A 57,671-nucleotide genomic window follows, 5' to 3' on the forward strand; every position below is an offset into this window, starting at 1 on the left:
GTCTACACCTATGGTTCGGCGCGATGGGCCGACAAGAAGGAGGTCGAGGCTGCCGGCCTGCTCGGCGCCGACGGGGTGGTGCTCGGGCGCTATGAGCGCCACTACCTTCGCCACGATGGGCCGGAGCATGTGCTGTGCTTCGCCCCGACCCGGTCCGGCAAGGGCGTCGGCCTGGTGGTGCCTTCGTTACTGACCTGGCCGGGCTCGGCGATTGTCCACGATATTAAGGGCGAGAATTGGCAAATCACAGCCGGGTTCCGTGCTCTGCACGGACGTGTCCTGCTCTTTGATCCCACGAATTCGAAATCGTCCGCCTACAATCCCTTGCTGGAAGTCCGTCGCGGCGAATGGGAAGTCCGCGACGTGCAGAACATCGCCGACATTCTGGTCGATCCGGAAGGAAGCCTCGAGAAGCGCAACCATTGGGAAAAGACCAGCCACGCGCTGCTGGTCGGCGCGATCCTTCACGTCCTCTATGCCGAGACAGACAAGACGCTGGCCGGTGTCGCCGCCTTCCTCTCCGATCCGAAACGACCGATTGAGTCCACGCTGGCAGCAATGATGAAGACCGCCCATCTCGGCGAGGTAGGCCCGCACCCCGTCATCGCCAGTGCGGCGCGTGAACTGCTCAACAAATCCGACAACGAACGATCGGGCGTGCTCTCCACCGCGATGTCCTTCCTCGGCCTCTATCGCGACCCCGTCGTGGCCGAGGTGACGAGGCGCTGCGATTGGCGGATCAGCGACATCGTGGGCGCCAAGCAACCAGCGACGCTCTACCTGGTCGTGCCGCCCTCGGACATCAATCGGACCAAGCCGCTCATTCGCCTTATCCTCAACCAGATTGGGCGTCGCCTGACCGAGGACCTTCAGGCCAAGAGTCATCAGCATCGGCTTCTGCTCATGCTCGACGAGTTTCCTGCGCTCGGCCGCCTCGACTTCTTCGAAACTGCATTGGCATTCATGGCCGGCTATGGGCTGAAGAGCTTCCTGATCGCGCAGTCGCTTAACCAGATCGAGAAGGCCTACGGCCCGAACAACTCCATCCTCGACAATTGTCATGTGCGGGTGAGCTTCGCCACGAATGATGAAAGGACCGCCAAACGTGTGTCTGACGCGCTCGGCACTGCAACCGAGATGCGGGCGATGAAGAACTATGCTGGCCACCGGCTTTCGCCCTGGCTCGGACATTTGATGGTGTCGCGGCAAGAGACCGCCCGCCAGTTGCTGACGCCTGGCGAGATCATGCAGCTTCCGCCGACCGACGAGATCGTCATGGTGGCGGGGGCACCGCCGATCAGGGCGAAGAAGGCACGCTACTACGAAGATGCCTGCTTGCGCGATCGCGTCCTGCCGCCACCCGAACTGAGCCGATCCGAACAGGCCCATCCTGACGACTGGAGCCACCTGCCCGCGCTGGTTCGCACTGAGATCGCCGAAACTCCCGGCACGTCTAGGCAGGACGATGGAGATCCAACCGAGTCGGAGCAACGCCAACAACCCGAACTGAACCGCGTGCGGCCGGTCGAGAAAACGGCTCCGATCGAAAATGAGTTCGAATTCGACGCGGCCGACGAGGCTGATGACGATGCAGTCCGCAATCGACGCATGGCGCGGCTCATGCAGGGCGTGGCACGGCAGGTCTCGCTCGACCCCGATGACGGCATGGAGTTGTAGCCGCCATGATTAGCCGCAAGAAGAAAGCACAAATCTCCGTCTATCTCGATGAGGCGATCATGAAGATGCTCGCCGACTATGCGGCCCGGCGCGACCAGCCCCAATCCATGATCGCAGAGGCCGCGATCGCCTCGTTCCTGTCGCCGGATGCCGACGAACGTCGCGAGGCTGCTATCGCCAAACGCCTCGATCAGGTTGATCGCCGCCTCGCCCGGCAGGAGCGCGATATCGGCATCACGGTCGAAACCCTGGCGGTGTTCGTGCGGTTCTGGCTCGCGACCTCGCCAGCTTTGCCGGAACCTGCGGCCCAGGCGGCTCGCGCCAAGGCGGCCGAACGCTATGAGGCTTTCGTCGCGGCCTTGGGCAGGCGTTTGGCCAAGGGGCCGAAACTGCGGCAGGAGATATCGGAGGATATCGATCCAGTTGACGACAAGGGAATGCCGTCCCCAGCCGGAATGTAGGCACTTGTTCGCGCCAGCTGCTCATCGGCCTGATGGCGAGCTCCCTGGTGCTAGACATCTTCGGCCTGCCGTTTGCCCGCCAGTGGGTGCCTAACCGGCCGGGAGTGTCGGCCGAGGACGACGCGCAAGCTCGGCGGTCCGGCAGCGCAGAAGCACAAAACGCTTTCGAGAGTTTTCAAACTGGACACGACCGCCGCGCTGCCATGGCTACCGCCCTATGGCGCCAGGAAGGATGGGCTTGTCGTCGCGTGCACCGGCTCGGAACGAGCGCAGCCGTCACGCCTGATGCCGCCATGATCGATCAGGCGGGCTATCACGGCGCGCCGTGCGTGATACGGCGTCAGTGTGTGGTCGGCATTCGGCAGCGAGACCCTGGTCACGCCGCGAATGCTGCCGAGCCGCTCTTCCTCCGACCCAAAATGGCGGGCGATCTCCTTCAGGCTCAGGTCGCCTTCCGAGGTCACCAGGAGAACCCGCACGCCCCGGCCGCAAAGGTCGCGCATCCAGCGTTCCACCCGCCGCTGTCCCAATAGAGCGGCCGGATGCAGCATCGACACCGTGGACTTGATCGCCTCGAGCCCGCGCCGGACGATCAGCCGGACCTGGCGCGAAGCGATCCCGCGCCATGTCGGGACGTCCGGCTCGCGGCTCTCCTGCATGGCGGCGGCGTTGTGCCCGAGCACGGCCTTGGAAGCCTCGTAATTCTTCCAGACCGCCATCTCCAGCGCGTAGGAACTGTTCCAGGCGAAGCAGAGCGGGTTGATCATGGTCAGCGTCCGCACCCGCCGATCAGCCCGTGCGGCGTGAAAAGCCTGGAATGCGCCGGCGCAGGTGCCGACCAAGCCGACAGCGGGGTAGCCGGCTCGTTCCATCCAGTCGATCGCACGGCTGACATCATGGCGCGTACGCCCGTCATAGAGGAACAGGCGTCCTTCCTCGGTCTGATCGCTGAGACCAAGTCCGGGCAGGTCGATGCGCAGCGACGCTGCGCCTTCCGCCGCCAGATCCCGCCCCGCTTCAACCGTGCCGCGCGCCCAGCCGACATGCGGCACGCCACCTGCATTGAGGAAGATCACCGGCTCGGCCGCGGCCTGACGTCCGCGCGGCTGGCAAAGCACGCCGCAGATCATCGGCTCCGGTCCGATCAGGACCGGCTTTTCCGTGTAGTGCGGACCGTCCAGAATCTCTGACGCATCGTGCGGCATGGCCTTTCCTGCGACCGCTTCGCCGGCATGGTCGGTCATCCAGGCCGCGCAACGATCGAGAGCGGCGGCCGGAATCCGGTTGGCTGTCGGGTCGCACATCAAGAGAGGATAACCATCGAATTCGGCCGTGGTGATATCCGCAGCGCCCGCCCCTCGCCCATGAATTTCGTCAGCGGCAAGCGGCTTGCCGTTTGTAAGCACCAGCATCGGCCGAGATGGAAGGCTTGCCGCGGCATGCCGCCAGTCGAGCGCCGAAAGATCGGCCAGCGTCTCATGCGAAATCCGGAAGCCGGCGGCCTCGCGCCCCTCGGTGAAAAGCCCTTCGCCCGCCGAACGGCTGGCCAGCGGCGCGTCGATCATGCGCGACATGGCCGTGATCTCGCGGACATAGGCCTTGCCGGAGGACGGCGGCGCGAGCAACACGAAACCGGCCACGTCGTCGCGTCCGGCCGCCGCCAGCGGCGCCAGCAGAGCACCAAGCCGAAAGCCGACCAAAATGACGTCCGCCACGCCGCAATCCCGCTTCAGCCGATCGATCGCAGCGCCTATGCTCTCCGTCCACGATCGCACCTGACCTGGCGTTGAATGATCCCCGGCGGCATTGCCACAGCCGGGATAGTCGAACTGCAGCGTCGGCAGATCGTTTTCGGCCAACTTGTCAGCCAGCAGCTTTAGAAAACGCCGGCTGCACAGGTCCTCGTGGCCATGCGCCCCGGCGATGACGACGCCCCGGCCGCGCCGCCCGGTGCCCTTGCCTTCATGAAGCCAGCCGATCGTGCGGGCGAAGACTATCCCCTTCATGCCATGCTCCCGGCGGGCTGCAACGCTCGCATGATCTCTGCCCCGATTTCTGCATTGTCCGCTTGCGGCGCATCGTAGGCCACGTCGCGATCGCCATTCAGCGCCGTCACGATGCCGGCCGGCGTGGCCGAGGCCGGCCCATCCAGGCCAATTTCCTTCGCCGCACCCGGCATCAGGTGGAAGCCGTTCTCGCGCGGGAGAAACAGCCCGTCCTTGACGGCGACGTGATAAGCGGCGCGCCTGCAGGCGAGCCGCAGGCGCCAACCGTCTTCTGCGCGCAGCAACCGTGCCGACAGGCCGACATCGCGTCGCGCGATCATGGCGCCGGGAAGCACATGAAAGGCTTCAGCCAGGATCTCGCCGTCACCACCTTCAAGCCTTGCCACCGTTACCTCATGGCCCGCCGGGCCGAAGCGATAGGCATAAGACAGGTCGAAGAAGGCGCCGAGCAGCGAGAACGCCGACAGGGACTGCGCCCCGCGCGCCTGCACGGTGACCGGCTGGCGCGCCGTGACCACCGGGGTGACGCCATCGCGCAGGCAGGCAAGCGACAGCGTCGCCTCGACGGCCTTTGCCCCGTCATTGACGAGATGGACGCCCAGCCCGTTGACGCCCTCGTCGCTCAGCGTCAGCCTGAGCGGCGCGAAGGCGCGCCTCAGCGCATGCCAGACCGATTTCGGCCGTCCAGTGGAATCGACGATGCCCCACCCTGCGCCCGGGCGCAGATCCTTCCAGAAAAACAGCAGCGCACCCGCGGTCGGCGAGGCTGGTCTGCGCCATTCGTCGATCGTGCGCTCAACCACCTCCGCCGTAACCGCGCGTGAGAGGTCGAGGTAGCGCGCCGGATCTTCCATGCGCAGCCGGCGTGCATCGAGGCCGAACAGTGCCTCGAGATAATGCTCGCGCACGTCCTCGAAATCCCACGACGCACCTGCATCGCGCGGCACGCCGGCCTTCCAGCGCGGATCGTGGCCGGGCGGAACGGGCAGATGCCCATCCAGCGTCGCCTGCTCCGGCACGTTGGCGAAGGCGAGGCACTCGCTGGCGAAACGCACTTCCGCGCGGCGCGCATCCTCCATCGGCCGGCAATAGGCGCCGACGCCATAATAATGCGTCGGGCCGCCGTCTGCGGCGAAGGGCAAACTGCCGCCAGAGGGCGACGAGGACACCAGCGCGAGATCGGGCAGGATCGCCTGCGCGGCTGGACGCACGACCGCGTCGAACCAGGGTGTTGGATCCATCGCCGCCGGCACGCCGAGCATCGCAGCCTGCTGCGCCACCTCGCTGCCGCCGCACAGCACCGCCAGCGACGGCGAATGCCGAAGCCGCTTCAACAGGTTTTCCACCTCGCGCGATAGCGCGGCCCGCCAGGCATCGCTTTTCGCCGGATAGTCGAAATTGGCGAGCATCAGGTCCTGCCAGACGAGAATGCCCATCTCGTCGCACAACTCGTGGAAAGCATCGCCCTCGTAGGCGAAGGTGCCGCCGACCCGCAGCATGTTGATGCCGGCTCGGCGTACGAGGTCGAGGTCGGGCTCGATTTCGGCCCGCCCGCATGGCAGCCGCACAGGATCGGAGGGCGTCCAGACCGCGCCGCAGCAGAACACCGGCACGCCGTTGACGACCAGGCGGAAATCGCGTCCGTCGGCGCCGCGATCGATCTCGATGCGCCGGAACCCGACCCGGCCCAACCGGCTGCGCACCGCGCCGAGTGTCGCCATCACTTCGTGCAACACCGGCTCGCCATGACTGTTCGGCCACCATGGGGCGACATCGGCAATGTCCAATTCTGCCGTCAGCCGGGTGGGTGTCTCGACCTTGAGGCGCGCGCGCACTCCAGCGCAACTGACATGTGCCGTTTGGGCATCGTCGAAGGGTTCAGCGAGGGTGATCGCAACGGCAAGATGCCCGGTCGTACCATCGAGCTCGGTGCGCATGTCGGTATCGAGGATGCGCTGCCCGCCATTTTCGCGGATCAACTTGACGGGACGCCACGGCCCGACGACATCGAAGTTCGGACACCAGCCCGGCATGTGGCCAATCAGGGTCGTGCGCACCAGCCGCAGGCGCTGATCGTCGATCATGCGAGGACGCCAGCGGGCGCGTGGACCGGTCGCCGTTTCCAGATGGCGGTCGAGACTGCGAAAGACGATGGCAAGCCGCTCGCCACCTGAAAGGATTACCGCGGCTTCATGGCGCTCGAACATCGAGGTCGAGGTGAGCAGCAGCCGGTCGTCAAGCCAGACCTCGGCGATAGTCGCCAGACCCTCGAACACCAGCCGCACCGGACCGGTCGCATCGAGCCTGCGGCTGTACCAGACATCGCGGTCGTGCAGCGGGGTTGGCTGCTTGCGGTCCCAGCGGCCATGCTTTTCCAGCGTGCCGGCCGCCGTGCCGGGACAGGCCGCGTCCAGCCATTCGGCGCTTGCGTCGATATCATCCGGCGAAGCCCAGGCGCCGGCCGCCGAGACGGCCATCCGCCAACCCCGGTCCAGCAATCCGGCTGTGCCGACGGTCGACACCGTGGCGTCCATTCGCACACCTATGCTCAAATGCGCCTCGGCCGCCCTAGGCCGCCTTGGAGGCGACGCCCGCCATGCGGGCGTCCAGCACGTCCATCACCGTTTCGTAGGCCTGTGCCATCGGCGTGATTGCCTCGGCCAAACCGTCGAAACGCTGCCGCGCCATCGCGCGGGCGAGCTTGAACTGCATGACCTTGGCGCCGTCGGCAATGTCGCCGGCGGCTTGCGCCGCTTCCGCCAGGCAGGTTTCGCCGTGCTGCCCCAGCCATTCGAGATGGCTGCCGAGGAGTTCGAAATTTGCGCCGACCTGCCGCAGCGTGTTGAAGGCATAGGTATGGAAATAGTCAGGCGAGCGCGTCGCCAGCGTTTCAGCGTGTCGCCCGAACGCGGCCGCATAGGCGCTAAGCGGATTGCGCTTCGGCCGCCGCTTCAGGTGAAGCGCGAGCAGCGCCGCCGCCGCCCCGACCGCGTCACGGGCCGGGCGCGTGGCGTCGAGCTTCACGAATTCCGCGTAAGGAAACAGCGGCAGGGCGCCGGCCGGCCGACACACCATCCCGTTGGCCGAAGATGCCGTCGTAATCATCCCCCTCGAGCGCGAAGTAGCCGTCATTGTGGAAGTAGCGCATCTGCCGCCCGTCGGGATCGAGCGCATTGATGCCGACCGTGGTCTTGGAATGGCCGCTGCGATAGGTGATGCTTTTGGTGTCGGGCAGGTAGAAGGCGTCGACCTCTACCAGCGGCAGCCGGCCGAGTTCGACTTGCGCCAGCACATGCGTCTCCAGCCGATCGAAGATCGCCAGTTCCTGGATGTCCAGCCCCGCCAGCCTCTGCAGGTCGGCGGTCGGGAACTTGAAGAACGTGAACTGATCGCCCTCGAAATCCTGCGCCACGGTGAAGCCGAGCGCCGCGACCGGATCGTGGCCGGTCGCGTGCAGGACCTCGATCAGGAGATCGACATAGCAGTTGGTCTGCGGCCAGCGCCTTTGCGGATCGTGCAGCCAGTGCGGCCGGTAGCTGGCCGGATCGAGGCCGGCGATAGCTCTCAGCATGTCACACGCTCCACAGCACGTCGCGGACCGCCGCCGGCCAGGCGTCCGCGTCCGGACCGTGATGGCGGAACAGCGCCAGCGCCACGCGCTCCAGGCCGAAGCCGACGCAGGCCGAATGACAGAACTCCCCGTCAGCGAACTTCAGGCCCCAGGTCTGGCCGAAATGGTCCTGGTGATAATTGAAGCTCAAACAGGCGGTCGGCTTCTCGATGCTGGTCACCGGGATCAGCAGCTCGAATTTCAGGCCCTGGTCGCGCTGGTTGTTGGCCATCATCTTGCCGCCGCGGCCGAAGAACGGATCGTTGGCAAGATCGACCTCGCAGGGCAGATCGAGCGACTCGATCATCGCCCTGCCGCGCTTCAGCCAGCTTTCGCGGAACGAGCGCACCTGCTCGGCCGTGCCGATCTTGACGAACTCGCGCATGCGGAAGAGCTGCATGCGCGCGGGGTCTTTCGACGGCTCGTGGCGGAAGCAGTAGGAGGAGAGTTCGAAAAGCAGGCCCTGCGCCGGCACCGGGCCGCGCGCGGCGATGGTAGGATAGAGCGGGTAGCAGGCGGCCGGCGTCAGCGCGATATCGGTCGCCTTCTGCAGTTCCGTCCAGTCCCCGCCATCCGCCATCATGCCGAGCAGCTGCGCATGCTCCCGCTCGCCTCCCATGAAGGAATGCACACAGCCGGCAAGCTGCGGAAAGCTCTTCATGTAGCCGCTCTTCTCCAGCGTCGCGCGGCTCATGCCCGGCGGAAAATGGATGCGGGTAGCCTTGTCGGGCGCGCCGAGCCGGGTGACGAGACGCTCGAACCGCTCGATCACTTCCTCGAATGCGCCTGAGCGGCCATAAAGGCCGTCGATGCCGGATTCGAACAGGATGCCGTTCTCGAACAGGCTGTCGAGCAGCGACTTGGAGTCGAATGTCTTGGCGTCCATCTCAGTCCCCCAGGCCGGTGTCGAAGCGGCTCATCAGCATGAGCGTCGCTGTATTGGAAAGGATGCGGTCGTTGGAGATCATCACCGGCGCCGAGGTCACATCGCGCAAGTGCCGGCCGACGCTGAACGGCGTGCCGTTCTTGTAGCCAAGGATGCCGTTGACCAGCATGGCCAGACGCACCACGGCGCCGGCCTTCTCGCTGGCCGCGACCTTCAGCGCGTTGATCTCGGCGGCGAAGCCAATCGAAGACAGCGCGTCGTCGTCGCCCTTGGCCGCTTCGAAGCGGTGGATGGCGGCCGTCAGGTGCCCTTTCATCTCCTGCAAAAGGGCTGCCGCCTCGGCCAGCCTCAGCGCGCCCGGAGGCATGGCGTCGGGCTGCTTGCGCGCCGCCGCCTTGACGAAGGCCTGCGCCCGATTGAAGGCGTCGGCGGCGATGCCAAACCAGGTCGCCGCCCAGAAGATGTGCGAGTTGGCCAGCATCGACTGCGCCGCGATCTCGGAAAACGGCTTCGGGAATATCTGTCTCGCGTCACCCGTGGCGACGAGATGAAAGCCGTCGGAGCAGGTGCCGCGCATGCCGAGCGTGTCCCACACCGACGTGCGTTCCAGCGTGCGGTTGCCATCGGCCGGTATCACCACCATCACCTGATCGGAGCTGGCCGCATCGGGCGCGCGCCGCGCCGTGGCGAGGATGGCGTCGGCATAGTTGCCGTAGGAGATGACGGTGGCTTCCTTGGTTAGCGCGAAGCGACCGCCGGCGACCTCGACCGCGCAGATCGAATTGCGCAAATTGCCGCCGATGCCGGCCTCCGTCGTCGCGGAAGCCATCAGAAGCTGCTCGTCGGCGATGCGCCGCATATAGGCGCGGTGCCAGTCGCTGGCACCGCCGTGCGTGACGAAGCTCGACGTCTTGATCTGGTGCATGGCATAGATCATGGCGCTCGAGCCGCAGGCCTGGCCGAGTTGGACGATGAGGTCGGCGATCTGCATCGAGCCGAGCCCCTCGCCGCCATGCTCGATCGGGATCGCCACGCCGAGCAGGCGCTCGCGCTTCAGCGCCTCGATCGTCTCTGTCGGGAAACGGCCTTCCTTATCGACGGAATCGGCATGGCCGGCGGCGATCTCGGCGACGCGGCGCATGCGTTCGGTTGCGGCTTCCGGCGCCTCCGTGAGCGGGGCCACCACTATCTTTCTGAACACGTTCATGGCTACGCCGCCTTGCGCGTCAATTGCGAAACGGCGTCCGCGATGCTGGCCAGCGAAGAAAAGGTGCGCCGCGTCAGCATCGTCTCGGGGAATTCGATGTCGAACTCCTCTTCGAGCGCCAGCATCATCTGCACCGAGGCGAAGGAGGTCAGCCCCGCGTCGTAGAGATTAGCGTCGTCGGCGAGCGCGCCGAAATTCAGCGGAATCATCGGATGCTGCTCGAGCAGCGAGCGAATCTGGTCGATCATGGAGGCCCCACCCTTGCGTTTGCATGCTGTGCAGGCGGCAATATCGCAGAAGCAGCGCAACCGTGGCGTTAACGCCGCCGGTCAGTTTCAACCATGCCTAAGGATCGGTAACGGACCGCAGGACAATTTTACGGCTTTCGGATACGACGGAAATAAACGAGAACAAGAGCCGTCGGCCGTCAGCCATGACGGAAACCTATCGCGGCTGTTGCGCTCCTCCTGGCAGGACAAGCGCGCCTTCGTCAGATGTCGAATATTCAAAACCGATAAAGAAAGCCGCAAGAATCAACAGGCAGATAACCGCAACCACTGCCACTGTGGTTCTGGACGAGGATCTAGGCGGTTTGGGATCCTGCAGCATCGATCATGCCGTTCGCATCCATCAATTGATCGCACCGGCCGGGTGGCCGAAATCCGTCTTCGTTGCCTTCTGGGATGGCCTCCTGACCAGCGGCCCCGTCGAACCGCGCGAGTAGGTCTTATAACGTGAAGCGGCAACCTATGTCCCAGATTACCAGAAAGCGCAATTTCTCGCACTATTCTTGGTAAGGCGCCTGCTGCTGTGATGATGCCTGCCAGTGGATATGGCTTTGACGAGACAGCCGCCTATCTTACCTCGATATTAGGATAGCAGGCGCGGCACTGGAGCGAGGATGCAGACATGAAGGTGATTTCGAGCGCAGGCTTGCCGCCTATCCTGGTGCTCGCCTTGGCTTTTGTCGCCGGCTGCTCGTCGACCGTCGCGTCGACCGATCCAGGGAAATACGACAAGATGAGCTGCGCCGAGCTCAACAGCGCGCTCGGCGACACCGCCACCGACATCTCGCGAACCGCCATCAGCCGCGGCAAAGTCGCCAACACCAGCGTGCCGAGCTGGCTGCTCGGCGGCGAGACGTCAAGACGGTGGTGGCTAACCGCGACACGGCGAAGATCGAGCGGCTGCAGCAACAGCAGCAAGCAATTGTCGCCGCGAGGAAGCAAAAGTGTTGATCCTGTGAACTGAGCTCGGCACCTACATGCATGGATAGCGGGCATCGGCAGCCGAGTTCAGCCCGCTTCAATCCTCGTCGACAAGTTGATCGACAGGTACCTCAAGAGCACGCGACAGGCGCAGCCACAGGGCGACATCCCCGCCCCGCTTGCCGTTTTCAACCGCCGAAAGCATGTTCTGCGAAATGCCAACTTCCGCCGCAAGCGCTGCCTGCGTTTTTCCTTTTCTGGCCCGCCAGAAAGCGAGCGGCGATACTGCGTTGACGAAAGCCAGCGCCTCCTCGGCGGTAGAACCGGGGGCCTCGCCGGCACGATAGCTTGCCACTTCACGGGCACGCGCGGCGCGGTCCTGTAGCGCATCAAGCTCGGCGCGTGGCAAGACAGCCATTTCGTCACCCTTGGGCGTGGTGAAATAATGAATGCTCATTGTGCTTCCTACTCGTAGACCGAGCCACGCGGCCCAATCCTGCTGACGATGATCTCGTCTTCCGTTTCGGTAAAGATGACGCGGTAGTCTCCGACGCGCAGACGCATCTCATCCGAACCGACCAACTTCTTGACGTTGTTCACCATGGCTTCCGGAGTCTCGGCATAGACCGCAATCTTGGCAACGATCCGAGGAGCATCAGCCTTATGCTTGCGGAGCGATTTGATTGCGGCTGCCAGGTAAACAACCTGCTTGACGAATTGAATATCTCATTTTGTGATATAATTCAACCAAATGATCACATATTGTGATTCCAATTCCCCCTCATGCACTGATCCGGAACCGCGCCGTATCGATCGCCGCGTTCATCAGCGTCTGCGTGTAGACCTCGCGCGGATTGCCGAAGATCTCTTCGGTCGGCCCTTCCTCGACGATCTTTCCCTGCTTCATGACGATGATGTAGTCGGCCATGGCACGCACGACAGCCAGGTCATGGCTGATGAAAAGATAAGACAGCTGGTGGTCGGCCTGCAGCTTGCGCAGGAGCTCGACGATCTGCTTCTGCACAGAGCGGTCGAGCGCCGAGGTCGGCTCGTCCAGCACCACCACTTTTGGCTTCAGGATCATGGCGCGGGCAATCGCGATGCGCTGGCGCTGGCCGCCGGAGAACTCGTGCGGGTAGCGGTTGCGGGCGTTGGGGTCGAGGCCGACCTCGCGCAGCGCCTCGACGGCGCGATGGTCGCGCTGCTTGCCGGTCAGCGACGGCTCGTGCACCAACAGCCCTTCGGTGATGACCTGGCCGACCGTCATGCGCGGCGACAGCGAGCCGAACGGGTCCTGGAAGACCAACTGCAATTCGCGGCGCAGCGGCCGCATGGCCCGGCGGTCCGCCTCGGAGATGTCGCGGTCGCCGAAGCGGATCACGCCGTCGCTGGGCAACAATCTGAGCAGCGCGCGGCCGAGCGTCGACTTGCCGGAGCCCGACTCGCCGACGATGCCGATCGTCTGGTTGCGCTTCAGCCGGATCGAGATCTTGTCCACCGCGCGCAGCATCAGCGGCTCGCCGCCGAGGAAGCCGCCGCCGATCTTGAAGACGACCTCGACATTGCGGCCTTCGAGCAGCACAGGCGAATTGGCGGGCGGCGCCGCCTTGGTGCCGGTCGGCTCGGCCGCGAGCAGCATCTTGGTGTAGGCATGCTGTGGGTTGGCGAAGAGCGCCTCGGCATCGCCCTCCTCCACCACCTCGCCCTGGCGCATGACATAGACGCGGTCGGCGAAGCGGCGCACGATGCCGAGATCATGGGTGATGAAGACGATCGCCATGCCGAGCTTGCGCTGCAATTCGGCAAGCAGCATCAGGATCTGCGCCTGGATGGTGACGTCGAGCGCAGTCGTCGGCTCGTCGGCGATCAGGATGTCGGGATCGTTGGCCAGCGCCATGGCGATCATGACGCGCTGGCGCTGGCCGCCCGACATTTCGTGCGGATAGGATTTCATCCGCCGCTCGGGATCGGGGATGTGCACAAGCCGCAGCAGCTTCAGCGCCTCTTCGCGTGCCGCCTGGGCGTTCAGGCCACGATGCCGGCGGATCGGCTCGATGAGCTGGTTGCCGATGGTGTAAAGCGGGTCGAGCGAGGTCATCGGCTCCTGGAAGATCATGCTGATCTTGCGGCCGCGAACCTTGTTGAGCTCGTGCTTGGTCATCTCCAAAAGATTGCGGCCGCGATAGTCGACCTGGCCGGTGGCCTCGCCATTGGAGGACAGCAGGCTCATCGCCGCCATCATCGTCTGGCTCTTGCCGGAACCGGATTCGCCGACCACGGCGACCGTTTCGCCGGCATTGACCTTGATGTTGATGCCTTTGACCGCCTCGACCGTGCCGTCAAGGGTCTGGAAGCGGACGCGCAGGTCCTTGACGCTGAGGATCGTTTCGGAAGCCATGTCAGCGATCCTTCGGGTCGAGCGCGTCGCGCAGGCCGTCGCCGACGAAGTTCAGCGCGAACAGCGTCGAGACGAGGAAGAAGGCTGGGAACAACAGCAGCCAGTTGGCATAGCCGATGTTCTTGGCGCCGACGGAAATCAGCACGCCCCAGCTGGTCATCGGCTCCTGCACGCCAAGGCCGAGGAAGGATAGGAAGCTTTCCAGGATGATGACCTGCGGCACCAGCAGCGTCATGTAGATCACCACCGGCCCGAGCAGGTTGGGGATGACGTGGCGCACCAGGATGCCGCGCTGGCCGACGCCCATCGCTTCCGCCGCCTGGACATATTCCTGCCTGCGGATCGACAGCGCCTGGCCGCGCACGATGCGCGCCATGTCGAGCCAGAGCACCGCGCCGACCGCCAGGAACATCAGCACGAAGTTGCGGCCGAAGAACACCACCAGCATGATGACGAAGAAGATGAAGGGCAGCGAGTAAAGCACGTCGACGATACGCATCATCACCTCGTCGATCTTGCCGCCGGCAAAGCCGGCCGTCGCGCCGTAGATCACGCCGATGACGCCGGCGACGACGCCGGCAAGCAGGCCGATGGCTAAAGAGATGCGCCCGGCCATCAGCGTGCGCGAGAGCAGGTCGCGCCCGGTGTTGTCGGTGCCGAAGAGGAAATATTGCTGCTTGATGGCGGAACTCAAGATCATTTCGAGCCCGTCCGGCGACTTGCTCTCGATCCTTGCGTCGTCGAAGGCGTCGGAGCGATCGAGATAGCGGATGTTGCGGTCGTCGATCGGCTTCTTGGACGTGACCGTCACGATCACGCGGCCGCCGTCCTGGTGCCACTCCTTGATGTCGACGCGCATGCGCTTGATCGCGTCGGTCAGCGCGCCCTGGATCATGTCGGGCTTCGGATAGGCCGAAAGGCTCGGCGGCGTGCGCACATAGTCGCCGTAGATGGTGGTGTATTCATGCGGCACGACCAGCGGGCCGAACACGCTGACGACGGCAATGAATGCCAGATAATAGAGGCTGAACATGGCGGCGCGGTTGCGCTTCAGCCGCGCCCAGGCATTGCCCCAAAGCGAGCGGCCGACGATCGGCTCCGGGACGGCGACGGCGAGGTCAGTCATAGCGCACCCTCGGGTCGACGACCGCGTAAAGGAGATCGACGATCAGGTTGAAGACGATGGTGAAGAGCGCGATCACCACCACGGTTCCCATGACCAGCGTGTAGTCGCGGTTGAGGGCGGCATCGACGAAATAGCGGCCGACACCGGGGATAGAGAAGATGGTCTCGACGATGATCGAGCCGGTGAGCAGCGCCGCCGCCGCGGGACCTGTGAAGGAGACGATCGGCAGCACGGCGCCGCGCAGCGCGTGCTTGACCACCACCGACCAGTCCGACAGGCCGAGCGCGCGGGCGGTGCGGATATGGTGCGAGCGCAGGCTTTCGATCATCGAGCCGCGCATCAGGCGGGCGACGATGGCGATCTGCGGCAAGGCGAGCGTCAGCACCGGCCCGACCTTGTTGATGAAGGCGCCGTCGCCCCAGCCGCCGATCGGCAAAAGCTTCCAGGAAAGCCCGAACACGAGCTGAATGACCGGCGCGATGACGAAGGTGGGGATTGTGCTGCCGGCGGTGGCTAGAGCAATCACCGAATAGTCGGCGAGCTTGTTCTGATTCAGCGCCGCGATCGTGCCGAGGATCGAGCCCAGAAGCAGTGCCAGCACCAGCGCCGACGAACCGATCTGCACGGAGATCGGCAGGCCCTTGGCGAAGAGTTCGGTGACGGTGAAGTCAGGCAGGTTATAGCTCGGGCCGAAATTGCCGCGCAAAAGATTGCCGAGATAGTGGACATATTGCAGCCAGAGCGGATCGTTGAGGCCGAACTGGGCTTCGAGATTGGCCCTGATCTCGGGGCTCAGGCCCCGCTCCTGGTTGAACGGGCCGCCTGGCGCGACACGGATCAGGAAGAACGCCACCGTCACGATGACGAATAGCGTCGGGATGGCGGTCAACAGCCGCCGGAAGACATAACGCAGCATCGGCGCCCCGCTTCAGCCAGGGCGACAGCTCTCCAGACGAGACCGTGGCGCGCTGGCATCTCTCATCTTCGCACCGGTATTCCCGAAAATCCAACCCGACTTTCGGCCCGGCACGACGACAGACCGCAGCCACCGCTCCCAAAAAAGGGAGCGGCGGTACGGCCAAGGTTTCTTGTCAGTCCTTGGAGATGAAGCGGGACGGATGGATGTCCATCACGTTGTCGTCGAAGCCATGCAGCTTCGAGGAAACGATGTCGTGGTAGCTATAGTAGAGCAGTGGAATCTGGCCGACATCGTCGACGAGGATGCGCTCGGCCTCGGCGAGGTCCTTCATGCGCTCCTCAGGCTTGCCGCCGGCGGCGGCTGCCTTGTCCATCGCGGCCTCATAGGCCGGGCTGTTGTAGTTCGAGTAGTTGTTGCCGCTTGCCTTGCGCGAGATGCCGAGGAAGGTCTCCGGATCCTTGTAGTCGGCGATCCAGGCAGCGCGGGCGACGTCGTAGTTGCCCTTCTGCTCGAGGAAGCTGTAGTGGGTCTTGGTGTCAGTGTTGAGCAGCGTCACCTCCACGCCGAGTGGCTTCAGCTGTTCCTGGATGGCGACCGCCGTGTTTTTATGGTTCTCCGAGGTGTTGTAGCGGATCTCCATCTTCAACGGATGCTCGGGTGTATAGCCGAGTTTCTCCAGGATCTTCTTGGCAGCATCCTCGCGGTCGATCTGCGGCATGTCGGCGTATTTGGCCAGTGCCGGCGTGTAGCCCTCGATGCCCGGGGGCACCATCGAATAGCCGGGCAGCATCGAGTTCTGCCAGACCTTCTCGGCCAGGAAGTTGCGATCGATCGCCATCGAGATGGCGTTGCGCAGCTCGACATTATCCCACGGCGCCTTGTCGGTCTTGACCGCATAATAATAGGTGCCGAGATACGGCCCGACACGGACCTGGTCACCGAATTTGGTTTTGAGATCGGCGAGCTGTTCGGTCGGCAGGTCACCATAACTGTCGAGTTCGCCGGCCTCGAAGCGCTTCATCGCCGACGAGCGATCCTCGGTCGGGATGTAGTTGACCACGTCGAGCTTGACGCTCGCGGCGTCCCAGAATTTCGGATTCTTGATCAGCTTGAGATGGTCGTTGGGCACCCACTCGGCCAGCGTATAGGCGCCGTTGGAAACCAGCTTGCCCGGCTTGATCCAGTCGGCGCCGAGCTTGTCCATGGAGGCCTTGTTGACCGGATAGGTCGCCTGGTGGGTCAACATCTCCAGGAAGTAGGGCGTCGGCGCCTTCAGCGTGACCTGCAGCGTGTTGGCGTCGACCGCCTTCACGCCCATGTCCTCGGCCTTGCCTTTCTTGGTGTTGAAGTCCTCAGCGCCCTTCACCGGATAGAGCATGGAAGCGTATTCGGCAGCGGTGGCCGGATCTTCCAGCCGACGGAACGAATAGACGAAGTCGTCCGCCGTCACCGGGCTGCCATCCGACCAGAGGCCGTCCTTGCGCAGCTTGAAGGTGTAGACGGTGCCGTCGTCGGACACCGTCCAGCTTTCGGCGGCGCCCGGAATGAGGTTCGTCTTCTGGTCATGCATGACGAGGCCCTGGAACAGGTCGCGTATAATATCGGCTTCGTAGACCGTCGACGTCTTGTGCGGATCGACCGTCTCCGCCTCGGCGGCGGATCCGCGGTTGTAGACGGTCTCGGCGAAGGCCGGCGTGTAGAAGGTGCCGGTGGCCAAGGCCATGGTGGTGGCGAACACAGTCGCCTTCAGCAGATTTTTCAGCATGAAGTCTCTCCCTTTGGACGCGGCCCCTCAACCGCGCCTTGAGTGTTGACGCCCCGGAACCGTTCAACGGGTTCCTTTTGAGCGCGCCGCCGGTCCCTTCCGGCGGCTGGTGGCGGGAGACTAGACAGAGGAATATCTTATTTCAACTACCCGCTGCTTGACGTTAAGTGAGCGGCACTCTGCTAAAACAGCGAAATCTAAAACTAAAACCCGCCACTCAACTTAGTGCATCTTTCGGTTGTTCCAGTCGTTTTCTGTTTTTGCAGGCAGGTTTTGGCATTCTCCGGACCATGCCGAAGCACCGAAAATTCCTTGCTCCATGGTTCCGTTTCCGGGCTGACGCCGCGGGCACGTCGGCGGTCGAATTCGCCATGCTGGCGCCGATCTTCATCCTGCTTTTGCTCGGAATGGTTGCATACGGAATTTATTTCGGCGCCAGCCATTCGGTCCAGCAGATCGCGGCCGACGCGGCGCGAACGGCGATTGCCGGCCTCAACCAGACGGAGCGGCAGGCGCTGGTCACCGATTTCATTGCGCACGATGTTGCGGGCTATCCTTTCGTGGATCCCAACAAGCTGACGGTCAACGCGCAGGACAGCGCCGTCGACGGCAGCCAGTTCGTCGTGTCCGTCAGCTATGACGCGCGCAACCTGCCGATTTGGAATCTGTTCCGGACGCTGCCCTTGCCGGGCACCACGATCCAGCGTCAATCGACGATCCGGGTCGGAGGCATATGATGCGCAGTTCCAAGGGGGGACTGGAGCGGTTCCTCGTTTCCCGGAAACGCAAGACCGCTCTATCTCTTTGTTCTGACGCAAGTCCGGACGGAAAACCGTTACACATTTTTCCTGGAATTGCTCTCGTGGCCGCGGCGCGACGGCTGATTGCCGACCGGCGTGCCAATTTCGCGGTCATGACCGCGCTCTGCACGCCGGTGGCGCTGGCGTTGACCGCTTTCGCCGTCGACGAGGGCTCGCTCTACAACGAACGCCGCGCCGCGCAGTCGATCGTCGACCTCGCCGCGATTACCGCCGCCGCCAACATCAACAACGCCCAGCAAGCGGTGCTGACGACGCTGAAGGACAACGGAATCACATCCGTCGCCGTGCAGCAGCAGGGGACCACCATCGCGCCGACCGGCAGCAAGGCGGTCGTGCAGGTCGTGCCCGGACGCTATTCGGGGGTCAGTTCCATAGCGGCCGGCAGCCGCTTCGAGGCAGGCAAGCTGCCCTACAACGCCGTCCAGGTGTCGCTGAAGAAGCTGGGCACGCTCTATTTCGCCGCCTCGATGATGGCGCCGCCGGTGATCGGCACGACAGCCACCGCCAGCGCCCAGCCCGAAGCGGCATTCTCGGTCGGGTCGCGGCTGGCCAGCGTGAATGGCGGCATCCTCAACGCGCTGCTCGGCGGGCTTCTCGGCGGCAACTTCTCGCTCAGCGTGATGGACTACAATTCGCTGATCTCGGCCGATGTCGACGTGCTCTCCTTCACCGATGCACTGGCGACGCAGCTGCATCTGAGCGGCGTGACCTATTCGGACGTGCTCGCCTCGAAGGCAACGATCGGCCAGATCGCCACCGCGATGGCCAACGTGCCCGGGCTCGACCGGACGGCCAAGCTCGCTCTGCAGACCATGGCCTCGAGCGCCACCAATACGGTCAAGATCCCGCTCAGCCAGCTCATCGATCTCGGCTCGGTGGGCAGCCTCGGCCTCGGACAGAATCCCGCCGGACTTTCGGTCGACGCAAGCGCCATGAGCATGCTGACGGCAGCGGCGGCGCTCGCCAACGGCACCAACCAGGTTGCCGTCAATCTCGGGGCAACCATACCCGGGCTGACATCGACGACGCTCCAAGTCGCCATCGGCGAACCCATGCAATTCTCGGCCTGGCTGGCGGTCGGAGAACTGGGCACCGTGGTGCGCACGGCGCAGACCCGCATCAAGCTCAACGCCAACGTCACGGTCGGCACACCGAACCTTGGCGGCGGCATCAAGCTGCTGGCCGTCAACCTGCCGCTCAATGTCGAGGTCGCCTATGCCGAAGCCAAGCTGACAGACATAAGCTGCCCGACCGGCCCCTCGAGCATCAAGGTTTCGATCGCCGCGCAGCCCGGCGTCGTCTCGGCGCATCTCGCCAACAGCAACGCAAGCGGCTTCGCGGACTTCACTAAGCCGCAATCCTTCAGCGATGCCGAGATCGCCGATGTCAGCGTCCAATTGCTCCTGACCAACCTCAACCTGTTGCAGATCAAGGGATCGTCGGCTGTCTCGATCACCAACATGACGCCGACGAACCTGAAATTCAGCGCCACCGATATCGCCAACAAGGCGATCAAGACGGTCTCGACCAGGAATCTGACGCAGTCGCTCACCACCTCGCTGGTGAACAACCTGTCACTCTCGGTCAACGCGCTCGGTCTCGGGCTTGACGTGGCTTCCCTTCTCGGCACGGTGAAGCCGGCGGTGACGACGCTGCTCAACGGCGTGACCGCACCCGTCGACGACCTCGTCTACAATGTGCTTGCCGCACTTGGCGTCCACGTCGGCGAGGCCGATGTGCGGGTCACCGGCGCGACCTGCGGACGCTCTGTGCTCGTCCAATAGGCTGGCTGTCAGCCAATTCTGGCGACGAAGCAACCCACAGGCGGCAGTGCCAGCGTAATCTCTTCGAGAACACCGCCAAGAACGCCAGCGACGTCAACGGCAAGAGCCGTTATCTCGACATCCCTGATCTCCGCCGGCAGCGTCCAGTTCGCCGGCTCAGCGGCGAAATTGAAGACGCACAACAATTTCTCGTCTTCGTGCTGGCGGACCAAAGCCAACACATCGCCCTCGGTATCGAGAAAGCGGATCGAACCGTTGATCAACGCCGGGTGGCGCTTGCGCAAGGCGAGGATCGAGCGATAGGCGGCGAGTAGGGAACCGTCCTCGCCGTTCTGCACATCGACCGCGCGACTGCGATGCGCCAGCGGCACCGGCAGCCAGGGCTTGGCTGCGGAGAAACCGCCATTTTCCGCTTCTGCCTCCCAGACCATCGGGGTGCGGCAGCCGTCCCTGCCCTTCACGCCCGGCCAGAAGCGGATGCCAAAAGGATCGCGCAGATCCTCATACGCAAGCTCGGCTTCCTCCAGCCCAAGCTCCTCGCCCTGATAGAGGCAGATCGAACCGCGCAGAGAGCAAAGCAGCGCGATCGCGAATTTCGCTACGGCATCCGGGTTCTCGCCGGGCCGTGTCCAGCGGCTGACATGGCGAACGACATCGTGGTTGGAGAAAGCCCAGCAGACCCAGCCGTCGGCAACCGCATTCTCGAACGCCTCGACGCAGCCGCGCACATGGGCGGCCGAGAATTGCGGGCCGAGCAGGTCGAAGGTGTAGCACATCTGCAATTTGTCGCCTCCGGAGGTGTAGGCGGCAAGCGTCTGCAGCGAGCGCTCCTCGTCACCCACCTCGCCGACCGCAGCACGGTCAGGGTACTGGTCAAGCAGCGCGCGAAAACGCTTCAGGAAGTCGAGATTCTCAGGGCGCGTCTTGTCGAAGAGATGCTCCTGAAAGGCGTAGGTGGTGGTGGCGCCACTGGTGCCGGCGACGCTCGCGGCCAAAGGCGGGTTGTCGCGCAGCCAGCGGTCATGGACATAATAGTTGACCGTATCCAGCCGGAAGCCGTCGACGCCGCGCTCCAGCCAGAAGCGCACCGTGTCGAGGACCGCGTCCTGCACCTCCGCAGTATGGAAATTGAGGTCCGGCTGCGCGGCGAGAAAGTTGTGCATGTAGTACTGCCGGCGGGTGGCGTCCCACTCCCAGGCGGGACCGCCGAACAGCGATTGCCAGTTGTTGGGCGCGCTGCCGTCGGGCTTGGCGTCGGCCCAGACATACCAGTCGGCTTTCGCATTGTCACGGCTGGCACGGCTTTCCACGAACCATTCATGCCTGTCGGATGAGTGGGAGATCACCTGATCGATGATGAGCTTCAGCCCGAGCCGATGCGCTTCGGCGACCAGCGCATCGAAATCCTCCAGCGCGCCGAACATCGGATCGACGTCACGATAGTCCGACACGTCATAGCCCATGTCGGCCATCGGCGACTTGAAAAAGGGCGAGAGCCATACGGCATCGACGCCGAGCGAAGCGACATGGGCGAGCCGCGCAGTGATCCCCTTGAGATCGCCGCTGCCGTCACCGGTGGTGTCCTGGAAGGAGCGCGGATAGATCTGATAGATCACGCAACCGCGCCACCACTCGGCCCCTTGCTGCGTGTTGCCATCGGCCATCACGAACCCTTTCCGGCGCGGGCCTTCGAAGCCCTACGCTCGATCATGAAATTCACGCTGCGGCCAGGGACCGGCCGCGCCAGGTCGACCGCCTGCGTCTCGATCACCGAATGCCAGTGAAAGCCTTCCCGTGCGGGCAAGGTGAAGACGCATTGGCGGCGGTCGCCATTGACCATGACGGCAAGGCGGCCGCCCCCGCTATCGCCGAGCATCATGACGAGGCGATGTCGCCCGGGATCGTTCCAGTCGGCCTCACCAAGCGGCGCACCGGTTTCGCTCAGCCACTCGACGTCCGGGACGGCTGAAGCATCGGACGGCTCCCCGGTCAGGAAATGCGTGTCCGACAGCGCCGGAAAGGCATGGCGCATCGCGGAGAGAGCCGAAGTGTATCGCTCGAGCGCCTCATCGCGGCCGGCCCAGTCGAGCCAGGTGATGGCGTTGTCCTGCGCATAGGCATTGTTGTTGCCCTGCTGCGTTCTGCCGAACTCGTCGCCGGCGGTCAGCATGATGGTGCCGCGCGAGGCAAAGAGCGTCGCAAGCAATGCGCACTGGTCGGCGAAGCGGGCCTTGGCGATTTCCGCGTCATCCGTCTCGCCCTCGACGCCGTTGTTCCACGACAGATTGTCATTGTGTCCGTCGCGGTTATGCTCGCCATTGGCCGCGTTGTGCTTCCGCTCATGGGCAACCAGATCGGCCAGCGTCATGCCGTCATGGGCGGCGATGAAGTTGACGCTGCGGCTCGCCGGCTGGCCCGCCCTGCCGAACACGTCGGACGAGCCGGCAAGCCGCGTGGCCAAAGCGCCGATCGCGCCCGCATCGCCGCGCCAGAAGCGCCGGACGTCATCGCGATAACGGTCGTTCCACTCCAGGTATGGCGGGGGGGGAATCGAGCTGGTAGCCGTTCGGACCGATATCCCAGGGCTCGGCGATCAGCACGCGGTCGGCGAGGACGGGATCGCCGGCGATGGCCTCAAGCAACGGCGCATCCGGCTCGAACACACCGTCGACCCTGCCGAGCACGGGGGCCAGGTCAAAGCGGAAGCCATCGACGCCAGCGAAACGGACGAAATGGCGGAGCGTGTCCAGCACCATCTCGCGCACGACCGGATGATCGCAGGCGACCGTGTTGCCGGTGCCGGTGTCATTGGCCAGCCGGCCGTCCGGCAGATGCCTGAAATAGGCCTGCGGGTCGAGGCCGCGCAGCGACAGTGTCGGGCCGAGCCGGTCGCTCTCGCCGGTGTGGTTGAAGACGAGGTCGAGGATGGTGCCGATGCCCGCTTCACGCAGCGTCGCAACCGTATCGCGCAGTTCCACAAGGCCACCTGGCGCGAGACGCGGATCGAGCGCCATGAAGGTGACGGGGTTGTAGCCCCAGGCGTTCCTCAAGCCCAGCGGCGGCAGATGCCGCTCGTCGATCGACGCCGTGATCGGCATCAACTCGACAGCGGAGACGCCAAGGCGCTTCAGATGCTCGATGATGGCCGGATGGGCAAGCGCCGCGATGGTGCCGCGCTGTGCCTCCGGTACGTCTGGGTGCAGCTTGGTGAAGGAGCGGACGCTGAGTTCGTAGATGAAGCCGCCGGGCTGGAACAGGGGCGGCTTGGCAGCCAGTGGCTGCGGCAGCGCGCGCGCCACGGTTTTCGGCATGAGCGGGGCCGTGTCGGCGCCTTCGTTGCGTCTGGCTGCAAGCCGCCAGTGATATTGATACGGCCGGTCGATCTCGACGGCGTAAGGATCGGTCAGCAGCTTGTTCGGATCGAACCAAGAACCGCGCTCCGGCGCATAGTCGCCGTCGGCGCGAAAGCCGTAGCGCGTGCCCTCAGCGAGGCCAGGTACGAAGCGCGCGTGCATGCCCTCGCCTTCCGGCTTCAGTTCCAGCCGTTCGACCTCGCGGGTGCCGCCGTCGTCGAAGATCGAGACCCATACGCGCCGCGCTGAAGAGGACCAGACGGCGAAGCGGATGCCGTCGGGAGTGCCGGTTGCGCCGAGGTGAGTCATGCAGGCTCCCCCTTCTCCCGGAGAAGGTGTCGCCGAAGGCGACGGATGAGGGGTGCTCCAGCTTGACACCGACGGCACTCCGTCCAACACCCCTCATCCGTCTCGGCGCTGCGCGCCGATCCACCGCCCGGGGGCGAGCCACGGGTCTCGCCCCGTCCTTCGGACCCCACAAGGGGAGAAGGAAGAGGGCGCCGCGCCACCCTCAAGTAATCACGCTCGGCTTGTTGCGGCCGGTGTGGCTCTTGATGCCACCGATGTCGTCGGCGGCGGCGATGAGATCGGCGAGCGCTTCCTGGGTATCGAGATCGTGCCTCGCCTTGTCCGGCTCGTAGCGCTCGATATAGACGCGCAGCGTGGCACCGGAAGTGCCCGTGCCAGAGAGGCGGAAGACGACGCGCGAGCCGCCCTCGAACAGGATCCGGATGCCCTGGTTCTTGCTCACCGAGCCGTCGACCGGGTCGTGGTAGGCGAAGTCGTCCGCATTGGCGATCTTCAGGCCGCGCACGCTGGTGCCGGGCAGCGAGCCGAGCTTGGCGCGCAACTCATCGACCAGCGCGTTTGCGCGCTCGGTCTCGACCTCCTCATAGTCGTGGCGCGAATAATAATTGCGGCCGTAGGTCTCCCAGTGCTTGGTGACGATGTCCTTGCAGCTCTCGCCGCGCACCGCGAGGATGTTGAGCCATAGAAGCACGGCCCACAGCCCGTCCTTCTCGCGCACATGGTTGGAGCCGGTGCCGGCGCTTTCCTCGCCGCAGATCGTCGCCATGCCGGCATCGAGCAGATTGCCGAAGAACTTCCAGCCGGTCGGCGTCTCGTAGATGCCGATGCCGAGCTTTTCCGCCACACGGTCGGCCGCACCACTGGTCGGCATCGAGCGGGCGATGCCCTTCAGGCCTTCCTTGTAGCCGGGCGCCAGATGCGCGTTGGCGGCAAGCATCGCCACCGAATCCGACGGGGTGACGAAAATGCCCTTGCCGATGATCAGGTTGCGGTCGCCGTCGCCGTCAGAAGCGGCGCCGAAATCGGGCGCATCCGGACCCATCATCTCGTCATAGAGATGCTTGGCATGCACCAGGTTCGGATCGGGGTGATGGCCGCCGAAATCGGGCAGCGGCTTGAAGTTGCGGCAGGTGCCGTTCGGCGCGCCGAGCCGGCGCTCGAGGATCTCCTTGGCGTAAGGGCCGGTCACCGCGTGCATGGCGTCGAAACGCATGCGGAAGCCGTATTTGAAATTGGCGCGGATGGCGTCGAAGTCGAACAGGCTTTCCATCAGCTCGGCATAGTCCTTGACCGGGTCGAAGATCTCGACCGTCATGCCGCCAGCTTCGAAGGTACCGATCGTGTCGATGTCGACATTGCCGATGTTGGCGATCTTGAAGCTCGAGATCGTCTTGGTCTTTTCGAAGATCGCGTCGGTGATCTTCTCCGGCGCCGGACCGCCATTGCCGGCATTGTACTTGATGCCGAAATCCTCGTGCGGACCACCCGGATTGTGGCTGGCCGACAGGATGATGCCGCCGAAGGTCTTGTATTTGCGGATGATGTTGGAGGCGGCTGGCGTCGAAAGGATACCCCCCTGCCCGACCATCACCTTGCCGAAGCCGTTGGCGGCGGCCATGGCGATCGCCTTCTGGATGACCTCGCGGTTGTAGAAGCGACCGTCGCCGCCGATCACCAGCGTCTTGCCCTTAAAACCTTCCAGCGCGTCGAAGATCGACTGGATGAAGTTCTCGGCATAGTGCTCCTGCTGGAAGACGGGCACCTTCTTGCGCAAGCCGGAGGTGCCAGGCTTCTGGTCGGTATAGGGTTTGGTGGGGACGGTTTTGATCATGCTTCAGGCAACCCTTTTCGAAAGCAGCAGGCGATAGAGTTCGACGTATCTTTCGGCACTCTTGTCCCAGGAGACTTCGGCCTTCATACCCTGGCGCTGGATCGAGGCCCAGGCCGCGGGCCTGGCATGCGCCTCGACCAGCCTGTGGATCGCATGCAACAGAGCGCCGCCATTGTTCGGCGCGAACTGGAAGCCGGTGGCGACGCCTGCCGAAAGCGCCGCCTCATTGGCGTCGATGATGGTGTCGGCAAGACCGCCGGTGCGGGCGACGATCGGCACGCAACCATAGCGCAGGCCGTAGAGCTGCGTCAGCCCGCAAGGCTCGAAGCGCGACGGGATGACGATGGCGTCGCAGCCGCCCTGCATGACGTGCGAGAGGCCTTCGTCGTAGCCGATGACGACGCCGACGCGGCCGCGATGCCGCGCGGCGGCAGCAAGCAGCGAGCCTTCGAGGCCGGCGTCGCCCGATCCCAGGATCGCCAGCCGCGCGCCGGCCGCGACCACGCCATCGACGACCGCGGCCAGAATGTCCATGCCCTTCTGCCAGGTCAGCCGGCTGACGACACAGACGATCGGGCTGTCGTCATTTTCGAGATTAAAGCGGTCCTCGACGGCTTTGCGGTTTTTGGCGCGCGCCGCAAGCGTCTCGGCCGAATAGTTGGCCACCAGATGCTTGTCGGTCTCGGGATTCCAGATGTCGACATCGATGCCATTGACGATGCCGTAGAGGTCGGTGGCGCGCATGTTGATCAGGCCGTCGAGGCCCATGCCGAATTCCGGCGAGCGGATTTCCTGCGCGTAGGTCGGGCTCACCGTGGTGATCGCCCAGGCCGCCTGCAGGCCGGCCTTGAGGAAGCCGACGCCGCCATAATATTCGACGCCGTCGAGCTGCATCGCCACGCCCGGCAGGCCGAGCTCGCCGAAGATGCCGGCGCCGAACTGGCCCTGGAAGGCCAGGTTGTGCACGGTGATCAGCGACGGCACGCCGACCGCCTTGCCGTAGCGCATATAGGCAAGCGTCATCGCCGACTGCCAGTCATGGGCATGCACGATGTCGGGCTGGTAGCCGGAGATGGCGCCGCCGGCGATGTCGCCGCCGACCTGGCTCAGCGCCGCGAAGCGCCGCCAGTTGTCGGGCCAGTCGGAGCCGGAGGCGGTGCCATATGGCCCACCCTGACGATCGAACAGATGCGGCGCGTCGAGCACGAAGAGGTCGAGCTCGCCGACCTTGACGGCATGGACCGAAGCCTTGCCGCCCTGCAGCAGCGGGTACTGGTAGACGGCCTTCTTTTTCTTGAACGCCTCCATCACCACAGGATAGCCGGGAACCAGCGTGCGCATCGCCACACCCTTGCCGGCGAGCGCGATCGGCAGCGCGCCGGTCACGTCGGCAAGGCCGCCGGTCTTGATCAAGGGAAAGATTTCGGGCGTGACCGACAGAACCTGCATGCGCCTCACATTCCGATCTTACAGTGGCAGCTTGTTGATCGAACTGACAGCTTGCTGATCAACCCTGTCAGGTTGACAGCTTGTTGATCATATCCTGCGTGATCAGGCAGATGCCTTTTTCCGAAACGCGGAAGCGTTTGGCGTCGAGCGCCGGATCCTCGCCGACCACCAGCCCCTCCGGGATATGGACGCCATGATCGATGACGACGCGGCTGAGGCGCGCGTTGCGCCCGACCTGGACGTCGGGCAGCATCACCACCTCCTCGAGCTTCGAATAGGAATTGATGCGCGCGCCGGTGAAGATCAGGCTGCGGCGCAGCGATGCGCCGGAGACGATGCAGTCGCCGGACACCAGCGAGGAGATCGCCTCGCCGCGGCGGCCGTCCTCGTCATGCACGAATTTTGCCGGCGGCTTCAATTCGGCATAGGTCCAGATCGGCCAGTCGCGGTCGTAGAGGTCGAGCTCGGGCGTGATGTCGGTGAGGTCGATATTGGCCTCCCAATAGGCATCCACCGTTCCGACGTCGCGCCAGTAAGGCTCGGCCTCATGCGAGGAGCGTACGCAGGACTTGGCGAAGCGGTGGGCGATCGCCTTACCGTGCTGGACGATATAGGGGATGATGTCCTTGCCGAAGTCGCGGCTGGAACCGGGTTCGGCGGCGTCGCGGCGCAGCTGCTCCATCAGGAACTTGGTCTTGAAGACATAGATGCCCATCGATGCCAGGGCGAACTCAGGCTTGTCGGGGATGCCGGGCGGATCGGCGGGTTTTTCGACGAAAGCGATGATGTTGTCCTTGGCATCGACATGCATGACGCCGAAGCCGGTCGCCTCCATGCGCGGCACTTCCAGGCAGCCGACGGTGACGTCGGCGCCGGCATCGACATGCTGGCGCAGCATCAGCTCGTAGTCCATCTTGTAGATGTGGTCGCCGGCGAGGATCACCATGTATTCAGGCCCGTAGGCCTCGATGATGTCGATGTTCTGGTAGACCGCGTCCGCCGTGCCCTCATACCACTGCGTCTCCGAGACGCGCTGCGAGGCCGGCAGGATGTCGAAGCTTTCGTTTCGCTCAGGCCTGAGGAAGTTCCAGCCACGCTGCAGGTGGCGGATCAGCGAGTGCGCCTTGTACTGGGTGGCGACGCCGAGACGGCGAATGCCGGAGTTCAACGCATTGGACAGCGCGAAATCGATGATGCGCGTCTTGCCGCCGAAATAGACAGCGGGCTTGGCGCGCCGGTCTGTCAGCTCCTTGAGGCGGCTGCCGCGGCCGCCGGCAAGCACATAGGCCATGGCATCGCGCGCCAGCGGCTGGGTTCTCTTGATCTCTGCCATTGTTACCCTCCCAAGTAATCTGTCCGGGACATTGCTTCAGCAAGATGAGATATCATCTGCTTTCGCCCGCGACGAATTCCAACATGATTGTGGACAGCGGCGGCAACAGCATCGTCGCCGATATGCCGCCCCCTTCCTCGCTCGCCACGACCATGCCGACATTGCCCATGCCTGAGCCGCCATAATCGGCGGCGTCAGTGTTGATGATCTCGCGCCATTCTCCCGCCTTCGGCAGCGGTACACGATAGTTCTCGCGCGGCACCGGCGTGAAATTGGAGATAACGGCGATCGGGTTGCCGTCGGGTGCGCTGCGCAGCCAGGCAAAGACGGAGTTGTCGCGATCGTCGACAATCAGCCAGGAGAAGCCTTCCGGCTCGCAGTCGCGCGCATGCAGCGCCGGGCGCGAGCGGTAGAGGTAGTTCAAGTCGCGCACCACCTGCCAGACGCCGCGATGCGGTGCGTAGTCCAAGAGGTTCCAGTCGAGCGCGCGTTCCTCGCTCCACTCGCGGCGCTGGGCGAATTCCTGCCCCATGAACACGAGCTTCTTGCCGGGATAGCCCCACATGAAGGCGTAGTAGGCGCGCAAGGTTGCGAATTTCTGCCAGTCGTCGCCGGCCATCTTGTTGAGCAATGTGCCCTTGCCGTGGACGACCTCGTCATGGGAGAGCGGCAACACGAAATTCTCGGAGAAGGCGTAGACGAGGCCGAAGGTGATGTCGTTGTGGTGGTGCTTGCGATAGATCGGCTCCTTGGAGAAATACTCCAGCGTGTCGTGCATGAAGCCCATGTTCCACTTGAAGCCGAAGCCGAGCCCGCCTTCATGCACCGGCCGCGAGACCTTCGGCCATGAGGTCGATTCCTCGGCGATCGTCATCACGCCGGGATGGTGGCCGTAAAGCTCCTTGTTCATCTTCTGCAGGAAGCTGACGGCCTGCAGGTTCTCGCGCCCGCCCTTCTCGTTGGGGATCCACTCGCCCGCCTTGCGCGAATAGTCGAGGTAGAGCATCGAGGCGACCGCATCGACGCGCAGGCCGTCGACATGATATTTTTCGGCCCAGAACAGCGCATTGTTGACGAGGAAGGACACCACCTCGCGGCGTCCGAAATTGTAGATCGCGGTGTTCCAGTCGGGATGGAAGCCCTGGCGCGGGTCTTCATGCTCGTAGAGCGCGGTGCCGTCGAATTTCACCAGCCCATGTTCGTCGACGGGGAAATGCGCCGGCACCCAGTCGAGGATGACGCCAACGCCGGCGCGATGCGCGCCGTCGACGAAGCGGGCGAAGCCGTCGGGATCGCCGAAGCGCGCGGTCGGCGCATAGAGGCCGGTCGTCTGGTAGCCCCAGGACGGGTCGTAGGGATGCTCGGAGATCGGCAGGAACTCGATATGGGTGAAGCCGGTGTCGACCGCGTACGGGATCAGCCGCGCGGCGAGCTCGTCCCAGGTGAGGAACGTGCCGTCGTCGCGGCGCTGCCACGAGCCGGCATGGACTTCGTAGATCGAGATCGCCTCGCGCCTGGGGTCGGCCTTTTGCCAGAAACTACGGTGCGCTTCGTCGCCCCATTGATGCGCCATCGGCGGCGCCGTCACGGAAGCGGTCGCCGGACGCAGCTCGGATTCGAAGGCGAAGGGATCGGCCTTGAGCGGCAACCGCACACCGTCGGGGCCGATGATCTCGAACTTGTAAGGCTGGCTGGCGCCGAGATCCGGAATGAACAGCTCCCAGATGCCGGTGTCCTTGCGGTCGCGCATGGCGTGCCGGCGGCCGTCCCAGTCGTTGAAAGCGCCAACCACCGAGACACGCCGGGCATTGGGCGCCCAAACCGCGAAATGCACGCCGGTGGCGCCCTCATGCTCGATGATATGGGCGCCGAGCTTGTCGAAGAGCCTTAAGTGCGAGCCCTCGGCCATGTAGTAGTCGTCCATCGGTCCGAGCACCGGGCCGAAGGAGTAAGGGTCGGTCAGCCACCAATCGCCGCCGGCATTTTTCGCGTGATAGCGCAGCGGCTGGCGCTTGCGGATCGAGAGCCTGCCCTCGAAGAAGCCGGCATCGTTGCTGCGGACGAGTTCCCCGACCTCCTTGCCGGTCAGCGTGTAGGCGGTGACGACTTCGGCATTGGGCACGAAGCAGCGGGCGACGAAGCCTTTGCCGGCTTCATGCAGGCCCAGAACCGCAAAGGGATCGCCATGCGTTCCGGCGACAATCGCCGCGACATCGCCGGCTGGCGCCAGTCCGTCCGGCCCGCTTGTCGCAGCGGTCGCGCGCGGCTTCCTCATCAGGCAGCGTCCCTCCCTGGGAACCTTCTGTTTTGGTGCATGCCGTAATCCCAAAACCGCCGTGCACTTTTGGGCGCCATGCACTGATCTTTGTTTTGGTGCATGCCGTAATCCCAAAACCGCTGTGCACTTTTGGGCGGCATGCACCGGGCCACATCGTTCGTGGCCTCATGCAATCACATCAGACGGGCACGTTCCAGATTTCTTTCGCATATTGGCGGATGGTGCGATCGGACGAGAACCAGCCGACGCGGGCGACATTGCGGATGGCGCGCGCGTACCAGTCGGGACTGTTGCGCCACACGTCGTCGACCTCGCGCTGGCAGGCGGCGTAGGAGTCGAAATCGGCCGCCACCATGAACCAGTCGCTCTGGTAGAGACCGTTCATCAGGTCTCGGTAGCGGTTGGGATCGTCGGGCGAGAAGACCCCGGACGAGATCGCCGACACCGCCTGCGACAATTCGGGCGAGGACTCGATCACGCCGCGCGGGTTGTAGCCGTTTTTGCGCCGTTCGGCGACTTCCGCCGTGGTCAGGCCGAAGATGAAGATGTTGTCGTCGCCGACGCGTTCCTTGATCTCGACGTTGGCGCCGTCGAGCGTGCCGATGGTCAAGGCGCCGTTGAGGGCGAACTTCATGTTGCCGGTACCGGAAGCCTCCATGCCGGCGGTCGAGATCTGCTCGGAGAGATCGGCGGCGGGCATCAGCACCTCGGCCAGGCTGACATTGTAGTTCGGCACGAACACGACCTTCAGCAGGCCGCGCACCGACGGATCGCCGTTGATGACCCTGGCGACATCGTTGGCCAGTTTGATGATGAGCTTGGCGTTGTGGTAGCTGGGCGCCGCCTTGCCGCCGAAGAATTTCACCCGCGGCATCCAGTCCCGCTCCGGATGCGAGCGGATCTGGTCGTAGAGCGCGATCGCCTCCAGGATGTTGAGCAGCTGGCGCTTGTATTCGTGGATGCGCTTGACCTGGATGTCGAACAGCGCCGAAGGATCGAACCTGATGCCGAGACGGTCGGCGACGAGGTTGGCGAGCCTCGCCTTGTTCTGGCGCTTCACCGCGGCAAACTTCTCGCGGAAGGCGGCATCGTCGGCAATGGGATCGAGATCCTTGATCGCCTCGATGTCGTCCATGAAGCGGTCGCCGATCGCCTCGCGCGCCAGCGCGGTCAGGCCGGGATTGCACTGGATCAGCCAACGCCTGGGCGTGATGCCGTTGGTCTTGTTGTTGATGCGGTCGGGATAGAGCTTGTGGAGGTCGGCGAACACCGTCTCCTTCATCAGCTCGGTGTGCAACGCCGAGACGCCGTTGATCGAATGCGAGCCGACGAAGGCGAGATTGCCCATGCGCACGCGACGGTCGCCATTTTCCTGGATCAGCGAGATGCGGGCGATCTGCTCGCCCGAGAACCGGTTGGTGGCGCGCGCCTCGAGCAGCACCTGCGCATTGATGGCGTAGACGATCTGCATGTGGCGCGGCAGCAGGCGCTCGAATAGCGGCACCGGCCAGCTTTCCAGCGCCTCCGGCAGCAGCGTGTGGTTGGTGTAGGCGAAGGTGCGCCTGGTGATATCCCAGGCGAGGTCGAAATCCATGCCGTGGACGTCCATCAACAGTCGCATCAGCTCAGCCACGGCGACCGCGGGATGAGTGTCGTTCAGGTGGATCGCGGCCTTGTCGGGCAGCGACTTCAAGTCGCCATATTGGCTGAGATGCCGCTGGACGATGTCCTGCAGCGAGGCGGTGGAGAAGAAATATTCCTGCCGCAGCCTGAGTTCCTGCCCGGCCATGTGGGAATCGGCGGGATAGAGCACGCGCGACAGCGCGTCGGCCTTGTTGCTCTCGGCGAGAGCGCCGATGTGGTCGCCGGCGTTGAACTTGTCGAGCAGGATCGGGTCGATCGGCATGCCGGACCATAGCCGCAGCGTGTTGACGCGCCTGGCGCGCCAGCCGGCGACCGGCGTGTCATAGGCGACGGCCAGCACATGCTCGGTCGGCTTCCAGACATGGCGCTCGAGCCGCCCGTCCTTGGAGGTGATCGATTCCACCGAGCCGCCGAAGCCGACCTCGAAGGAACGTTCGCGCCGCTCGAACTCCCACGGGTTGCCGTGGTCGAGCCAGGTCTCGGGCAGCTCCACCTGCCAGCCGTCGTGGATCTCCTGGCGGAACATGCCATTGGCGTAGCGGATGCCGTAGCCATGCGCGGGAATGTCGACGGTCGCCATGCTTTCCATGAAGCAGGCGGCAAGCCGGCCGAGGCCGCCATTGCCGAGGGCTGCGTCGGGCTCGAGGCCGGCGATAAGGTCGAGATCGACGCCGAGCGAGGCCAGCGCCTCGCGCATGTTCTCCATCAGGCCGAGATTGGAGAAGGCGTCGCGCATCAGGCGCCCGATCAGGAATTCGAGCGAGAGATAATAGACGCGTTTTTCCTGCTGATCGTAGGCTTCCTTGGTCGCCTGGATCCAGTGATCGAGGATGCGGTCGCGCACGACCTTTATCGAGGCAGTCAGCCAATCATAGGGCGTGGCGACGGTCGTGTCCTTGCCGACCCGGTACTTGAGCGACAGCAAGACTTCTTCGGCAAGCGTCTTGGGATCGGGATTGTCGAGAGCGGGGGCTTCGATCGTCATGGCGGGTGTCATGCTGCCTCTCGTGTTGGTGCCACGATCATACCGGCTTTCACTGTTTCTCCTACCCCATGGTATTGCATCGCAGCATATATTCAATCGATTTAGGTTGCGATGCCATCTGGTTTCCCCCGCGGCAATTTACCCGTGAATGGAGATCAGGCCGCCAGCGCGTCCTCCGGCGGCTTCTTGGCGCCGGTCATCAGCGCGACAGCATCCGACATGGAAATCTGCTTCGGATCGACAACGCACAGACGCCGTCCAAGCCGGTGGATGTGGATGCGATCGGCCACCTCGAAGACGTGCGGCATGTTGTGCGAAATGAGCACGATCGGCAGGCCGCGCTTCTTGACGTCGAGGATCAGCTCGAGCACGCGGCGGCTTTCCTTGACGCCGAGCGCGGCCGTCGGCTCGTCCATGATCACCACCTTGGAGCCGAAGGCTGCGGCGCGCGCCACCGCGACGCCCTGGCGCTGGCCGCCCGAGAGCGTTTCCACCGCCTGGCTGATGTTCTGGATGGTCATCAGCCCGAGCTCTGTCAGCTTGTCGCGGGCGCGCTTTTCCATCGCCGGCCGGTCGAGCATGCGGAACCAGCTGCCGAGCGGTCCGGGCTTGCGGATCTCACGGCCGAGGAACATGTTGTCGGCGATCGACAGCGCCGGCGACAGCGCCAAGTTCTGGTAAACCGTCTCTATGCCGGCTTCGCGGGCTTCGATGGGCGACTTGAACAGCACCTGCTTGCCGTCGAGCTCGATGGTTCCCTCATCGGGATGCACGGCGCCGGAGATCGCCTTGATCAGCGTCGACTTGCCGGCGCCGTTGTCGCCGATCACCGCCAGGATTTCGCCCGGATAGAGATCGAAGTCGCAGTTGTTGAGCGCGGTCACCCGGCCATAGCGCTTGGTGAGGCCGCGCGCGGTGAGAACAGCCTGCTGGGTCATGGTTACACCGAAACCTTTCTGATCCACTGGTCGATCGCCACGGCGCCGATGATCAACACGCCGGTGAGCAGCACTTTCCATTGCGGGTCGGCGCCCAGCATGTTGAGGCCCATCGAGACGACGCCGACGATCATGGCGCCGAACAGCGTGCCGAGGATCGAGCCGCGGCCGCCAAAGAGCGAGATGCCGCCGATCACCGTCGCGGTGATGGCCTGCAGATTGTAGTCGGTGACGGCGGCCGACGGCGAAATCGAGCCGTTGCGGCCGATGGAGACCCAGGCCGCGAAGGCGGCGATCAGGCCGGCGAGCGTATAGACAGCTATCAGCACCTTCTTGGTCTGAATGCCCGACAGCTTCGCCGCTTCGGGATCGTCGCCGACGGCATAGACATGGCGGCCCCAGGCGGTGTGATTGAGCACGTACCAGAGTATCGCCACCAGCACGACGGTGGCGATGACGCCGGCCGTCAGCACCGCAGAGCCGACCCTGAAGCTCATAGCGAACAGGTGCAACAGCGGCGCTTGGGCGTCGACATCGGCATCGCGGATCGTCTCGTTGGCCGAATAGATGAAATTGGTGGCCATGACGATGTTCCAGGTGCCGAGCGTCACGATGAAGGGCGGCAGCTTCATGTAAGCGACGAGCAGACCGTTGAGCAGGCCGCAGGCGCCGCCGGCGGCAAGGCCTACGACTACCGCAAGAAGGGTCGGCATCCCGTAGGTGATGGCGCAGTTGCCCATGATCACGGCCGAAATCACCATGATCACGCCGATCGACAGATCGATGCCGGCGGTCAGGATGACCAGCGTCTGGGCGGCGCCCAGAATGCCGACAATGGCGATCTGCTGCAGGATCAGCGTCAGCGTGTAGGACGAGAAGAAACGTCCGCCGATGGCGATGCCGAAGATGATGATCGACAGCACCAGCACGATCAGCGGCACTGCCGCCGGCGTGGAATGCAGGAAATGCTGCGCGCGCTTGACGAATGACTTGCCGTGCTCGTCGAAGGCGGCGACGCTGGTGTCGCTGCCCGAGAGTACCTTCTCGAATTCCTGGATTTGAGACATATCTCCTCCCGTCTCACGAAGCTTCGTCATGGCTCCGTGCCGCGTTTACGCATTTCCGGTCTGTTGCCGGGCTTATCAGCGCTTACGAAAATGCATCGTCCACCCGATGCGGCCGGGGATCAAGCCCCCAGCCGCAAGGTTTGTGCGCCTGTCAGGCAACCATCAGCCCCAGCACTTGGCCAGGCCTTCCTTGGTGTCGATTGACTTCACGCCGTTAGCCGGCTTGTCGGTGACCAGATTGACGCCGGTGTCGAAGAAGTTCTTGCCTTCGGTCGGCTTCGGCTTGGTGCCGTCCTTGGCATAGGCGGCGATCGCCTCGATGCCGAGCGCTGCCATCTGCAGCGGGTACTGCTGCGAGGTCGCGCCGATCACGCCTTCGGTCACCGACTTCACACCCGGGCAGCCGCCGTCGACCGAGACGATCAGCACCTGCTTTTCGAGGCCGACGGCCTTGAGGGCCTGGTAGGCGCCGACGGCAGCGGGCTCGTTGATGGTGTGAATGACGTTGATGGTGTTGTCCTTCTGCAGGAGGTTCTCCATCGCCTTGCGGCCGCCTTCCTCGTTGCCGTTGGTGACGTCATGGCCGACGATGCGCGGATCGTCTTCGTCGCCGATCTTGTTCGGGTCCTTCACGTCGATGCCATAGCCCATCATGAAGCCCTGGTCGCGCAGCACGTCGACGGTCGGCTGCGAGGGGGTCAGATCAAGGAAGCCGATCTTGGCGTCCTTGGCCTTGTCGCCGAGCGTGGCAGCCGCCCAGGCGCCGATCAGCTTGCCGGCTTCCAGATTGTCGGTGGCGAAGGTGGCATCGGCAGCGTCGATCGGATCGAGCGGCGTGTCGAGCGCGATCACCAGCAGGCCGGCGTCGCGCGCCTTCTTCACCGTCGGCACGATGCCCTTGGTGTCGGAGGCGGTGATCAGAATGCCCTTGGCGCCGTCGGCGATGCAGCTTTCGATTGCCGCGACCTGGCTTTCGCTATCGCCGTCGATCTTGCCGGCATATGTCTTGAGGTCGACGCCGAGCTCCTTGGCCTTGGCGGTCGCGCCCTCCTTCATCTTGACGAAGAAGGGATTGGTGTCGGTCTTGGTGATCAGGCAGGCGCCGACGCCGGCGGCCGACGCGGACGAGGCGAATGCGAGCAGGCCCAGCCCGGCCGCCGCGAACACGGTGGACTTCAGCAGCGATTTCTTGGTCACGATTTCCTCCCAATGGAACCATTCCGGACGCCGGCCAACCCGGCGCCTCAAGCGCATCCAACCATTCTCCCAGCGTGGACGCCACCTCAAAAGACACCAGTCCGAGACATCTGTCAATAATTAAATCACTCTTATTTATTATTGACAGACTTGCGCCGTTCACTCATTCTGAACGAAAAGCAGTGCGGGGAAACTGACGGGAGGAACAGGGTGGAGACCGGCATTGCGAGGCGCGGTTCGCCCGAGGCTCGGGAGAGCCGGTTGCATCGCGGCACAAACCAGAGCGGCATGCGCGACCACAATGAGCGGCTCGTGCTGTCCCTGGTGCGCCAGCATGGCAGCCTAGCCAAGTCCGACATTGCGCGCATGACAGGGCTGTCCGCCCAGACGGTATCCGTCATCATGCGCGAACTGGAGGAAGACAAGCTGCTCGTCCGCCAGGCGCCGTTGCGCGGCAAGATCGGCCAGCCGTCGATCCCGATGGCACTCAACCCGGAGGGCGCCTTCTTCATCGGCCTCAAGATCGGCCGCCGCAGCGCCGAACTGGTGCTGATCGACTTTCTCGGCAATGTGCGCGCGATGCTGCAGAACTCCTATCGCTATCCGGCGCCGCGCGAGACGGTGGAATTCGTCAGCGCCGGCATCAAGAAAATGCGCGGCGAACTGACGCCGGCGCAGGACAAGCGCATAGCCGGCCTAGGCATCGCCATGCCGTTCGAACTCTGGAGTTGGGCAGACACGGCCGGCGCGCCGCGCGAGATCATGGACGAATGGCGCCATCGCGACATCCGCGCCGACATCCAGGCGCAGTGCGATTTTCCGGTCTATCTGCAGAACGACGCCACCTCGGCCTGCGGCGCCGAACTCGTCTTCGGCCAGGCGGGAGCGGCGCGCGACTTCGTCTATTTCTACATCGGCGCCTTTGCCGGCGGCGGCATCGTGCTCAACGGCCGGCTGTTCGGCGGGCCGACCGGCAACGCCGGCGCGCTGGGTTCGATGCCCGTGCCTGGGGCGGACGGCAAGCCAACGCAGCTGATCGACGTCGCCTCGATCGCCATACTGGAAAAGGCGCTGAGCGCCAAGGGCATCGACGGCTCCTATCTTTGGACCTCGCCGCAGGAATGGGGCGAGATCGGCGCCGAGCTCGACGACTGGATCGCCAGCGCCTCGCAGGCGCTGGCCTATGCGATCGTCGCGGCGTCGTCCGTTATCGATTTCGAAGCGGCGGTTATCGACGGCTGGATGCCTCTCGAAGTGCGGCGGCGACTCGTCGATGCGGTCACGGATGCCATCGTCGGCATCGACGCCGAGGGACTGAAACTGCCCATCGTGCGCGAAGGAACCGTGGGCATCCATGCGCGGGCGCTGGGCGGCGCGAGCCTGCCGCTGTCGGAGCGCTTCCTGATCGGACCGACCACGATTTCCAGGAGCGCCTGATCATGCTGATCGGCATCCCGCCGCTGCTCGGGCCGCAGCTTCTGGCGACGCTCAGGGCCATGGGCCATGGCGACGAGATCGCCATCGTCGACGGCAATTATCCGGCCGAGGAACAGGCGCGCAGGCTGATCCGCGTCGACGGCCATCCCATCATTCCGGTGCTCGACGCCGTTTTGAGCGTGCTGCCGGTGGACGAGGCGGTGCCCGAGGCTTTGTTCCGCGCCTCGGTCGACGGCGATCCGGCGCTCGCCGATCCCGTGCATCACGAGATGGAAGCTGTCTGCGCAAAACGCGCGCCGGGCCACAAGGTGATTGCGCTGGCCGGGGCCGACTTCTATGCACGCGTCAAGGCCGCGCACGCGATCGTGGCGACCAGCGAACCCAGGCTTTATGCCAACATCATCATCCGCAAGGGCGTGATCCATCCGCCGGAGACCAAGACACAATGATCCTCTGCTGTGGTGAAGCCCTGATCGACATGCTGCCGCGCACGACGACGGAAGGCGAAGCGGCCTTCGCGCCTTATGTCGGCGGCGCGGTGTTCAACACGGCGATCGCGCTCGGTCGCCTGGGTGCCCCGGCAGGCTTCTTCTCCGGCCTCTCCTCCGACCTGTTCGGCGGCCAGCTCCGGGAGGCACTGGGGGCGAGCAAGGTGAGCTCGACCTATGCGCACACCTCGCCGAAACCGACGACGCTTGCCTTCGTGCGGCTTACCAACGGCCAGGCGACCTACACCTTCTATGACGAGAACACCGCCGGGCGCATGCTCGCCGTGGAGGACCTGCCGAGGCTGGGCGCCGAGATCCAAGCCATGCTGTTCGGCGCTATCAGCCTGATCTCGGAGCCCGCCGGATCCGCCTACGAGGAATTCATGCGGCGCGAGCACGAGAGCCGGGTGATGATGCTTGATCCCAACATCCGGCCGAACTTCATCCCGGACAAGGCCAAGCATCTGAGGCGCATCCGCGAGATGATGGCGATGGCCGACATCGTCAAACTGTCGGACGAAGACCTCAACTGGTTCGACGAAGCGGGCTCGCATGAGGACGTCGTGCGCAACTGGCTGGACCGCGGCCCCAGGCTGATCGTCGTCACCCATGGCAGCGAGGGCGCCGTCGGCTACAGCAAGGAGCACAAGATCACGGTCGTGCCGCAGAAGGTGAAGGTGGTCGACACGGTCGGCGCGGGCGACACCTTCAATGCCGGCATCCTCGCCTCGCTGCACGAGCAGGGCCTGCTCACCAAGGCGGCGATCGGCGGCCTCTCGCAAGACGCGATCCGCGGGGCGCTGGAGCTTGGCGCCAAAGCAGCCGCGGTGACCGTGTCGCGGGCCGGCGCCAACCCACCGTGGCGGCACGAAATCGCCTGATCGGCTGCCCGAGCCGGCCGACGACCCCTGCCCGAGCGATCACTTTATGTTTCCAAAGACCGGAACAGCGCGACAAAAGGCGCTGAGAATGCGCCCAGAAGCCTGGATTTCCGGCTTCCTCGGGCAATACGCCGGCAAAAGACGGTAACAGGCTGCGACACTTGCGCAATTCGCTTCGGCCGTGGCCGGCTTTTTCAGCCGTGCCAAGTCTGGTACCAGCGGGCCGGTTTACTGGCAGCATCGAGGCCGACATGCAGTTCATCGATCTTGGCGCGCAGCGCGAACGAATCCGCGACCGGCTCAAGGCCGCGATCGACAAGGTGGTCGAAGACGGCCGTTACATCCTCGGGCCCCAGGTCACCGAATTCGAGAACAAGCTCGCGGCTTACGTCGGCGTCAAGCATGTGGTGGCCTGTGCCAACGGCACCGATGCGCTGCTTCTGCCGCTGTTTGCGGCCGGCATCGGCCCGGGCGACGCCGTGTTCGTGCCGAGCTTCACCTTCGCCGCGACGGCCGAAGTGGTGGCGCTCGCCAAGGCCGAGCCTGTCTTCGTCGACGTCGATCCCGACACCTACAATATCGACATCGCCAGCCTCGAGGCGGCGATCGACATGATCAAGAAGGAAGGCCGGCTGAAGCCGAAGGCGATCATCCCGGTCGACCTGTTCGGGCTTGCCGCCGATTATCAGGCTATCATGGCGATCGCCAAGCGCGAGAACCTGCTGGTGATCGAGGATGCCGCCCAGTCGATGGGCGGCTCCGCCGACGGCACGATGTGCGGCGGCTTCGGCCATGTCGGCTCGACCAGCTTCTATCCGGCGAAGCCCCTCGGCTGCTACGGTGACGGCGGCGCGATGTTCACCAATGATGCTGCGCTGGCCGACAAGCTGCGCTCCTTCGCTTTCCACGGCAAGGGCGAGACCCAGTACGACAACATCCGCGTCGGCATCAATTCGCGCCTCGACACGCTGCAGGCGGCGATCCTGATCGAGAAGCTCGCCATTCTCGAGGAGGAGATGGTGGCGCGGCAAGCGGTCGCCGACCGCTATGCCAAAGGGCTTGGCGACATCGTCAAGGCATCGGGCAATCTGGGCCACGGCCGCTCGGCCTGGGCGCAGTACGCCATCGAGACGCCGAAGCGGGACGGGCTGAAGGGCCATCTCGGCGAAAAAGGCATCCCGTCGGTCATCTATTATGTGAAGCCGCTGCACGAACAGGTCGCCTATCGCGACTATCCGCGCACGCCGACCGGCCTCGCCGTTTCGGAAAAGCTGCCGAAGCAGATCCTTTGCCTGCCGATGCACGCCTATCTGAGCGAATCCGACCAGGACCGGATCATCGAGACGATCCGCAACTATATCGGCTCGAACTCGGCGCGCGTCGCGGCGGCTTGATAATCTCTTCCCTTGAGGGGGAAATCACGCGCTCGCGCTCTTCCCCGTCGCAATGAAATGCGGGTTGGCGAAATCCGAGTCGCTTAACTGGTTGCGCTTGCCGTAGACCAGCGGCTGGCCGTCCAGCGTGCGGGTCATGCCGCCGGCGGCGCGCAGCACCGCATCGCCGGCCGCCGTGTCCCATTCCATGGTGCGGCCGAAGCGCGGGTAGATGTCCGCCTCGGCGGCGGCGAGCAGGCAGAATTTCAGCGACGAGCCGATCGAGACGATCTCGGCGGCGCCGAGATCGCGGATAAAGGCGTCCGTCTCCGGCGTGTTGTGCGAGCGGCTGGCGACGACCGCAAGCGGCATGCCCCCTGCCCGTACGGAAATCGGCCGGCGGCCGACAATGCGATAGTCGTTATCCACTTCGATGGATTCCGCGTTGCCCGGCCGGCCGGAGAAAAAACGCCCGGTGCAGGGCGCGAAGACGACGCCGACTTCCGGCACGCCATGGCGCACCAGCGCGATGTTGACAGTGAAATCGGTGCGGCGGTTGACGAATTCCTTGGTGCCGTCGAGCGGATCGATGAGGAAGAAGGCGCCTTCGAGGTCGGGCGTGGCAATGCCTGCCGCCACCTCCTCCTCGGCCACGCAAGGAATGTCCGGATAAGCGGAGCGCAGGCCGGCGAGGATGATCTTCTCGCTTTCGCGATCGGCTTCGGTCACCGGCGAAGAGTCGGACTTCTTGTCGACCGCGCAGCCCTCCTGGAAGACGCGCATCACCTCGCGCCCAGCGTCTAACGCCAAGCGCTCGAAGACCCTGAGCATCGCCTTGTCGTCAGATACCGCCGCCATTGTCATACTGCTCTTCGGCAATGTCGCGCTCGTTCAGCCAGTGTTCCAGGGCTTCCGCCATCTCCTGCGGGCTCCTGCCGAGAGTCTCGAGATGGATTTCGGCATTCTCCGGCGCCTCATAGGGAGAATCGACGCCGGTGAAATTCTTGATCTCGCCGCTCAATGCACGCGCGTAAAGGCCCTTCGGGTCGCGACGGGCGCATTCCTCGAAGGGCGTATCGACGAACACCTCGACGAATTCGCCCTCGCCCATCAGCTCGCGCGCCATGCGCCGCTCGGCGCTGAAGGGCGAGATGAAGGAGACGATGACGATCAGGCCGGCATCGGCCATCAGCTTGGCCACTTCGGCGACGCGGCGGATGTTTTCGACGCGATCCGCGTCGGTGAAGCCGAGATCGCGATTGAGGCCGTGGCGGACATTGTCGCCGTCGAGGATGTAGGTGTGGCGGCCGGACGCGAACAACTTCCTCTCGAAGAGATTTGCGATGGTCGACTTGCCCGAGCCGGACAGGCCGGTGAACCAGAACACCGCCGGGCGCTGGTTCTTCAGGTCGGAGCGGCCGCGCTTGCCGACATCGAGCGATTGCCAGTGGATGTTTTCGGCGCGGCGCAGCGAATGCAGGATCATGCCGGCGCCGACGGTGGCGTTGCTGATGCGGTCGATCAGGATGAAGGCGCCGGTCGTGCGGTTTTCGGCGAAAGGATCGAAGGCGATCGGCGCCCGCGTCGACAGATTGCAGACCCCGACCTCGTTGAGGTCGAGCGACTTCGCCGCCTCATGCGCGAAATCGTTGACGTTGACCCGGTATTTCAAATCGGTGACGGTCGCGCTCACCTGGTCGGTTTCGGTGCGCAGGATATAGGAGCGGCCGGGCAGCAGCGCCTGCTCGTCGAACCAGACGATGTTGGCGGCGAACTGGTCGGCAACCTGCGGACGTGCGTCTGGCGAGACCAGCATGTTGCCGCGCGAAACCTCGACCTCGTCCTCCAGGACGAGCGTGATGGCCTGGCCGGCAATCGCCTGCTCAAGATCCCCGCCATGCGCGACGATGCGCTTGACGCGGGAGGCCCTGCCGGACTTGGCAACGACGACCTCGTCGCCCTGCGAAATTGTACCCGAGGCAATGGTGCCGGCAAAGCCGCGGAAATCGAGGTTCGGCCGGTTTACATACTGCACCGGGAAGCGGAACGGCAGTTCGACGGCGGCCTCGTCGACCGACACGGTTTCCAGGTGCTCGATCAGCGACGGCCCGGAATACCAGGCCGTGCGCTCCGACTGGCTGGTGACGTTGTCGCCAAAACGCGCCGACATCGGGATCGGCATGATGCTTGCGAAGCCCAGCCCTTTCGCGAAGTCGGTGTAATCCGCCACGATGCTGTCGAAGACGGTCTTGTCGAAGCCGACGAGATCGATCTTGTTGACGGCAAGCACGATGTGGCGGATGCCGAGCAGCGAGGCGATGATCGAATGGCGCCTGGTCTGGCGCAGCACGCCCTGGCGCGCATCGATCAGCACGATGGCGAGATCGGCGGTCGAGGCGCCGGTTGCCATGTTACGCGTGTACTGCTCGTGGCCGGGCGTGTCGGCGACGATGAACTTGCGCTTTGGCGTGGCGAAGAAGCGATAGGCGACGTCGATGGTGATGCCCTGCTCGCGCTCGGCCTCCAGCCCGTCGACGAGCAGCGCGAAGTCAACATCGTCGCCGGTGGTGCCGTGCTTGCGGGAGTCTCTCTCCAGCGCGGCGAGCTGATCCTCGAAAATCTGCTTGGTGTCGGAAAGCAGCCGGCCGATCAGCGTCGACTTGCCGTCGTCGACCGAGCCGCAGGTGAGGAAGCGCAGCAGCGACTTCTTCTCCTGCGCGGCCATGTAGTCGCGGATCGAGTCGGTCGGGGCGAGGCTCTTGGCCAAGATGTGGCGCATGCTCAGAAATACCCCTCGCGCTTCTTCTTTTCCATGGAGCCTGCCTCGTCGCGATCGATGAGGCGGCCCTGGCGTTCGGAGGTGCGGGCTGTCAGCATCTCACCGACGATGGCCTCCAAAGTGTCGGCATCCGATTCGATGGCGCCCGTCAGCGGATAGCAGCCCAGCGTGCGGAAACGCACAAGACGGTTTTCGACCGTCTCCCCCGGGCGCAGTTGCATGCGATCGTCATCCTTCATGATGAGCATGCCGTCGCGTTCGACAACCGGCCGTTCCTTGGCGAAATAAAGCGGCACGATCGGGATATTCTCCTGCAAAATATACTGCCAGATGTCGAGCTCGGTCCAGTTCGACAACGGGAAGACGCGGATCGATTCACCCGGCGCGATGCGGGTGTTGAAGATTTTCCACATTTCCGGCCGCTGGTTCTTCGGGTCCCAGGCATGCTGCGCGTTGCGGAAGGAAAAGATACGCTCCTTGGCGCGCGACTTCTCCTCGTCACGGCGGGCGCCGCCGAAGGCCGCGTCGAAGCCGTATTTGTCGAGCGCCTGGCGCAGGGCCACCGTCTTCATCACATGGGTGTGGGTGTTGGAGCCGTGATCGAACGGGTTGATGTTGTCGCGCACGCCGTCCTCGTTGACATGGACGAGCAGGTCGAAGCCAAGCTTCTGCGCCATCTGATCGCGAAAGGCGATCATCTCGCGAAACTTCCAGGTCGTGTCGACATGCAGGAAGGGAAAAGGCGGCTTGGCGGGATAGAAGGCCTTCATCGCCAGATGCATCAGCACCGACGAGTCCTTGCCGACCGAATAGAGCATCACCGGCTTGGAGAAAGAGGCCGCAACCTCACGGAAGATGTGGATGGATTCGGCCTCAAGCCGCTGCAGATGGGTGAGCGCGATGTTCATGGACTGTTGAGCGTTCTTTCGTGCCGGCCAGAACCTTGCTGCAGGCGATTGGCGCGGTTTTCCTCAAACAGCCCGTCAAGCCCTGGACATTCTGGCGGGCGTTCTAGCAGATCGTCATTGTCCATAACAATGCAAGACGCGCGCCGAGCACTGCGGTTCGGGAATGAATTTTCCAAGTAAGCCAGATAAGACGGAAAATCCTCCCAGACAAGCTGAGCAATAGAGAGACGCCGAACAAACCTATTGCCTCGATCGGCTAGATTGACTTTTCCAACGGCTTTCGACCACGTCGGCGATTTTTGACTGAACATCCTTCGGCCGCCCTATCGGAGATCGGAGCCAGACGCTATACCGGCGCGGGAAACGGGGCGAGGCGCGACAGAACGGGGTCGAGGGCAACTGCCACCGCCGCGGGTCTGCGCACAACCTGGAAGATTGCGAAGCAAGGCATTGAACCCGTTTACATCGCTCCGGCGCCACCTCACGCCGACACAGATCAACATCTACTTCTCGATCATCTGCTTCTTCTCACCGCCTGTGCTGGGATCGGTGGTGAGCTTCGTCTTCAACGGCGGCGGGCTGTGGTCCGTTTTCCTGCTCGCCTTCAGGCGGCGGCGATTCAACATCGACGGGCCGATGCTCGCCATGACGGTGGCGATCTATGCCTATTGCGTGGCCATGGTTCTTGCCTCGATCGTCAACGGTGCGCTCGGGGCGGATTTGAAATATTTCCTGGCGCTGATCACCTTGCTGTTTTTCCCGGTCTCCTATTCGACCTGGAGCATCACGGACAAGATCACCCTTGCGCGCATCGCCGTGCTTGCAAGCGCCGCGGCCTGTTGTGGCGCGCTGGCGCTCGGCGTCTTCCAGTATAGCTGGGTCGGTACGCGGGCCGAGGGCGGCGCCGGAAATGCGATCGTGTTCGCGACGGTCACGTGCCTTGCCGTCATGACGTGCCTTGCCGGCGCGCTCTCGGGGATCGTGAAGGGCTGGAAGCCGCTGGCCGGCGCCGCACTCGCTGGGGTGGTGGCGATCCTTCTTTCTGGATCGCGCATCATCTGGCTTGCCCTGCCGATCGCCGCTATCGCCGTCCTGCTGATCAACCGCCGCAGGTTCGCCAGCGCCAATCCGATGCGTCTGGCGCTGATCGCGGGCGCGGCCTGCCTGGTGGTCGCGGCCATCGGCTTCCCTGTCATCATGGACCGCACCGATTTCCTCTTCAGCGACTGGGACGCGCTCACCACCAAGGGCGACCACTCGACGGCGCTCGGCCTGCGCGTGGCAATGTGGGAGATCGGGGTCGGCGCATTTCGCGAGATGCCGATTTTCGGCCATGGCATCTCGGCCAGCCGCGCGCTGATGAAACAGAGTTTTCACGATCAATTCGGCATGGACGCAGGTTACAACCATTATCACAACGGCTTTCTGACCGCGGCGGTGCAGGCCGGTTTGTTGGGGGTGTTGGCCCTGGGGGCGATCTTCGTCGTCGCGGCCCGGAACGCGGCAAGGGTGCTGCGCCTCAGCGCCGACCCGGTGGAGCGGTTTGGTGCGACAATGATCGTTATCACCGTCATCACCTATCTCATTGGCGGGCTGACCGGCATCGTGGTCGGCCAGGACCTTCTCGATTCGACGCTGATGGTGTTCCTGGTTTCCGGAACCTATCTGGCTTGCGGACGAACGGTACCGCAGGTCGACAAGAGCGCCGCCATTCCTTCGGCCGCCGGTCGGCGATCATGAAGATCCTGGTCACCGGCGCGACGGGGTTGATCGGTCGCCAGGTGACCGGCCGGCTGCGTCAGGCCGGATTCGACATACGCATTGCTTCCCGCCGGCCAGAAAGACTGCCGGCTGTTGGCGAGGTCCTTGCGCTGCCCGGCGCCGATGCGTCGGACGAGGCCTTCCTGGCGCTGATGCGCGAGGTGACGCATGTCGTCCACTGCGCGGCGCTGAACAATGACCGGGAGGCCGGCGAAGCCGACTACCAGGCCGTCAATGCGACGTTGACCGGGCGGCTGGCCAAGGCAGCGGCCGCAGGCGCTGGCGGGCGCTTCATCTACCTATCCTCGATCCGCGCCGTGGCCGGTCCCGGCTTCAGCGGCACGATCGACGAGGCGACGCCCCCTGCCCCGCAATGCGCCTACGGGCGCTCCAAACGCGAAGGCGAGATCAGGATGCTCGTGGCTTACGCCGGACGCCCGGATGCCACAGCGCTGCGCCTGCCGCCCGTCTATGGCGAGGGCATGAGGGGCAACATGGCGTCACTGATGCGGCTTGCCGACAACGCCCTGCCGCTGCCGGCCGGCGCGCTGGCAGGTATGCGGTCGCTGGTCTCGTCCGAGACGGCGGCAGATGCGGTGCTGCACCTTCTGATCCGTCCGGGACCGCTTCATCCGGCCTATGTCGCGGGCAACGCCGCCCCGCTTTCGCTGTCCGAAATCATCGCAGCGTTCCGGCGGGGTTTCGGTCGTCCGCCGCGCCTTTTTCCGATGCCTGCGACGCCGCTCCGGCTGGCGGCAACGCTGCTCGGCAGGCAGGCGTCATGGCAAGCCTTGACCGCGACCCAGATCTGCGATTCGTCGCTGCTGGCATCCGAAGGCTGGACGCCGGAAACCGATACGCTCGACCAGCTTCGCGAGCTCGCCCGTCATGCCGTTCGGGCCGGGTAGAGCGTAGCCAGCAGTATTCTGACATCGTGGCCGATCGAAGCGGCCTTGAGATAGGCGGCATCGGTCTCGGCGCAGAGCTTGGGGTCGGACATGTCGATACCCTTGATTTGCGCCAATCCGGTCATGCCCGGCAGCGCCGCCAGCACGCCCAGCCGCTGCCGGTGTCCGATCAGCTCCGTCTGCGTCGGCAGGCATGGACGGGGCCCGACAAGGCTCATCTCGCCCTCGAGCACGTTCCAAAGTTGCGGCAGTTCGTCGATCTTGGTCGCGCGCAGCACCTTGCCGACCGCGGTGACCGAGCCGGCAGGCGCCTCGTGGGTGGGCAGGGAGGGGGTGTCCCGATGCATCGTGCGCAGCTTGTAGCAGCTAAAGAGAGCGCCCTCCCGCCCGACACGCGGCTGCGAAAAAACGGCCGGCCCGGGCGATGTCGCCCTGATCGCCAGCATGGCGACCAGCACAATCGGCGACGTCAGCGCCAGCATCACGGCCGCGATAATCAGGTCGAAAGCTCGTTTTGGCGTCACGGCTCAGATCCGCTGCCAGAGAAAGGCGAGGTAGAGCCCGAGCGTTCCCATGAGGGTCTGCCGGTAGACACCACTTTTGCCGAGCAGGCGGAAGCGCCTGAAAGCGCTGCCCTTGCGCGCCATGATGAACAGGCGAAGGCAAAGTGCCGCTTCGCGCGTGACGAGGTCGCGGTTGACGGCAAGGCCCCTTAGATTGCTGTCGGTCCAGCTGGCGAACTGGCCCTGGAACAGTCGCCCGAGCCTTGAAAGCCTCGCCTTCCACGAGACATTGGCGCCGACCAGGTTTGCCGCATGCTGCCGATACCTGACCAACGGCCGCGGCTCGTAGCGGACCTTGCCGCCGGCGGCGGTGACGATGAGATAGGCCCACCAGTCATGGCTGACGAATTCGGTTCTTGCCGAGGCCTTCGCCAGAAGGTCGCGAGCCGCGCGGTTGAAGAGCATGGTGTTGCCGCCGGCGATGCTCTGCACCAGCGCGTTGCGGAAGGACGGCGGGCGGCGGAACAGCGGCGAATGGCCGGCCGGGACGCCGGTCTCGGAGATGGTCGCCGTGCGCGAGCAGAACAGGAGCGGCGTTGCCATATCCTCTCCCTCCATCCAGCGAATGGCGCTCTCCAGCCGATCCGGCTCCCAGACATCGTCCTGGTCGCAAAAGGCGTAGTAATCGGCATCGATGCGCTGATCGATGATCATCGAGCGGAAATTGGCGGCGAAGCCCTTTTGCGGACCCGGCACCAGCGTAAGGGAACCCTTGTTCCAGCGTGACCGCCACGCCTCGACGATTGCGAGCGTGGTGTCCGTCGAGCCGTCGTCGGAGACCCATAGATCGACGTGAGGCCAGGATTGCGCGAGCAAGGATTCCATTTGCTCGCCGATATATGCCGCGCCGTCCCTCGTGCCCATGAGAACGGCCACGCGCTGATCTTTTCCGGTCACGGTCTCAAAACCCGCAGGGCATTCGAACAAGCTTCAATAGCCAAATTGCGGACGGACAGCACAGGCCTAAAGCGCATAGTGCGCCTTAGGTTTTTGATTTTACGCATGTCTTTATCCCGAAACCGGTTCCCACTTTCGGGAGACATGCTTAACCGATCTGCCCGGCCGTTTTCGGCACCGCCCGCTCGGGGGCGCCGCCAATGTTTTCCTCCGCCCGGTAGAGCGCGGCCAGGATCGCGAGCGCCGCGGCCTTGTCCTGGTCTCGCATCGCGGCCACCAGCGCCGGCAGCGCGGCCTCGATCCTCGGCCATTCCACGACATCGCTCCTGAGGCCGAAGAGCTTGGCGATGTCGAGCTTGACGACCTCTTCATTCTCGCCATGCAGCGTCTCGTGCAGCTTCTCGCCGGGCCTGATGCCGGTGAAGCGGATCGGAATGTCCGTATAGGGGCTCTTGCCGGCCATGCGGATCATGGTTTCGGCGACTTCGAGGATCGGCACGGGCTTGCCCATATCGAGCATGTAGATGGCGTAGTCGTCGCTGCCCTGGCGCTGCTCGGCATCGGCGGCCGACATGATGACGAGGTCGACCGCTTCAGCCACCGTCATGAAATAGCGCGTCATGCGCCGGTCGGTGATGGTGACCGGCCCGCCGGCCTCGATCTGCGCCTGGAAGATGGTCGCCACCGAGCCGTTGGAGCCGAAGACGTTACCGAAGCGCACGGCGATGAATTTGGTGCCTGGGACGCCGGCATGGTGACCGTTCAGCCCGCCGGCATGGAAAGGCAGCGGCGCGGCATGGGTTTCATGCAGCGAGGAGACGATCTGCTCGGCCGCCCGCTTGGTGACGCCGAGCACCGAGCTCGGGTCGACGGCCTTGTCGCTGGAAATCAGCAGGAACTGCGGCACCCCGCATTCGGCGGCGACCTCGGCGCAGGCGAGCGTGCCGAAGACATTCGTCTCGATCGCCGCTTCCCAGTTTTCTTCCAGCAGCGGCACGTGCTTGAGCGCCGCGGCGTGAAAGATGATCGAGGGTTTGAACTCGCTGACGAGGCGCATCACGTGAGGCCGGTCGGTGACGTCGACGATGCGGCTGGCCAGCCGGTCGCGGTCTCTTTCCTCGATCAGCTGATCGAGCTGGAAGATGCCGAATTCGGAATTGTCGGCCACCAGCACCGCCTCGGCGCCGAGCTCCAACGAGCGCTTCACCAGGACACGGCCGATGGAGCCGGCGCCGCCGGTGACCAGCACGCGCTTGCCGCCGACGAAGGCGCCGATACGCGCCGTGTCGGTGGCGACTGCCGAACGGCGCATGATGGTTTCCATCTCGACCGCATCGAGAACCAGCTTGCCGCCCTGCCCCAGTTCCGAAAGGCCGGAAAACTGGACGACGGCGATGCCGCTGTGGCGGGCGACGCGCACCAGCTCGGCATAATCCTCGATCTCGCGCTCGACCCCTTTGCCGAAGATCAAGAGGTCGAGGTTTTCCGTGCCGTTGACATATTCTTCCAGCACCTCCACCAGGCGCGGCCTGAGCGCCACGACCGGAACGCCCTGGATCTGGGTGCCGAGCGGCGCGTCGCTCTCGGTCGCCATTATGCCGGCGATGGCGTATTCGGCCGGTACGGCCGTGCGGGTGAAGCGGACGATCACGTCGGCCTCGCTCAGCCGGCCGATGAACAGCGCCTGCTTGATCGGCTCGTCGCCGGGAGCCCGGCGCAGGATGCGCCAGGACGCGCCGTCGCGGAGGAAGCGGTAGTAAAGCCTGGGTGCCGAAATGATGGTGAAGGAGACCAGGAAGAAGACGATGAACTGGCGCTCGTTGAGGCCGGCGACCGGCTGAAAAAAGGAGCGGAAGGCAACCGCGGCCAAATAGAGGAACACCGTCAGGCTGCCGCAGCCCTTGAGGATGTTGAAGAAGTCGGGCGTGGAGGCAAAGCGCCATACGGTGTTGTAGAGGCCGCTATAGCGAAACAGCACATGGGCGGCGAGCACGATGGCCGCCCAGCAGGCAAGCCCGCCAGAAGAGAACGCGTCGAAGGAAAGCCGCGACTGCGACAGGGTGAGGCTAAGCGCCACCGAAGCCAGGACCATGACAAGGTCCTGGACCATGATGATGGCGCGCCGCATCTTCGGTCGGATGCCCGATACGGCTTCTACATATGCGGTCATTGGGTAGTACTGAACTCCAGGCGTGGGAATATGACTACCAGAACGGCGCCGGATCGACCATCGTCGTCCGCCGCCACTCCAGATTGCAAATCCCCAACCCCGTCACCCGTTATCGCATTAGCGCGGAGTTGGGGGCATCGCCAGAGGTTTTTTGGCGTGTGATGTCGTTAAAGACTGGAGTGGGGCGCCCGCGCGTCACCCTGCGGCCCTCCGACCGTGGAAATGATCGCCGAGAGCTTGTCCGTCTTCCCCCAGAAGGCCAGCGGCTCATAGTCCGGATATGGATAATGGCCAAGGTTGAGTTCTATCTTCCAGCCGTTTTCACGAATCCAGGTCTCGACCAGCCTGCGAACCGAAACAGGTTTTCCGGAGCAGATGTTGATTGCGCCAATATCCTGCCCCAGAGTGGCAAGTGTAGTAAGAAACTCCGCAACGATCGTTACCGGCAGATAGTCGCGCAACTGCTCTCCTCCCGACATGTCGAAGACTTCTCTTCCTTCCATCACCGCTTGGCGCAATTGAGAAAGAAGCGAGTTAGAGGACTGTCCGTCGCCATACAAGTAAAACAGCCTTGCCCAAACAAGATTAAAATCATGTTTCTTAGAAAGAAATTGCAGTTGCTTATACAAAGCGTTCTTGGAGAATCCATAGCAATTGCTTGGCAGGCATACGTGATCCTCGCCAAGAGCTCCAGATTGCATACCATACTCAAAGCACGTGCCTGTTACAGCCAGCGTAGGCAATCCAGTTTTTACAAGTCGAGCAAGGAATGAATATTGTGCAGGGAGCTCTTTCTCAAAATGGTGCAGCGAATGATAGTTCGGCAATCCGCCCCATGCGAGGTGGATAAGTACATCCGGCGAACCCAGGTCCGGCCAGTCCGGCTCGTCGTGGTCGCCTATGGCGATCTCCCGGACTTCCGTTCCCATATGCAGGAATCGATCCGGCAGACGTGACGCGTTGCGCACGCAGACTGTCGTTTCATGACCCCGCCGGCGCAGTTCGGCCAGGACATGGCGTCCAATGAAGCCTGTCGCGCCCGTCACCGCGACGCGCATCAGAATACCTTGAGTTCGGGTATGGACGTCACAAAGCTGGCGCCCCATTCGCGAGCGTATGCGAGTTGGGCGGCGATCTCTTCAGACAGGTTCCATGGAAGGATGATAATATAGTCCGGCTTCTCGTCGCGGATCTTTTCCTCGCCGGCTATCGGAATTCGGCTTCCGGGCATGAACTTCCCCTGTTTGGCAGGATTGAGATCCACCACAACGCTTATCAGATCCGGGCGGACACCGGCATAGTTGAGGAACGTGTTGCCCTTCGCGGCGGCACCGTAGGCAACCACCTTTTTACCGTCGTTGCGCGCCGCCAGCAAAAACGAAACGAGCGCATTCTTTGCCTTATCGGTTCTTCGCTGGAAGCCCGCATAGCCTTCACGGGAAGACAGGCCTGCCGATGCCTCACGCTCCAGCATCGCTGCTACGGAGGCATTTTTCTCTCGCGACCCGGTGTCTTTCCTCTGCGCGAACACACGAAGACTGCCGCCGTGGGTCGGCAATTCCTCGACGTCGAAGACCGACAGACCGTTCGCATCGAATATCTGATTCACGGCGGTCAAGGACAGATAAGAGAAATGCTCATGGTAGATCGTGTCGAACTGGACCAGATCACGCAGATTGAGCAGGGAAGGAAATTCGAAGGTGGAAACGCCATCCGGCTTCAGAATGCTTGCAAACCCCTTCACGAAATCATTGATGTCCGGCACATGGGCGAGCACATTGTTCGCAGCCGTGAGGTCAGCGCCCCGGCCCTCGGCCATCAACTTCTCGCCAAGCGCCTCACCGAAAAACGACTGGACGATCTCAATCCCCTTTTCGCGAGCTGCCCTGGCGGTGCTTTCGGTCGGTTCGATGCCCAGGCATGGAATTCCGGCCGCTTTGAAATATTGCAGCAGATAGCCGTCATTGGCCGCCACTTCTACCACGTGGCTCGCGGCATCGAGGCCGAACCGCTCGGTCATGGCCTCGCAATAGCGTTTGGAATGCCTGAGCCATGAAGCTGAAAAGCTGGAAAAATACGCATACTCATGGTCAAATAATTCGTCAAACCTGGCAAAATCCTCTGTCTGCACCAGCCAGCACTGGGTGCAGACGAGAACGCGAAGCGGAAACCATTTTTCAGGACCGCGCATCGCCTCTGCCGTCAGATATGCATTCGAAGGGGGCGCGCTGCCCAGGTCAACGAAGCTCTGCGTTACCGGCGCTCGGCAGTGTCTACAAATCATATTTCCAAGCCTTCGAATGCGCTTGTGATGAAAGGATGGGATTCGTCTCGAGTGGAACGCTCGGTGATGGCCATCGGCCATTCGATCCCGAACGCCGGATCAAGCATGTTGACGGCGCCCTCCGCCTCGGCGGAATAGGAAGCCGTGTGAAAATAAAGCATCTCGCAATCACTGCAGAGCGTCTGGAAGCCATGAGCGAAGCCTTCAGGGATGTGAAGGCTGCTGTGATTGTCGGCGCTTAAAACAGTGCCATACCATTTGCCAAACGTGGCGGAGCCCTTACGAAGATCAACGGCAACATCAAAGACCTCTCCGCGCAAGCAAGACACAATCTTGGTCTCTTGAAAGGCCTGGCGCTGAAAGTGCATGCCGCGGGCTGCGCCGGCGTTCCTTGTCAGCGTGTGATTGATCTGGGCAATCTTGCGGCCGTCGAGGAATGGGGCGAGTTCCGAGCTGCAGAACAAGCGTTCCAGGTAGCCGCGGTGGTCGCTTAGCACATTCCGCCTGATCACCAGGAGCCCGGCAAGGGGCGTTTGCTCAACCGACAGCCGCGCGCTCATGAGACAGTGGTATCCAGATAACCGCGGATCTGCTCCCGGCACAATTCAGCCATGTCCTCGCCACGCGCCCAGGACTCATGCCATCGAACCGTCTCTTCCAGCGCGCGGCGGAGCCTCCAGCGCGGCCGCCAGTTCAATCTGGCGCGTGCCTTCGAACTCGACAATGCCAGCATATTCGCCTCATGCGGACGCTCGCCGTCGAAAATCTCCCAGCGTATCTGCGGGCGCAAGGCCTGCAGCGTCTCGACGATCCAACGCACCGGCTTGGCATCATCCTCGTCAGGCCCGAAATTCCAGCCTTCCGCGAAGCCGACGCCGTCGCGCCACAACGCTTCGGCGATCAACAGATAGCCCGACAACGGTTCGAGCACGTGTTGCCATGGCCGCGTTGCTTCCGGCGAACGGATGACGAGCTTTTCATTTCGGTCGATGGCCCGCAGGAAGTCCGGCACCAATCTGTCGGCCGACCAATCGCCGCCGCCTATCACGTTGCCCGCGCGGGCAGATGCGACGCCCACGCCGGCAGCCGCGAGGAACGAACGGCGATATGCTGCGGTCACAAGTTCGGAACAGCCCTTGCTGCTCGAATATGGGTCATGGCCCCCCATCGCCTCGTCCTCGCGATAAGCCCAAACCCATTCGCGGTTCTCGTAGCATTTGTCTGTCGTGACATTGACGACCACCCTGACCGACGATGCGTGTCGCACAGCCTCCAGGAGATGCGCCGTGCCCATCACGTTCGTTGCATAGGTCGCAAGCGGATCGGCATAAGAGAGGCGCACAAGCGGTTGAGCCGCCAGGTGCAGCACGATCTCGGGCGCCGCGGACAAAACAGCCTCACGCAGCTTGGCAGCGTCGCGGATGTCGCAGCGCAGGTCTGCTTCAAGAAACCTGTTCACTCCGGCGACGCCGTAGAGCGACGGATCGCCGGATGGGTCCAACGAAAGGCCCGTGACCTTCGCGCCCATTGCCGAAAGCCACATGCAAATCCAACCGCCCTTGAAGCCGGTATGGCCCGTTACAAGGACACGCTTGCCGAACCAGAAGTCGGCGCTGGGTTTTGCGTCGGCGGTCATTGCCACACCCGCCATGGCGCTTTCCCGCTCGCCCACAAGGCCTCGAGCTGATTGCGATCACGCAAGGTGTCCATGGGTTGCCAGAAGCCTTCGTGGCGCCAGGCAACCAGCTGGCCGTCGGAAGCAAGGGTCTCGAGCGGCTCCCGTTCCCAAACCGTGGCATCGCCGGAGATTCGGTCGATGACCTGCGGCTCCAACACAAAGAAACCGGCGTTGATCACCCCACCATCTGCCTTCGGCTTTTCCTGAAATGACCGCACGTCGTGGCCATCCAGATTCAGCGCCCCAAATCGGCCAGGCGGTGCCGCCGCGGTAAGCGTCGCCAGCTTGCCGTGACGACGATGAAACTCGACAGTTGCGGTGATATCGACGTCGCCAACGCCGTCGCCATAGGTGAAACAGAACGTCTCTTCGCCTATGAATTGCCGCACGCGGCGAAGGCGCCCCCCGGTCATGGTTTCATCACCGGTGTCGATAAGCGTTACCTTCCAATCCTCCGCACGACTCTGATGCGTAGTCATTTGATTGTTAGGAATGTCAAATGTCACGTCGCACATATGAAGGAAGTAATTGGCGAAATACTCCTTGATCATATACCCCTTGTAGCCACAGCAAACTATGAACTCATTTATTCCGTGCGCTGAATAGCACTTCATAATATGCCAAAGGATCGGCCTTCCGCCAATTTCAACAAGCGGCTTCGGGCGAATGGACGTCTCTTCCGCCAATCGGGTGCCGAGTCCGCCGGCGAGTATCACCGCTTTCATCATAAGCTCCATGCAGGATGTTGAAGAAGTCGGCCGTGGAGGCAAAGCGCCAGACGGTGCTGTAGAGGCCGCAGGTGCGAAACAAAAGATGGGCGGTGAGCACGATGAGCGCCCAGCAGGCCAGTCCGCCGGGGGAGAAAGCGTCGAACGAAAGCCGCGACTGCGACAGCGTGAGGCTGAGCGCCACCGCGATCAGGACCATGACGAGGTCCTGAACCATGATGATGGCGCGCCGCATCTTCGGGCGAATTCCCGATACGGCTTCTACATAGGCGGTCATTGGGTAGTACTGAACTCCCGGCGCGGGAATACTATCAGAGCGGCGCAGGACCGACCATTGTCCGCAGCCACTCTGAATTGCAAATCCCCGGCCCCGTCACCCGGCTACCGCATTAGCGCGGAGTTGGGGGGAGGGCCAGCGGTTTTTTTACTCGTGAATTTTCCGTGGGGGATTGCTTCTATGGGTTGCCTTTTAGGTCGCAGTAATGCGACTTGCGGCTTGGAATTGGTGATGTGAGTATCGTGACTATCCCACAGACGGAAAATTTCGGATGATCATCGACCGGACGCTGTCCCGTCCCGCACAATTGTTCGAGAATATCGATCAGCGCAAGGGAATAGGACTTGAGATCGGGGCACTTGGGAATCCAGCTGCCCTAAGGTCCGTGGGAGAGATCTATTATGCCGACTACTGCTCAACAGCGCAGCTACGGGAGAACCATCGAAGCAATCCCACCGTTTCGGTCGAAAGCTTCGTTGATGTGGACTTTGTTACTGGTGGTGGCCCGCTCCACCGCATTGTTCCTGACAACCTGCGGTTCGACTATGTCATTGCATCCCATGTGCTCGAACACGTACCGGATATCATCTCCTGGCTTCAGGATGTTGGCAGCGTTATGAAAGCCGGCGGCATTCTTTCGCTCATAGTGCCCAACAAGCACTGTACATTCGATGTCAGGCGCTCCCTTTCAGAAAGGAAGGATTTCTTTGCCGCCTATATTGAAAAGAGAGAGAAGCCCGCCCCCATTCAGGTTTTTGATAGCTACCTTTGGCACGACCGCGATGGGCGTCTAGTCCACACCTTGGACTACACGATCCAGATGGCGACGAAGGCGATGACCGAGTATGTCGATTGCCACTGCTGGGTGTTCGACCCTGACTCATTCCACAGCGAGATCGAGGCCCTTTGCCGGGATGGTTTCATTCCGTTCAAGCTCGAGGTCGTCACTCGAACACCGCCGGGTGAGATAGACATGTTCGCAAGGCTGGTTAGGATTTAGCTCCGCCTCGATCGCTGCCCCAGATGACAGCGATTTGAACAAGTGACCTAGCCATGTTCGTGGAGCTAGGAGATTCGCTGCGAGACGAATAATGCTGCCGAAAACCATCTGGATATTGTGGCTGCAAGGCATCGAAACCGCGCCGCCAATCGTCAAAGCCTGCGTTACCTCTTGGCAAAGGGTCAATCCTGGCTGGACCATCCAAATACTAACCAAAGAAAGTCTGGCGGACTTTTTGCCTGACGTGCGCGACCCTGCTTCCATCCTCTCCATGTCGCTTCCAGACGCAACTTACAGTGACATCGTCCGCGTCGAATTGCTGTCGAAGTACGGAGGAGTTTGGGTCGACGCCACTTGCTATTGCCTTCAACCTCTCGACCACTGGCTTGATGGCGTGATGTCAGAGGGCTTCTTTGCCTTCGAGCGACCCGCCCCCACCCGGATGCTATCTTCCTGGTTTCTAGCGGCTACCCAGTCGTCCCATATCGTTCACGAGTGGCGAAGGCGAGTTCACTGGCACTGGCAAGAGCGAAAAGACGATCCGGATTACTTCTGGTTTCACCATCTATTTGGCGACGCCTATCAAAATGACGAAAAATTTCGCACTTTGTGGGATCGCGTTCCGAAGTTATCGGCAATCAATCTGCACATGTTTGCGCCTTATGAGACACGACTGCTTGGCTCAATTTCGAAAGAGGATCGAGAGGTCGTATCTTTTGCCAGGCTTCCGCTGCTAAAGCTCACACACAAGGTCGATCACAGTGCAGCGCGCGAAGGAAGCGTTTACCAATTTCTTTGCGACCTGGGTGGGCGCCTATTTCGCCAAGGCTTCAAATATTCGAACGGCCGATACGCTATGATCGCCGATCGGTTAGCCAAAACTGAACCCATCCTTTTGTGCTGGTACGGATCGTTAAAAGACAACGGAACTGTCGGAGATCTTTACGCCTTACAGAGTGTTGCAGCTCGTTTAAAAGCGTTGGGAGTGAATTTCAGCCATTTGACCGCCAGCTCCGAATTTGAAATTTCTGGCGAAAGAGTAGCGCCGGATGAGGTCGTCTGCGGCGACTATGCCACACTAGTTTTCGTTTGTGGCCCGATTATCAAGCATCACCCGATTGTGGATGCGGTACTCCGTCGATTTCCGACCGCGAGGAAAATCGGTATCAGCATCAGCCTTTTTGCGCCCGATCACGCAAACTACGCTCAGCCGTTCGACATTGCATTGGCAAGGGAAGGAGGGACTCAACGTTTTGAGGACGTCGCTATTCTTGCTCCATTGCGGGT

46 protein-coding genes and 2 pseudogenes (2 of these 48 running past the window's edge) are annotated in these 57,671 nt (G+C 63.2%); 12 read left to right on the forward strand and 36 right to left on the reverse strand.

Annotated features, from left to right (window positions below):
• Both DH10_RS14365 and DH10_RS14370 read left to right on the forward strand, forming a co-directional pair.
• Positions 1 to 1,677, forward strand: the 3' portion of a protein-coding gene (locus DH10_RS14365) for a conjugal transfer protein TraG (RefSeq protein WP_192384868.1). Its footprint begins 309 nt before the window's first position; the window shows 1,677 of its 1,986 coding nt (coding positions 310-1,986); the start codon falls outside the window, past its left edge; its stop codon occupies positions 1,675 to 1,677.
• A 5-nt stretch (positions 1,678 to 1,682) separates the two neighbouring features.
• The gene (locus tag DH10_RS14370) at positions 1,683 to 2,138 is read left to right on the forward strand and encodes a CopG family transcriptional regulator (protein ID WP_192384869.1); all 456 of its coding nucleotides are present in this window, start codon (positions 1,683 to 1,685) and stop codon (positions 2,136 to 2,138) included.
• A 215-nt stretch (positions 2,139 to 2,353) separates the two neighbouring features.
• Here the strand turns inward: DH10_RS14370 and DH10_RS14375 are convergent, their stop codons facing one another.
• From DH10_RS14375 to DH10_RS14435, 14 genes are all read right to left on the reverse strand, one after another.
• A complete protein-coding gene (locus tag DH10_RS14375) occupies positions 2,354 to 4,144 on the reverse strand; it encodes an alpha/beta fold hydrolase (protein ID WP_192384870.1) in 1,791 nt (596 codons plus the stop codon).
• A complete protein-coding gene (locus DH10_RS14380) occupies positions 4,141 to 6,678 on the reverse strand; it encodes a glycoside hydrolase family 2 protein (protein WP_246811551.1) in 2,538 nt (845 codons plus the stop codon). Before DH10_RS14380 ends, DH10_RS14375 begins: the two co-directional genes overlap by 4 nt.
• A gap of 34 nt (positions 6,679 to 6,712) precedes the next feature.
• Positions 6,713 to 7,168, reverse strand: a complete 456-nt coding sequence (locus tag DH10_RS37905) for a DUF1839 family protein (RefSeq protein WP_343221540.1) — start codon at positions 7,166 to 7,168, stop codon at positions 6,713 to 6,715.
• Positions 7,137 to 7,715: a DUF1839 family protein gene (locus DH10_RS37910; RefSeq protein ID WP_343221541.1), complete on the reverse strand. Its 579-nt coding sequence runs from the start codon at positions 7,713 to 7,715 to the stop codon at positions 7,137 to 7,139. The genes DH10_RS37905 and DH10_RS37910 overlap by 32 nt, the downstream gene beginning before the upstream one ends.
• 1 nt (position 7,716) lies before the next feature.
• The gene (locus DH10_RS14390) at positions 7,717 to 8,640 is read right to left on the reverse strand and encodes an amino acid--[acyl-carrier-protein] ligase (protein WP_192384871.1); all 924 of its coding nucleotides are present in this window, start codon (positions 8,638 to 8,640) and stop codon (positions 7,717 to 7,719) included.
• Position 8,641: 1 nt separating this feature from the next.
• Positions 8,642 to 9,847: an acyl-CoA dehydrogenase family protein gene (locus DH10_RS14395; RefSeq protein ID WP_192384872.1), complete on the reverse strand. Its 1,206-nt coding sequence runs from the start codon at positions 9,845 to 9,847 to the stop codon at positions 8,642 to 8,644.
• A gap of 2 nt (positions 9,848 to 9,849) precedes the next feature.
• The gene (locus DH10_RS14400) at positions 9,850 to 10,095 is read right to left on the reverse strand and encodes an acyl carrier protein (protein WP_066997751.1); all 246 of its coding nucleotides are present in this window, start codon (positions 10,093 to 10,095) and stop codon (positions 9,850 to 9,852) included.
• A 606-nt stretch (positions 10,096 to 10,701) separates the two neighbouring features.
• On the reverse strand, positions 10,702 to 11,052 hold the full coding sequence (locus DH10_RS37915; RefSeq protein ID WP_192384873.1) for a hypothetical protein: 351 nt from the start codon (positions 11,050 to 11,052) through the stop codon (positions 10,702 to 10,704).
• A gap of 100 nt (positions 11,053 to 11,152) precedes the next feature.
• Complete coding sequence (locus DH10_RS14410) at positions 11,153 to 11,512, reverse strand: helix-turn-helix transcriptional regulator (RefSeq protein WP_192384874.1); 360 nt, start codon at positions 11,510 to 11,512, stop codon at positions 11,153 to 11,155.
• An 8-nt stretch (positions 11,513 to 11,520) separates the two neighbouring features.
• Complete coding sequence (locus tag DH10_RS14415; RefSeq protein ID WP_192384912.1) at positions 11,521 to 11,778, reverse strand: type II toxin-antitoxin system RelE/ParE family toxin; 258 nt, start codon at positions 11,776 to 11,778, stop codon at positions 11,521 to 11,523.
• 58 nt (positions 11,779 to 11,836) lie between these two features.
• Entirely contained in the window at positions 11,837 to 13,453 is a 1,617-nt protein-coding gene (locus DH10_RS14420) for an ABC transporter ATP-binding protein (RefSeq protein ID WP_192384875.1), read from the reverse strand.
• A 1-nt stretch (position 13,454) separates the two neighbouring features.
• Positions 13,455 to 14,579, reverse strand: coding sequence for an ABC transporter permease (locus DH10_RS14425; protein ID WP_192384876.1), 1,125 nt, complete (start codon positions 14,577 to 14,579; stop codon positions 13,455 to 13,457).
• Positions 14,572 to 15,495 carry an ABC transporter permease subunit gene (locus DH10_RS14430; RefSeq protein ID WP_192384877.1) on the reverse strand — a complete coding sequence of 308 codons (924 nt, stop codon included), beginning with the start codon at positions 15,493 to 15,495 and terminating at the stop codon, positions 14,572 to 14,574. The genes DH10_RS14425 and DH10_RS14430 overlap by 8 nt, the downstream gene beginning before the upstream one ends.
• Positions 15,496 to 15,670: 175 nt before the next feature.
• Positions 15,671 to 17,263, reverse strand: coding sequence for a peptide ABC transporter substrate-binding protein (locus tag DH10_RS14435; protein WP_192384878.1), 1,593 nt, complete (start codon positions 17,261 to 17,263; stop codon positions 15,671 to 15,673).
• 167 nt (positions 17,264 to 17,430) lie between these two features.
• Here DH10_RS14435 and DH10_RS14440 point away from each other — a divergent pair, with 167 nt between their 5' ends.
• Both DH10_RS14440 and DH10_RS14445 read left to right on the forward strand, forming a co-directional pair.
• Positions 17,431 to 18,000 (forward strand): TadE/TadG family type IV pilus assembly protein, encoded by a 570-nt coding sequence (locus tag DH10_RS14440; RefSeq protein ID WP_343221543.1) that lies wholly within the window; start codon positions 17,431 to 17,433, stop codon positions 17,998 to 18,000.
• A gap of 176 nt (positions 18,001 to 18,176) precedes the next feature.
• Entirely contained in the window at positions 18,177 to 19,868 is a 1,692-nt protein-coding gene (locus DH10_RS14445) for a pilus assembly protein TadG-related protein (protein WP_246811560.1), read from the forward strand.
• Positions 19,869 to 19,876: 8 nt separating this feature from the next.
• Here DH10_RS14445 and bglA read toward each other — a convergent pair whose 3' ends face one another.
• From bglA to DH10_RS14495, 10 genes and pseudogenes are all read right to left on the reverse strand, one after another.
• Positions 19,877 to 21,532 carry a beta-galactosidase BglA gene (gene bglA, locus DH10_RS14450; protein WP_192384880.1) on the reverse strand — a complete coding sequence of 552 codons (1,656 nt, stop codon included), beginning with the start codon at positions 21,530 to 21,532 and terminating at the stop codon, positions 19,877 to 19,879.
• A pseudogene (glgX, locus tag DH10_RS14455) lies at positions 21,532 to 23,530 on the reverse strand (glycogen debranching protein GlgX). The gene bglA and the pseudogene glgX overlap by 1 nt, the downstream one beginning before the upstream one ends.
• Before the next feature lie 202 nt (positions 23,531 to 23,732).
• Positions 23,733 to 25,361, reverse strand: coding sequence for an alpha-D-glucose phosphate-specific phosphoglucomutase (locus DH10_RS14460; protein ID WP_192384881.1), 1,629 nt, complete (start codon positions 25,359 to 25,361; stop codon positions 23,733 to 23,735).
• 3 nt (positions 25,362 to 25,364) lie between these two features.
• Entirely contained in the window at positions 25,365 to 26,810 is a 1,446-nt protein-coding gene (glgA, locus tag DH10_RS14465; protein WP_192384882.1) for a glycogen synthase GlgA, read from the reverse strand.
• A gap of 67 nt (positions 26,811 to 26,877) precedes the next feature.
• Positions 26,878 to 28,143 carry a glucose-1-phosphate adenylyltransferase gene (glgC, locus tag DH10_RS14470; RefSeq protein ID WP_192384883.1) on the reverse strand — a complete coding sequence of 422 codons (1,266 nt, stop codon included), beginning with the start codon at positions 28,141 to 28,143 and terminating at the stop codon, positions 26,878 to 26,880.
• A gap of 52 nt (positions 28,144 to 28,195) precedes the next feature.
• Positions 28,196 to 30,418, reverse strand: coding sequence for a 1,4-alpha-glucan branching protein GlgB (gene glgB / locus DH10_RS14475; protein ID WP_192384884.1), 2,223 nt, complete (start codon positions 30,416 to 30,418; stop codon positions 28,196 to 28,198).
• A 181-nt stretch (positions 30,419 to 30,599) separates the two neighbouring features.
• Complete coding sequence (locus DH10_RS14480; RefSeq protein WP_192384885.1) at positions 30,600 to 33,062, reverse strand: glycogen/starch/alpha-glucan phosphorylase; 2,463 nt, start codon at positions 33,060 to 33,062, stop codon at positions 30,600 to 30,602.
• A gap of 143 nt (positions 33,063 to 33,205) precedes the next feature.
• Entirely contained in the window at positions 33,206 to 33,988 is a 783-nt protein-coding gene (locus DH10_RS14485; protein WP_192244100.1) for an ATP-binding cassette domain-containing protein, read from the reverse strand.
• Between the two features lie 2 nt (positions 33,989 to 33,990).
• Positions 33,991 to 35,055 (reverse strand): ABC transporter permease, encoded by a 1,065-nt coding sequence (locus DH10_RS14490; RefSeq protein ID WP_192244098.1) that lies wholly within the window; start codon positions 35,053 to 35,055, stop codon positions 33,991 to 33,993.
• A 162-nt stretch (positions 35,056 to 35,217) separates the two neighbouring features.
• Complete coding sequence (locus tag DH10_RS14495; protein WP_425515322.1) at positions 35,218 to 36,222, reverse strand: sugar ABC transporter substrate-binding protein; 1,005 nt, start codon at positions 36,220 to 36,222, stop codon at positions 35,218 to 35,220.
• 240 nt (positions 36,223 to 36,462) lie between these two features.
• On the opposite strand from DH10_RS14495, the gene DH10_RS14500 reads away from it, so the two are divergent.
• The 4 genes from DH10_RS14500 (at position 36,463) to DH10_RS14515 (ending at position 40,452) form a co-directional block, all read left to right on the forward strand.
• Positions 36,463 to 37,689 (forward strand): ROK family protein, encoded by a 1,227-nt coding sequence (locus DH10_RS14500; protein WP_192384886.1) that lies wholly within the window; start codon positions 36,463 to 36,465, stop codon positions 37,687 to 37,689.
• A gap of 2 nt (positions 37,690 to 37,691) precedes the next feature.
• Positions 37,692 to 38,138, forward strand: coding sequence for an RbsD/FucU family protein (locus DH10_RS14505; protein WP_192244094.1), 447 nt, complete (start codon positions 37,692 to 37,694; stop codon positions 38,136 to 38,138).
• Positions 38,135 to 39,058, forward strand: a complete 924-nt coding sequence (locus DH10_RS14510) for a carbohydrate kinase family protein (RefSeq protein ID WP_192244092.1) — start codon at positions 38,135 to 38,137, stop codon at positions 39,056 to 39,058. Before DH10_RS14505 ends, DH10_RS14510 begins: the two co-directional genes overlap by 4 nt.
• A 251-nt stretch (positions 39,059 to 39,309) precedes the next feature.
• A complete protein-coding gene (locus tag DH10_RS14515; protein WP_192384887.1) occupies positions 39,310 to 40,452 on the forward strand; it encodes a DegT/DnrJ/EryC1/StrS family aminotransferase in 1,143 nt (380 codons plus the stop codon).
• A 24-nt stretch (positions 40,453 to 40,476) separates the two neighbouring features.
• Here DH10_RS14515 and cysQ read toward each other — a convergent pair whose 3' ends face one another.
• From cysQ to cysD, 3 genes are read right to left on the reverse strand one after another with little or no spacing between them, the layout of a single operon-like run.
• Positions 40,477 to 41,262: a 3'(2'),5'-bisphosphate nucleotidase CysQ gene (cysQ, locus tag DH10_RS14520; RefSeq protein ID WP_192384914.1), complete on the reverse strand. Its 786-nt coding sequence runs from the start codon at positions 41,260 to 41,262 to the stop codon at positions 40,477 to 40,479.
• Positions 41,263 to 41,272: 10 nt separating this feature from the next.
• On the reverse strand, positions 41,273 to 43,210 hold the full coding sequence (cysN, locus tag DH10_RS14525; protein WP_192384888.1) for a sulfate adenylyltransferase subunit CysN: 1,938 nt from the start codon (positions 43,208 to 43,210) through the stop codon (positions 41,273 to 41,275).
• Positions 43,211 to 43,212: 2 nt separating this feature from the next.
• Positions 43,213 to 44,118, reverse strand: coding sequence for a sulfate adenylyltransferase subunit CysD (gene cysD / locus DH10_RS14530; protein WP_126101397.1), 906 nt, complete (start codon positions 44,116 to 44,118; stop codon positions 43,213 to 43,215).
• A gap of 450 nt (positions 44,119 to 44,568) precedes the next feature.
• Between cysD and DH10_RS14535 the strand changes: the two genes are divergently transcribed.
• Both DH10_RS14535 and DH10_RS14540 read left to right on the forward strand, forming a co-directional pair.
• A complete protein-coding gene (locus tag DH10_RS14535; protein WP_192384889.1) occupies positions 44,569 to 45,858 on the forward strand; it encodes an O-antigen ligase family protein in 1,290 nt (429 codons plus the stop codon).
• A complete protein-coding gene (locus tag DH10_RS14540) occupies positions 45,855 to 46,787 on the forward strand; it encodes an NAD-dependent epimerase/dehydratase family protein (RefSeq protein WP_192384890.1) in 933 nt (310 codons plus the stop codon). The genes DH10_RS14535 and DH10_RS14540 overlap by 4 nt, the downstream gene beginning before the upstream one ends.
• Here DH10_RS14540 and DH10_RS14545 read toward each other — a convergent pair.
• The 9 genes and pseudogenes from DH10_RS14545 to DH10_RS14585 form a co-directional block, all read right to left on the reverse strand.
• Complete coding sequence (locus tag DH10_RS14545) at positions 46,766 to 47,311, reverse strand: sugar transferase (RefSeq protein ID WP_343221544.1); 546 nt, start codon at positions 47,309 to 47,311, stop codon at positions 46,766 to 46,768. The two genes, DH10_RS14540 and DH10_RS14545, sit on opposite strands and share 22 nt — an antisense overlap.
• 3 nt (positions 47,312 to 47,314) lie before the next feature.
• Positions 47,315 to 48,214 (reverse strand): glycosyltransferase family 2 protein, encoded by a 900-nt coding sequence (locus tag DH10_RS14550; protein ID WP_210327792.1) that lies wholly within the window; start codon positions 48,212 to 48,214, stop codon positions 47,315 to 47,317.
• Between the two features lie 181 nt (positions 48,215 to 48,395).
• On the reverse strand, positions 48,396 to 50,417 hold the full coding sequence (locus tag DH10_RS14555) for a UDP-N-acetylglucosamine 4,6-dehydratase (RefSeq protein ID WP_192384892.1): 2,022 nt from the start codon (positions 50,415 to 50,417) through the stop codon (positions 48,396 to 48,398).
• A gap of 167 nt (positions 50,418 to 50,584) precedes the next feature.
• Positions 50,585 to 51,475, reverse strand: a complete 891-nt coding sequence (locus DH10_RS14560) for an NAD-dependent epimerase/dehydratase family protein (RefSeq protein WP_192384893.1) — start codon at positions 51,473 to 51,475, stop codon at positions 50,585 to 50,587.
• Positions 51,475 to 52,701 carry a class I SAM-dependent methyltransferase gene (locus DH10_RS14565; RefSeq protein WP_192384894.1) on the reverse strand — a complete coding sequence of 409 codons (1,227 nt, stop codon included), beginning with the start codon at positions 52,699 to 52,701 and terminating at the stop codon, positions 51,475 to 51,477. Before DH10_RS14565 ends, DH10_RS14560 begins: the two co-directional genes overlap by 1 nt.
• Positions 52,698 to 53,261, reverse strand: coding sequence for a dTDP-4-dehydrorhamnose 3,5-epimerase family protein (locus DH10_RS14570; protein WP_192384895.1), 564 nt, complete (start codon positions 53,259 to 53,261; stop codon positions 52,698 to 52,700). Before DH10_RS14570 ends, DH10_RS14565 begins: the two co-directional genes overlap by 4 nt.
• Entirely contained in the window at positions 53,258 to 54,352 is a 1,095-nt protein-coding gene (gene rfbG / locus DH10_RS14575; RefSeq protein ID WP_246811553.1) for a CDP-glucose 4,6-dehydratase, read from the reverse strand. The genes DH10_RS14570 and rfbG overlap by 4 nt, the downstream gene beginning before the upstream one ends.
• The gene (rfbF, locus tag DH10_RS14580) at positions 54,334 to 55,104 is read right to left on the reverse strand and encodes a glucose-1-phosphate cytidylyltransferase (RefSeq protein WP_192384896.1); all 771 of its coding nucleotides are present in this window, start codon (positions 55,102 to 55,104) and stop codon (positions 54,334 to 54,336) included. Before rfbF ends, rfbG begins: the two co-directional genes overlap by 19 nt.
• A 13-nt stretch (positions 55,105 to 55,117) precedes the next feature.
• Positions 55,118 to 55,384 (reverse strand): annotated as a pseudogene (locus DH10_RS14585) (polysaccharide biosynthesis protein); the annotation flags it as partial.
• A 271-nt stretch (positions 55,385 to 55,655) separates the two neighbouring features.
• Between DH10_RS14585 and DH10_RS14590 the strand changes: the two are divergent.
• The gene (locus tag DH10_RS14590; protein ID WP_192384897.1) at positions 55,656 to 56,384 is read left to right on the forward strand and encodes a class I SAM-dependent methyltransferase; all 729 of its coding nucleotides are present in this window, start codon (positions 55,656 to 55,658) and stop codon (positions 56,382 to 56,384) included.
• A gap of 91 nt (positions 56,385 to 56,475) precedes the next feature.
• Positions 56,476 to 57,671, forward strand: the 5' portion of a protein-coding gene (locus DH10_RS14595; protein WP_192384898.1) for a capsular polysaccharide synthesis protein. It continues 598 nt past the right edge of the window; the window shows 1,196 of its 1,794 coding nt (coding positions 1-1,196); the start codon lies at positions 56,476 to 56,478; its stop codon lies beyond the right edge, outside the window.

It is taken from the genome of Mesorhizobium silamurunense, from assembly GCF_014843825.1.
GTDB classification, from domain to species: Bacteria; Pseudomonadota; Alphaproteobacteria; order Rhizobiales; family Rhizobiaceae; genus Mesorhizobium; species Mesorhizobium silamurunense.

Excerpts from the sequence above, each read along its gene's own strand:
- DH10_RS14460 (WP_192384881.1), bottom strand. The coding sequence starts at position 25,361 with ATGATCAAAACCGTCCCCACCAAACCCTATACCGACCAGAAGCCTGGC.
- DH10_RS14390 (WP_192384871.1), bottom strand. The coding sequence starts at position 8,640 with ATGGACGCCAAGACATTCGACTCCAAGTCGCTGCTCGACAGCCTGTTC.
- DH10_RS14420 (WP_192384875.1), bottom strand. The coding sequence starts at position 13,453 with ATGGCTTCCGAAACGATCCTCAGCGTCAAGGACCTGCGCGTCCGCTTC.
- DH10_RS14395 (WP_192384872.1), bottom strand. The coding sequence starts at position 9,847 with ATGAACGTGTTCAGAAAGATAGTGGTGGCCCCGCTCACGGAGGCGCCG.
- DH10_RS14540 (WP_192384890.1), top strand. The coding sequence starts at position 45,855 with ATGAAGATCCTGGTCACCGGCGCGACGGGGTTGATCGGTCGCCAGGTG.
- DH10_RS14565 (WP_192384894.1), bottom strand. The coding sequence starts at position 52,701 with ATGATTTGTAGACACTGCCGAGCGCCGGTAACGCAGAGCTTCGTTGAC.
- bglA (WP_192384880.1), bottom strand. The coding sequence starts at position 21,532 with ATGGCCGATGGCAACACGCAGCAAGGGGCCGAGTGGTGGCGCGGTTGC.
- DH10_RS14410 (WP_192384874.1), bottom strand. The coding sequence starts at position 11,512 with ATGAGCATTCATTATTTCACCACGCCCAAGGGTGACGAAATGGCTGTC.
- DH10_RS14560 (WP_192384893.1), bottom strand. The coding sequence starts at position 51,475 with ATGCGCGTCGCGGTGACGGGCGCGACAGGCTTCATTGGACGCCATGTC.
- DH10_RS14425 (WP_192384876.1), bottom strand. The coding sequence starts at position 14,579 with ATGACTGACCTCGCCGTCGCCGTCCCGGAGCCGATCGTCGGCCGCTCG.
- glgC (WP_192384883.1), bottom strand. The coding sequence starts at position 28,143 with ATGGCAGAGATCAAGAGAACCCAGCCGCTGGCGCGCGATGCCATGGCC.
- DH10_RS14380 (WP_246811551.1), bottom strand. The coding sequence starts at position 6,678 with ATGGACGCCACGGTGTCGACCGTCGGCACAGCCGGATTGCTGGACCGG.
- rfbF (WP_192384896.1), bottom strand. The coding sequence starts at position 55,104 with ATGAAAGCGGTGATACTCGCCGGCGGACTCGGCACCCGATTGGCGGAA.
- DH10_RS14515 (WP_192384887.1), top strand. The coding sequence starts at position 39,310 with ATGCAGTTCATCGATCTTGGCGCGCAGCGCGAACGAATCCGCGACCGG.
- DH10_RS14370 (WP_192384869.1), top strand. The coding sequence starts at position 1,683 with ATGATTAGCCGCAAGAAGAAAGCACAAATCTCCGTCTATCTCGATGAG.
- DH10_RS14375 (WP_192384870.1), bottom strand. The coding sequence starts at position 4,144 with ATGAAGGGGATAGTCTTCGCCCGCACGATCGGCTGGCTTCATGAAGGC.
- glgB (WP_192384884.1), bottom strand. The coding sequence starts at position 30,418 with ATGAGGAAGCCGCGCGCGACCGCTGCGACAAGCGGGCCGGACGGACTG.
- cysN (WP_192384888.1), bottom strand. The coding sequence starts at position 43,210 with ATGCGCCACATCTTGGCCAAGAGCCTCGCCCCGACCGACTCGATCCGC.
- rfbG (WP_246811553.1), bottom strand. The coding sequence starts at position 54,352 with ATGGCGGGTGTGGCAATGACCGCCGACGCAAAACCCAGCGCCGACTTC.
- glgA (WP_192384882.1), bottom strand. The coding sequence starts at position 26,810 with ATGCAGGTTCTGTCGGTCACGCCCGAAATCTTTCCCTTGATCAAGACC.
- DH10_RS14400 (WP_066997751.1), bottom strand. The coding sequence starts at position 10,095 with ATGATCGACCAGATTCGCTCGCTGCTCGAGCAGCATCCGATGATTCCG.
- DH10_RS14435 (WP_192384878.1), bottom strand. The coding sequence starts at position 17,263 with ATGCTGAAAAATCTGCTGAAGGCGACTGTGTTCGCCACCACCATGGCC.
- DH10_RS14480 (WP_192384885.1), bottom strand. The coding sequence starts at position 33,062 with ATGACACCCGCCATGACGATCGAAGCCCCCGCTCTCGACAATCCCGAT.
- cysD (WP_126101397.1), bottom strand. The coding sequence starts at position 44,118 with ATGAACATCGCGCTCACCCATCTGCAGCGGCTTGAGGCCGAATCCATC.
- DH10_RS14485 (WP_192244100.1), bottom strand. The coding sequence starts at position 33,988 with ATGACCCAGCAGGCTGTTCTCACCGCGCGCGGCCTCACCAAGCGCTAT.
- DH10_RS14445 (WP_246811560.1), top strand. The coding sequence starts at position 18,177 with ATGACCGCGCTCTGCACGCCGGTGGCGCTGGCGTTGACCGCTTTCGCC.
- DH10_RS14510 (WP_192244092.1), top strand. The coding sequence starts at position 38,135 with ATGATCCTCTGCTGTGGTGAAGCCCTGATCGACATGCTGCCGCGCACG.
- DH10_RS14555 (WP_192384892.1), bottom strand. The coding sequence starts at position 50,417 with ATGACCGCATATGTAGAAGCCGTATCGGGCATCCGACCGAAGATGCGG.
- DH10_RS14430 (WP_192384877.1), bottom strand. The coding sequence starts at position 15,495 with ATGCTGCGTTATGTCTTCCGGCGGCTGTTGACCGCCATCCCGACGCTA.
- cysQ (WP_192384914.1), bottom strand. The coding sequence starts at position 41,262 with ATGCTCAGGGTCTTCGAGCGCTTGGCGTTAGACGCTGGGCGCGAGGTG.
- DH10_RS14570 (WP_192384895.1), bottom strand. The coding sequence starts at position 53,261 with ATGAGCGCGCGGCTGTCGGTTGAGCAAACGCCCCTTGCCGGGCTCCTG.
- DH10_RS14505 (WP_192244094.1), top strand. The coding sequence starts at position 37,692 with ATGCTGATCGGCATCCCGCCGCTGCTCGGGCCGCAGCTTCTGGCGACG.
- DH10_RS14490 (WP_192244098.1), bottom strand. The coding sequence starts at position 35,055 with ATGTCTCAAATCCAGGAATTCGAGAAGGTACTCTCGGGCAGCGACACC.
- DH10_RS37910 (WP_343221541.1), bottom strand. The coding sequence starts at position 7,715 with ATGCTGAGAGCTATCGCCGGCCTCGATCCGGCCAGCTACCGGCCGCAC.
- DH10_RS14550 (WP_210327792.1), bottom strand. The coding sequence starts at position 48,214 with ATGGGCACGAGGGACGGCGCGGCATATATCGGCGAGCAAATGGAATCC.
- DH10_RS14590 (WP_192384897.1), top strand. The coding sequence starts at position 55,656 with ATGATCATCGACCGGACGCTGTCCCGTCCCGCACAATTGTTCGAGAAT.